General features: G+C 67.7%; 34 protein-coding genes, 1 tRNA gene and 1 rRNA gene (1 of these 36 only partly in view). 24 read left to right on the plus strand and 12 right to left on the minus strand.

Annotated features, from left to right (window positions below; genetic code table 11):
* Nucleotides 1–222 carry the 5' end (the start) of an ATP-grasp domain-containing protein gene (locus AB0H21_RS22860; protein WP_358519712.1) on the minus strand. It extends 924 nt beyond the left edge of the window, so 222 of the gene's 1146 nt are visible here — the first part of the coding sequence; the start codon lies at nucleotides 220–222; the stop codon falls past the left edge of the window.
* A 199-nt stretch (nucleotides 223–421) separates the two neighbouring features.
* On the opposite strand from AB0H21_RS22860, the gene nudC reads away from it, so the two are divergent.
* A complete protein-coding gene (gene nudC, locus AB0H21_RS22865; protein WP_358519838.1) occupies nucleotides 422–1402 on the plus strand; it encodes an NAD(+) diphosphatase in 981 nt (326 codons plus the stop codon).
* 141 nt (nucleotides 1403–1543) lie between these two features.
* Here the strand turns inward: nudC and AB0H21_RS22870 are convergent, their stop codons facing one another.
* Complete coding sequence (locus tag AB0H21_RS22870) at nucleotides 1544–1789, minus strand: mycoredoxin (protein ID WP_358519714.1); 246 nt, start codon at nucleotides 1787–1789, stop codon at nucleotides 1544–1546.
* A 177-nt stretch (nucleotides 1790–1966) separates the two neighbouring features.
* Nucleotides 1967–3007, minus strand: coding sequence for an alpha/beta hydrolase (locus tag AB0H21_RS22875; protein ID WP_358519715.1), 1041 nt, complete (start codon nucleotides 3005–3007; stop codon nucleotides 1967–1969).
* Nucleotides 3008–3183: 176 nt separating this feature from the next.
* Between AB0H21_RS22875 and AB0H21_RS22880 the strand changes: the two genes are divergently transcribed.
* The 4 genes from AB0H21_RS22880 to AB0H21_RS22895 all read left to right on the plus strand — a co-directional run bounded on the left by AB0H21_RS22880 (nucleotide 3184) and on the right by AB0H21_RS22895 (nucleotide 6963).
* Nucleotides 3184–5250, plus strand: a complete 2067-nt coding sequence (locus AB0H21_RS22880) for an ATP-dependent DNA helicase UvrD2 (RefSeq protein WP_358519717.1) — start codon at nucleotides 3184–3186, stop codon at nucleotides 5248–5250.
* Nucleotides 5247–6119, plus strand: a complete 873-nt coding sequence (locus AB0H21_RS22885) for an acyl-CoA thioesterase II (RefSeq protein ID WP_358519719.1) — start codon at nucleotides 5247–5249, stop codon at nucleotides 6117–6119. The genes AB0H21_RS22880 and AB0H21_RS22885 overlap by 4 nt, the downstream gene beginning before the upstream one ends.
* A 117-nt stretch (nucleotides 6120–6236) precedes the next feature.
* Nucleotides 6237–6569, plus strand: a complete 333-nt coding sequence (locus AB0H21_RS22890) for a hypothetical protein (RefSeq protein WP_358519721.1) — start codon at nucleotides 6237–6239, stop codon at nucleotides 6567–6569.
* A 124-nt stretch (nucleotides 6570–6693) separates the two neighbouring features.
* A complete protein-coding gene (locus AB0H21_RS22895; protein ID WP_358519722.1) occupies nucleotides 6694–6963 on the plus strand; it encodes a WhiB family transcriptional regulator in 270 nt (89 codons plus the stop codon).
* Between the two features lie 472 nt (nucleotides 6964–7435).
* On the opposite strand, the gene AB0H21_RS22900 is transcribed toward AB0H21_RS22895, so the two are convergent.
* Both AB0H21_RS22900 and AB0H21_RS22905 read right to left on the minus strand, forming a co-directional pair.
* Nucleotides 7436–8779 carry an AarF/ABC1/UbiB kinase family protein gene (locus tag AB0H21_RS22900; RefSeq protein ID WP_358519724.1) on the minus strand — a complete coding sequence of 448 codons (1344 nt, stop codon included), beginning with the start codon at nucleotides 8777–8779 and terminating at the stop codon, nucleotides 7436–7438.
* A complete protein-coding gene (locus AB0H21_RS22905) occupies nucleotides 8776–9918 on the minus strand; it encodes a ThiF family adenylyltransferase (RefSeq protein ID WP_358519726.1) in 1143 nt (380 codons plus the stop codon). The genes AB0H21_RS22900 and AB0H21_RS22905 overlap by 4 nt, the downstream gene beginning before the upstream one ends.
* A 344-nt stretch (nucleotides 9919–10262) precedes the next feature.
* On the opposite strand from AB0H21_RS22905, the gene AB0H21_RS22910 reads away from it, so the two are divergent.
* Together AB0H21_RS22910 and AB0H21_RS22915 are read left to right on the plus strand one after the other, a co-directional pair.
* Nucleotides 10263–10778, plus strand: coding sequence for a M48 family metallopeptidase (locus AB0H21_RS22910; protein ID WP_358519729.1), 516 nt, complete (start codon nucleotides 10263–10265; stop codon nucleotides 10776–10778).
* Nucleotides 10772–11389 (plus strand): hypothetical protein, encoded by a 618-nt coding sequence (locus tag AB0H21_RS22915; RefSeq protein ID WP_358519732.1) that lies wholly within the window; start codon nucleotides 10772–10774, stop codon nucleotides 11387–11389. The genes AB0H21_RS22910 and AB0H21_RS22915 overlap by 7 nt, the downstream gene beginning before the upstream one ends.
* 32 nt (nucleotides 11390–11421) lie before the next feature.
* On the opposite strand, the gene AB0H21_RS22920 is transcribed toward AB0H21_RS22915, so the two are convergent.
* The 3 genes from AB0H21_RS22920 to AB0H21_RS22930 all read right to left on the minus strand — a co-directional run bounded on the left by AB0H21_RS22920 (nucleotide 11422) and on the right by AB0H21_RS22930 (nucleotide 14411).
* Nucleotides 11422–12435 carry an endonuclease/exonuclease/phosphatase family protein gene (locus AB0H21_RS22920; protein ID WP_358519736.1) on the minus strand — a complete coding sequence of 338 codons (1014 nt, stop codon included), beginning with the start codon at nucleotides 12433–12435 and terminating at the stop codon, nucleotides 11422–11424.
* A gap of 180 nt (nucleotides 12436–12615) precedes the next feature.
* Nucleotides 12616–13179, minus strand: a complete 564-nt coding sequence (locus tag AB0H21_RS22925; protein ID WP_358519740.1) for an NUDIX domain-containing protein — start codon at nucleotides 13177–13179, stop codon at nucleotides 12616–12618.
* Nucleotides 13176–14411, minus strand: coding sequence for a zinc-dependent metalloprotease (locus AB0H21_RS22930; RefSeq protein ID WP_358519743.1), 1236 nt, complete (start codon nucleotides 14409–14411; stop codon nucleotides 13176–13178). Before AB0H21_RS22930 ends, AB0H21_RS22925 begins: the two co-directional genes overlap by 4 nt.
* 133 nt (nucleotides 14412–14544) lie before the next feature.
* Between AB0H21_RS22930 and AB0H21_RS22935 the strand changes: the two genes are divergently transcribed.
* The 9 genes from AB0H21_RS22935 to AB0H21_RS22975 all read left to right on the plus strand — a co-directional run bounded on the left by AB0H21_RS22935 (nucleotide 14545) and on the right by AB0H21_RS22975 (nucleotide 26354).
* Nucleotides 14545–15615, plus strand: a complete 1071-nt coding sequence (locus AB0H21_RS22935) for an NAD-dependent epimerase/dehydratase family protein (RefSeq protein WP_358519746.1) — start codon at nucleotides 14545–14547, stop codon at nucleotides 15613–15615.
* An 85-nt stretch (nucleotides 15616–15700) separates the two neighbouring features.
* Complete coding sequence (locus tag AB0H21_RS22940) at nucleotides 15701–16126, plus strand: molybdenum cofactor biosynthesis protein MoaE (RefSeq protein ID WP_358519748.1); 426 nt, start codon at nucleotides 15701–15703, stop codon at nucleotides 16124–16126.
* Nucleotides 16127–16281: 155 nt separating this feature from the next.
* Nucleotides 16282–17325, plus strand: a complete 1044-nt coding sequence (locus AB0H21_RS22945; protein ID WP_358519751.1) for a S16 family serine protease — start codon at nucleotides 16282–16284, stop codon at nucleotides 17323–17325.
* 287 nt (nucleotides 17326–17612) lie between these two features.
* Entirely contained in the window at nucleotides 17613–20534 is a 2922-nt protein-coding gene (locus AB0H21_RS22950) for a UPF0182 family protein (RefSeq protein ID WP_358519753.1), read from the plus strand.
* A 110-nt stretch (nucleotides 20535–20644) separates the two neighbouring features.
* Nucleotides 20645–20718 (plus strand) — tRNA-Met (locus AB0H21_RS22955).
* A 163-nt stretch (nucleotides 20719–20881) separates the two neighbouring features.
* Complete coding sequence (locus AB0H21_RS22960; protein ID WP_358519756.1) at nucleotides 20882–21163, plus strand: hypothetical protein; 282 nt, start codon at nucleotides 20882–20884, stop codon at nucleotides 21161–21163.
* A gap of 239 nt (nucleotides 21164–21402) precedes the next feature.
* Nucleotides 21403–22974 (plus strand): ABC transporter substrate-binding protein, encoded by a 1572-nt coding sequence (locus tag AB0H21_RS22965; protein ID WP_358519758.1) that lies wholly within the window; start codon nucleotides 21403–21405, stop codon nucleotides 22972–22974.
* A 368-nt stretch (nucleotides 22975–23342) separates the two neighbouring features.
* Nucleotides 23343–25238: a CocE/NonD family hydrolase gene (locus AB0H21_RS22970; protein ID WP_358519761.1), complete on the plus strand. Its 1896-nt coding sequence runs from the start codon at nucleotides 23343–23345 to the stop codon at nucleotides 25236–25238.
* A gap of 252 nt (nucleotides 25239–25490) precedes the next feature.
* Nucleotides 25491–26354, plus strand: a complete 864-nt coding sequence (locus AB0H21_RS22975; protein WP_358519763.1) for an alpha/beta hydrolase — start codon at nucleotides 25491–25493, stop codon at nucleotides 26352–26354.
* A gap of 268 nt (nucleotides 26355–26622) precedes the next feature.
* Here AB0H21_RS22975 and AB0H21_RS22980 read toward each other — a convergent pair whose 3' ends face one another.
* The gene (locus AB0H21_RS22980; protein WP_358519769.1) at nucleotides 26623–27555 is read right to left on the minus strand and encodes a LysR family transcriptional regulator; all 933 of its coding nucleotides are present in this window, start codon (nucleotides 27553–27555) and stop codon (nucleotides 26623–26625) included.
* Between the two features lie 135 nt (nucleotides 27556–27690).
* On the opposite strand from AB0H21_RS22980, the gene AB0H21_RS22985 reads away from it, so the two are divergent.
* The 6 genes from AB0H21_RS22985 (at nucleotide 27691) to AB0H21_RS23010 (ending at nucleotide 35072) form a co-directional block, all read left to right on the plus strand.
* Entirely contained in the window at nucleotides 27691–28722 is a 1032-nt protein-coding gene (locus AB0H21_RS22985) for a N(4)-(beta-N-acetylglucosaminyl)-L-asparaginase (protein ID WP_358519772.1), read from the plus strand.
* Nucleotides 28713–29675, plus strand: coding sequence for an ABC transporter permease (locus tag AB0H21_RS22990; protein WP_358519775.1), 963 nt, complete (start codon nucleotides 28713–28715; stop codon nucleotides 29673–29675). Before AB0H21_RS22985 ends, AB0H21_RS22990 begins: the two co-directional genes overlap by 10 nt.
* The gene (locus AB0H21_RS22995) at nucleotides 29672–30544 is read left to right on the plus strand and encodes an ABC transporter permease (protein ID WP_358519778.1); all 873 of its coding nucleotides are present in this window, start codon (nucleotides 29672–29674) and stop codon (nucleotides 30542–30544) included. The genes AB0H21_RS22990 and AB0H21_RS22995 overlap by 4 nt, the downstream gene beginning before the upstream one ends.
* The gene (locus AB0H21_RS23000) at nucleotides 30541–32418 is read left to right on the plus strand and encodes an ABC transporter ATP-binding protein (protein ID WP_358519781.1); all 1878 of its coding nucleotides are present in this window, start codon (nucleotides 30541–30543) and stop codon (nucleotides 32416–32418) included. The genes AB0H21_RS22995 and AB0H21_RS23000 overlap by 4 nt, the downstream gene beginning before the upstream one ends.
* A 258-nt stretch (nucleotides 32419–32676) precedes the next feature.
* The gene (locus tag AB0H21_RS23005; protein WP_358519784.1) at nucleotides 32677–33621 is read left to right on the plus strand and encodes a dihydrodipicolinate synthase family protein; all 945 of its coding nucleotides are present in this window, start codon (nucleotides 32677–32679) and stop codon (nucleotides 33619–33621) included.
* Nucleotides 33618–35072: an NAD(P)/FAD-dependent oxidoreductase gene (locus AB0H21_RS23010; RefSeq protein ID WP_358519787.1), complete on the plus strand. Its 1455-nt coding sequence runs from the start codon at nucleotides 33618–33620 to the stop codon at nucleotides 35070–35072. The genes AB0H21_RS23005 and AB0H21_RS23010 overlap by 4 nt, the downstream gene beginning before the upstream one ends.
* 544 nt (nucleotides 35073–35616) lie before the next feature.
* Here the strand turns inward: AB0H21_RS23010 and AB0H21_RS23015 are convergent.
* The gene (locus AB0H21_RS23015; protein WP_358519789.1) at nucleotides 35617–36420 is read right to left on the minus strand and encodes a UbiA family prenyltransferase; all 804 of its coding nucleotides are present in this window, start codon (nucleotides 36418–36420) and stop codon (nucleotides 35617–35619) included.
* A gap of 130 nt (nucleotides 36421–36550) precedes the next feature.
* Here AB0H21_RS23015 and AB0H21_RS23020 point away from each other — a divergent pair, with 130 nt between their 5' ends.
* Nucleotides 36551–38137, plus strand: a complete 1587-nt coding sequence (locus tag AB0H21_RS23020; RefSeq protein WP_358519792.1) for a bifunctional 3'-5' exonuclease/DNA polymerase — start codon at nucleotides 36551–36553, stop codon at nucleotides 38135–38137.
* Between the two features lie 79 nt (nucleotides 38138–38216).
* Here AB0H21_RS23020 and AB0H21_RS23025 read toward each other — a convergent pair whose 3' ends face one another.
* Both AB0H21_RS23025 and AB0H21_RS23030 read right to left on the minus strand, forming a co-directional pair.
* Nucleotides 38217–38408 carry a hypothetical protein gene (locus AB0H21_RS23025; protein WP_358519794.1) on the minus strand — a complete coding sequence of 64 codons (192 nt, stop codon included), beginning with the start codon at nucleotides 38406–38408 and terminating at the stop codon, nucleotides 38217–38219.
* 89 nt (nucleotides 38409–38497) lie between these two features.
* Complete coding sequence (locus AB0H21_RS23030; RefSeq protein ID WP_358519797.1) at nucleotides 38498–38899, minus strand: hypothetical protein; 402 nt, start codon at nucleotides 38897–38899, stop codon at nucleotides 38498–38500.
* A gap of 671 nt (nucleotides 38900–39570) precedes the next feature.
* Between AB0H21_RS23030 and AB0H21_RS23035 the strand changes: the two genes are divergently transcribed.
* Nucleotides 39571–40911 (plus strand): 16S ribosomal RNA (locus tag AB0H21_RS23035); the annotation flags it as partial.

Here is a 40911-nt window from a genome sequence, read left to right on the forward strand (position 1 = left end):
GTGGTCGGAGTTGGAGAAGATCGCGTCGGGCCGGTGGTGGCGGGCGATCGTGTCGATCACGTCGCGGGCGTCGCGGACGTCGGTGCGCAGGGTCTCGGCGCCGGGGTAGCGTTCCGGCTGGTCGGTGAGGATCGTCACCTCGCATCCCAGGGCGCGGGCGGCGGGCAGGAATCCACGGGTGACCGAGTCGGTCGGATTGAGCGTGGTCAGATACAGCCGCACGCAGGCACCCCCGGAGATGGAATCAGGTAAGGCTAACCTAACTCTGCCGATCTTAGCCGTCCGGGGAACCACCTCGTTGCCTCACATGCTAATCACCGAAAATGTCTGAATTGTCCGCCATGTGGATAACCCATATTTCGGTGGGCCTAATACGGCGGCATAGGATGGGCAGTCGCTGGGAGGAGGCGACGTGAGAGAGATCCCGCAGAGCGAGGGCCTGCTCGGGCCGCTACTACTCGCGCGGGGAGGCGTCGACAGATCGGCGAATCATCGTAATGACGAAGCCTGGCTGAAGTCCGCCTGGGACGATCCCGCCACCCGGGTCCTCCTCGTCCACGACGGCAACACGCTGATCCGCCGGCACGACGGCACGGCCGAGCTCGTCTTCCTCTCTCCCCGGGAGGCCCCCGCAGGCGAGCGCTACCTGCTCGGCGTCGACCCCGAGGGCATCGCCTACTTCGCCGTCGCCGCCGACGGCCCGCTTCCCCTGCCCGTCGCGCACGCCCTTCCCCCGGGCACCGAGGTCGCCGAGGCCGTCCAGGACACGCCCGACTGGGCCGACGTCGCGTCCGAGGGCCTGCACAGGGCGGGGGCCGCGCTCGGCGACCGCGACGCCGGGCTGCTGGTCAACGCCGTGGCCCTGGAGGCCTGGCACACCACCCACGAGCACTGCCCGCGGTGCGGCAGCGTCACCAACGTCAGCTCCAGCGGCCACATGCGGGTCTGCCCGAAGGACGGAAGCCAGCACTTCCCCCGCGTCGACCCCGCCGTGATCATGCTCGTCCACGACGGCGACGACCGCTGCCTGCTCGCCCGGGGGCCGCAGTGGCCCGAGGGGCGGTTCTCGGTACTGGCGGGTTTCGTCGAGCCCGGCGAGTCGCTGGAGCAGGCCGTCGCGCGCGAGGTCCTGGAGGAGGTCGGCGTCACGGTCGCCACTCCCCGCTACCTCGGCAGCCAGCCGTGGCCGTTCCCGCGCAGCCTGATGCTGGGCTTCTTCGCCGAGGCGACGTCCACCAAGCTCGTCCTCGACCCCGAGGAGATCGCCGAGGCGATGTGGCTGACCCGGGCCGAGCTCGGGGCCGCCGTCGAGAACGGCGAGGTCCGCCTGCCGCCCGGGGTCTCGATCGCCCGCCGCCTCATCGAGACGTGGTACGGCTCGCCGCTGCCCGGCGACTGGTGACCCGGGCCCGGCGGCTGGTGATGCCGGCGCGATGAAGACGACGTGAACGCGCCGGCACGACGAAACCGGCGACCGGAAGGTCCCGGTCGCCGGTTCACCGACGTTCTGTGAGCGCCCGCCGGGCGGCGGACGAGGCCCGCGTCAGGCGCCGGAGCCGGAGAGCAGCCCCTTGAGCTGGATCACGGAGGGGTTCGCCAGCGCGGTGCCGTCCTCCAGTACCACGGTGGGGACGAGCTGGTTGCCGCCGTTGACGCTCTCCACGAACCTCGCGGCCGAGGGATCGGTCTCGATGTTGATCTCCTGGAAGGCGATGCCTTCCCGCGTAAGCTGGCTCTTCAGCCGCTTACACGGACCACACCAACTGGTGGTGTACACCTTCAGCGCCATAGCGTGATTTCCCTTCACGTCCCCAGATCGGCGTTCGGCCATTAGGTCGCAACACCGTGAGCATCGCTCGTGTTCCCGGCCCGCGCCACCTCCCGCACCCGGCTCCGCCGCACGGCGTTACCTCGGCGGACGCGCGAGCGCCTTACCGCGGGCGGCGGCGGTCTAGTGCGCGGCGGTCTAGTGGGCGGCGGGCTTGCGCACCGCGACCTTGCGCAGCGACGGCAGGTCGCTCGCCGCCGCCCCCGAACGGTCCGGCATCGTCGGAGCGGGCTGCCCCAGCTTGCCGGCGATCCACTCCTGCACGCCCTCGGCCACGCCCGGCTCCCGGTAGAGCGGGCTGCTGTGGTAGTAGCCCGGCATGACCCGGATCTCCATGGGGACCCCCACCTGCGCGAGCTGCTGCTTCAGCAGTTCGCTCTGGTAGGCGGGCACGAACTCGTCCTCGGAGTGCACACTGAGCACCGGCGCGTCGTGCGCGCTCGCGTGCCAGGGCACCTCCATGCTGGACCAGACCCGCGCACAGCGGCCCGTGGGAAGGCAGCCGCCCGCGAGCGCGATGGCCGACTGGCGCAGCTTGCGCTGGTCGAAGGCGGCGCCCTCGTCCCCGTCGGAGTAGGCCGTCAGCGGCGAGACCACCGGCGAGATGCCGACGACGCCCCGCAGCCCCGGGACGCCGTCCTTGTAGGTGCCGACGGAGGTCGCGATGTGGCCGCCCGCCGAGAAGCCGACGATGACGTACCGATTGGCGTCGAAGGAGAAGTAGTCGGCGTGCTTGCGGGCCAGCGCGATGGCCGCCAGCGTGTCGCTGCGCTGGGCGGGCCAGGCGGCCTCCGAGGACAGCCGGTAGTTGAGGTTGAAGACCGTGTAGCCCATCTCGGCGTACGACTTGGTGACCGAGGTCATGTACTTCTTGTCGCCGCCGCTCCACCAGCCGCCGTGCAGGACGAACACCGCGGGCCTGCGCACGCCGTCCGGCTGCCACCACGCGTCCATGCGCTGGCTTGCCTTGGTCCCATAGGAGAAGGTGCGCTTCACGGTCAACGCGAGCGGGTCCTGCGCCGGGGGCCGGCTCTGCGAGGGGGACGGGGCGGGCGTCGCCGTGGGGCTCGGCGTGGGCGTGGGGGTCGGCGCGGTCACCGCCGCCGCCGGAGACACGGCCGCCGGCGCGAGGAGGACGGCCGCCAGAGCGAGCGCACCCACCGACACCGTTCTTCTCACTGGCCTCTTTCCCTTCCCCGAGATCATGGCCCCCCCATTCTGGGGCACATCGGTGCGGTCGCGCACGTCTGGTGCCCGTGAGAACGCTGTGTACTCACGCGGGCGGCGCGACGCGCGGGGCGCGCTGCTGGAAGGATGATGCCAGCGCCGTCCGCACCGCACACTAGGAGGCCCCCTTGGAGCGCGAGGACACCCTGGCCGGGCTCGATCCGGAGCAGCGCGAGGTGGCCGAGGCCGTGCGGGGCCCGGTGTGCGTGCTCGCCGGTGCGGGCACGGGCAAGACCCGCGCGATCACCCACCGCGTCGCGCACGCCGTCGCGACCGGCGTGGTGGACGCGCAGAGCGTACTGGCCGTGACCTTCACGACCCGGGCTGCGGGCGAGCTCAAACAGCGGCTGCGCTCCCTCGGCGTCCACGGCGTGCAGGCGCGCACGTTCCACGCGGCCGCGCTGCGCCAGCTCACGTACTTCTGGCCGCGCGTCATCGGCGGCGACCCGCCCCGCGTGATCGAGTCGAAGCTGCCGCTGCTCATCGAGGCCGCCCGGGAGCTGCGGCGCGGCACCACCGACCGCGGCGAGCTGCGCGACGTCGCCGCCGAGCTCGAATGGGCCAAGGTCACCCAGATCACCCCCGAGGACTACCCGGCCCTCGCCGCCAAGGCCGGCCGCACGCCGCCGATCCCCCCGGAGGAGGTCGCGCGCCTGTACGAGGCGTACGAGACGCTCCGGCGCGGGCGCCACCTCGTCGACTTCGAGACGATCCTGGAGCTCACCGCCGCGGTGATGACCGAGCACGACGAGGTGGCGAGCCAGATCCGCCGCCAGTACCGCTACTTCGTCGTGGACGAGTACCAGGACGTCAACCCGCTGCAGAAGCTCCTGCTGGACACCTGGCTCGGCGGGCGCGACGACGTCTGCGTGGTCGGCGACCCGAACCAGACCATCTACTCCTTCAGCGGCGCGACCCCCCGCTACCTCACCAACTTCGCCGTCGAGCACCCGTCCGCCGCGGTGATCAAGCTCGTGCGCGACTACCGCTCGACGCCGCAGGTCGTCGGCCTGGCCAACGCCGTGCTCGCCAAGGCCCGCACCCCGCACCGGCTGGAGCTGGTCGCGCAGCGTCCCGACGGCCCGAAGCCGGTCTTCGCCGAGTGCGACGACGAGGCGGCCGAGGCGGCGCTGGTGGCTCGGCGGGTCAAGGAGCTCGTCGCCGGGGGTGTACCCGCGCGCGAGATCGCGGTGCTGTACCGCGTCAACGCCCAGTCGGAGGCGTACGAGCAGGCGCTGGCGCAGGCGGGGGTGCCCTACCTGCTGCGCGGCGCCGAGCGGTTCTTCGAGCGGCCCGAGGTACGCCAGGCCGTCGTCCTGCTGCGGGGAGCGGCCCGCTCGGCCGGCGGCGACGAGCCCCTCGCCCGCACCGTCCACGACATCCTCTCCGGCATCGGCCTCACCCCCGAGGCGCCGGGGGGCGGCACCGCCCGCGAGCGCTGGGAGTCGCTGAAGGCCCTGGCCGACCTCTCCGAGGACATCGCGGCCGAGGGCGGCGACCTGCGGCGCTTCGTGGACGAGCTGGAGCGCCGGGCCACCGAGCAGCACGCGCCGCCGGTCGAGGGCGTGACGCTGGCGTCCCTGCACGCCGCGAAAGGCCTGGAGTGGGACGCCGTCTTCCTGGTCGGCCTCACCGACGGCATGCTCCCCATCGTCTACGCCGAGACCCCGGACCAGCTCGAGGAGGAACGCCGCCTTCTGTACGTCGGCGTCACGCGTGCCCGCGCGCACCTCCACCTGTCGTGGGCGCTGGCCCGGTCGCCGGGCGGGCGCAAGGCGCGGCGGCCCTCGCGTTTCCTGGACGGGCTGACCGGCCTCACCCCCGCCGCGAGCCGCCCCACCGTCTCCGTCGGGCAGCGCGCCGGCCGGTCCCGCGTCCCGGCGCCGATCCACTGCCGCGTGTGCGCCAAGACCCTCACCGCCGCCGCCGAGCAGAAGCTCGGCCGGTGCGCGACCTGTCCCGCCGACTACGACCAGGAGCTGCTGGAACGCCTCAAGGCCTGGCGTGCGTCTGTGGCGAAAGAGGCGAAGTTGCCGTCATATGTCGTGTTCACAGACGTTACGCTCCAGGCAATGGCCGAGCGGGTGCCCACCACGGAGGAAGGCCTGCTCGCGATCGCCGGCATCGGCCGCGTCAAGCTTGAGCGGTACGGCGAGGCCGTACTGGAAATCTGCCGCGGAGGGGAAGCCACGTGAACGAGGCGCTCAAGGAGGTCCTCGACCTGCTCGACCTGGAGCAGATCGAGCGGGACATCTTCCGGGGCCGCAGCCCGGAGGAGCACATACAGAGGGTCTTCGGCGGGCAGGTGGCCGCCCAGGCGCTCGTCGCGGCGGGGCGCACGGTGCCCTCCGACCGCGCGGTGCACTCCCTGCACGCGTACTTCATCCGGCCCGGCGACCCCGCCGTCCCGATCGTCTACAACGTCGAGCGCGTGCGCGACGGGCGGTCGTTCACGACGCGGCGGGTGGTCGCGATCCAGCATGGCAAGGCGATCTTCACGATGTCGGCGTCCTTCCACATCGCCGAGGAGGGCGTCTCGCACCAGGCGTCCGTGATGCCGCGCGTGCCCGAGCCCGAGACCCTGCAGCCCTTCCAGGACCGCATGCGCGACCTGGTGGGCGACGTCCAGCCGTGGCGCGACTGGCTGTCCAGGCCCCGCCCGGTCGACGCCCGGTACGCCACCCCGCTCACCTGGGAGGCCGTCGGCGACCCCTCGCTGCGCGGCTCGGAGACGCGGGTGTGGTTCCGCTATGACGCCGACCTGCCCGACGACCCGCTGCTGCACGTCGTGCTCGCCGCCTACGCCTCCGACTACACCCTCGTCGACACCGTGCTGCTCGCCCACGGCCTCGCGTGGGGCGCCTCGAACGTCACCGGCGCCTCACTCGACCACGCCATGTGGTTCCACCGCCCCCTCCGGGTGGACGATTGGGTCCTGTACGCGCAGGAGTCGCCGTGGTCCGGAGGCGCGCGCGGACTGGCCCGGGGACAGATGTTCACCCCCTCCGGAGAGCTCGCGGTCTCGGTCGTGCAGGAGTGCATGATCCGTGTCTCGAATCCGTGAAATCGCAGGTAGAAAATGTGTTGCCCGGTTCACTGATCCACGTTTAGAGTCATGCACAAGCCGGTCGGACGATCCCTGTCCGGCCCTCTTCTCACACTCGATTGGGAGGTGACCCCAGTGAAGCTGATCTCGACGACTGCCCAGCAGTGGGTCGCTTCCCTGCGCGCCGACGACGCCGTCGTTCTGGCCATGCACGGCAGGCGTTTCGCCGTTCCGTTCGCGCCCGAGGTCCTCGGCCTTGCCGCGGCGCCCGCAGCGAAACTCCGGCAGGAGAAGACTGCCCGCATCCAGGCTCAGCAGGGCATGGGCGCCTTTGCTTACCGCACTGCCGACACGGGTTCCGACCTTCCGGCTGCTTTCGGCCGCCGGGCCGGAGACCCGCAGACCACGAGCACCACCACTGGTGGGGTGCAAGGTCCGCCACCCTGGAGACAACCGGTCGGTTACTGACCGGTTGAGAGCCTCCAGGCCGCGGATCCGCACCGGGATCCGCGGCCTTCTTGTTGTCCGCCGCCGATCACCACCGATGAGGTAACCAGCCAAAAACCGATAGTCAGACAGAAAGGTGACGCTGATGGCGGTAACGACGACCATGGACCTGGTCGACGAAGCCGATATCCCGTGTCGTACCGACCCCGACCTGTGGTTCGCCGAGTCCCCTGAGGACGTCGAGTTCGCCAAGGCCCTCTGCGGGGGCTGCCCGATCCGGAAGTCCTGCCTGGACCGCGCGCTGGAGCGCGAGGAGCCGTGGGGAGTCTGGGGAGGCGAGCTGGTCCTCCGCGGGACCGTCGTTCCTCGCAAGAGGCCCCGGGGGCGTCCGCGTAAGACCCCGGTCGCAGCCTGAAACACCTCGCAAGTCCATCCGAACCATTCAAACCGAAAGGGAACAGTCTGATGAATGCCACTCGAATCTGGGGCGCCGAGATGCCGTATATGTATGAAGAACTGGTGTTTGACCGAATACGAACGCTCCACCAGGAGGCGGAGAACCAACGGCTCGCCAGCCGGGTTCAGCGCCTCCGCCGGGCCCGTGAGCGGGCCGAGCGCGCGTCCACGCGGTTGCACCAGGTCCTTGCCCGCATGGCGTGACCCTCCGGCAGGGTAGCGCGGCCGAGCAGAGCCGCCATCCCCGCCGGGGGTGCACCACCTCCCCTTGTCCGCAGTGATCACATCGGAAGGGGCGATCCGGCCATCCGGATCGCCCCTTCGGCATTTCCCGGACCGTTCACCTCCCGGCGACGACGGGATCCGAAAGAGGTGATGAGGCGGCCCTGGAGGTGGTCAGGCCAGAGTTCAGGTGGTGGTGAGGGTGGGGCTCAGGAGGCGGCCAGGGCCGTCGGCCGGTCGCCCGGGCCCTCGTCGGCGAAGCCCGGGACCCAGCGGACGGCCTCGTCCCGGAAACGCGCCATGGTGCCGAGCTGGCACAGCACGCCGACGCCCGCCGCGTGCACCCGGTGGATCAGCACATAGGACGGCGGGAGGTTGAGCTGGCGCACGACGTTGTTCGGGCGCAGGTCGGTCACGGTGGCCATCTGCCGCTGGAGCCACTCGCGGCTGAAGGTGAATTCCTCCACCGAAGTCGGCTCGACGTACGGGGCGAGGAACGCGCGCAGCGCCTCCTCGTCGACCTCGATGTGCGGCCGGATGAACCCTTCGTCGCGCAGGCCCTGAACGACGGTCCTCATGTCCCCCTTGTTGAAGATGCGCGTCAGCGTGCCGAACACCTCGGGGTAGCCGTCCGGCATGCGGTTGACGGCGCCGAAGTCGAGCACGCCGAGGCGGCCGTCGGGCAGCACCCGGAAGTTGCCCGGGTGCGGATCGGCGTGCAGCATCCCCGCGCGGGCAGGGGAGCTGAACAGGAAGCGCACGAACAGCAGCCCTGCGCGGTCGCGCTGCTCCTTGGTGCCGTCCTTGATGATGCGGGACAGCGGGGTGCCGTCCATCCACTCCGTCACGAGGATCTGCTCGTTGGCGGCGACGACGTCCGGCACGAGGAAGTCGGGGTCGCCGTGGTAGGCGGTGGCGAACGCGTGCTGGGCCTCGGCCTCGCGCAGGTAGTCGAGCTCCTCGGCGACGCGTGCGCGCAACTCGCCGAGCATGGCCTTGATGTCCAGCCCCGGCAACAGGGCGCCGAACAGCTTGCCCAGGCGGGCGAGCTGGTTGAAGTCCGACAGCAGCGCCTTGCCCGCCCCCGGATACTGGATCTTGACGGCCACCTGCCGCCCGTCATGCCAGACGGCCCGGTGCACCTGGCCGATCGACGCGGCGGCGGCGGGTGTGTCGTCGAACTCGGCGAAGTGCTCGCGCCAGCCGTCGCCGAGCTGCTCGGTGAGGACGGCGTGGACGGCCGAGACCGGCAGCGGCGGCGCCGCGTCCTGCAGTTTGGTCAGCGTCGCGCGGTAGGGACCGGCGATCTCCGGCGGGAGCGCCGCCTCGAAGATCGAGAGAGCCTGGCCGAGCTTCATCGCGCCGCCCTTGAGCTCCCCGAGGACCCGGAAGATCTGCTCGGAGGTGCGCTGCTGGATCTCCTGGGCGACGATCTCGGCGGATTTCCCGCCGATGCGTTTGCCCAGCCCGAGGGCGGTGCGGCCGGCGAACCCCAAAGGGAGCGTCGCCAGCTTGGCGGAACGCGTCACGGCATGTTGGGGGAACTCACTCACGCGACCATTGTTAACGGACTCAAGTCGTTTCGACTACAACGACATTGCGGGTGAGTGCTCCAGCTCCGTTTTTTCCAACGCAGATCAGGCAATACGTCGACTGTGCTGTTCGTCACATCGGCCTCCAGTCCGTCGACAGAACCCACCGCGTACCCCGTCGCCTGGGCCGCGACCAGCGTTGACAGCACGGTGTCGCACGCGATCTCACCCGCCGGGAAACCGCCCAGACCGGCTCCGACCACGGGCCACGCCGGGTCGCGGTCGCGGCGGATCAGGTCGAGACAGCACAGGCATGGAGTGCGCCCCGGGATCACCAGCGGGCCCACCGAGCCGACCCCCTCGCCGGCGCTCACCAGCAGATGGGGGATGCCCAGCGACACCAGCTCACGCGGCAGCAGGCCGTCGAGCGGGCCGACCGGCGCCAGCACGACCAGGTCGGGCCGCCGGGCGCCGTCGGACAGCTGAGAGGCCGTCCGGCCCGTCCAGGCGTTGACGCTCGGCGCCACCCGGCGGGCGGCCGCCACGGCGGCGTCCTGCCGGGTCTGCCCGACCTCCGCGAAGGACAGGCCGCCGGGGACGACGTCCGCCGGTCGCGCCGGGCCCGGGTCGACCACACACAGGTGGCCGATGCCGGACGCGGCGAGCAGGACGATGATCTGGGCCCCGACGCGCCCCGCGCCGTACACCCGGATGTGCGCCCGGCGGCGGCGTTCGAGCGCGGTCAGCCCGCCGTCGCCGGCGTCGGCCGTGGACAGCGAGAGGGCGTCGAGATCAGGGCCCAGCCTGTCGCGTTCGGCGGTGGTCAGGCCGCGCAGCGACTCGGGCCGCGCGGAGGCGTCGTCGAGCAGGCCGCGCTCGTCGAGCAGGCGCACCATCGCGCGGACGGTGGGCTCGTCGAGACCGCCGCGCGCGATCAGCTCGTCGAGCGTGCGGGTGCCGTCGAGGCTCTCGACGAAGTCGCGCATGCGGGGGTCGAGGTCGGCGAGCACCACCGCGCGCAGCGGGTTGACGCCGAGTTGCAACGTGCGGTCGTCGCGGTCGAGGCGGCGCAGCGCCGGCTTGAGCCGGGGCCGGACGGGCTCGCGGACCGGCCGCCGGGGGGAGGGGGAGGACGCGCTGGGGGCATGGGAGGAGGTCACGAACGCGAAGCCTGGCACACCGCCGCGGCCGCCGGGCGGGATCGCGTCCGCCTGTGGATAACCTCGCGGCACATAGCCCCCCAACTGCACAGATGGCACACGAACCGCCCTAACTCTTGTGGATAACGCAACGCTCTGAGCGAACGGGGACCGTCCTGCCCGCCCCCGAGGCCGCGACGCGAGGGGGTTGATGTGGCGAAGGTGACACCACCGTGCCGAGTATCACGAACAGATGTTGCACATGTGACATCCGTGATTCCTGAACATTAAGCGAACGCGGATTGACCAGGGAAAACGTGATTCACCCCCTGTGGAATCGCAGCGCTCTCGGCTACCGTGCATATGTGCCCCCCGAGACAGTCGAGGTCCGCCGGAGTGCACGACGACGGCGAACCGTTTCCGCATATCGCGATGGCGACAAGACCATCGTGCTTCTGCCTGCCGGTCTGAGCAGCACGGATGAAGAGCAATGGGTGCGCCGGATGCTCGACCGGCTCGCCGCCAAAGAGCAGCGCAGGCGCCCGAGCGACGACGACCTGCTCGAACGGGCCCGTGAGCTCGCCATTCGCTACCTGGACGCGAAGGCTTTACCGGCCAGTGTGCGCTGGGCCGAGAACCAACGGCACCGATGGGGTTCGTGTACTCCCGATCATGGCACGATCCGTCTCTCGACGCGACTCCGGGGTATGCCGGCGTGGGTGGTCGATTATGTGATCATGCATGAGCTGGTGCACCTGATCGTCCCGAGCCACGGCCCGCGCTTCTGGGCGCTGGTCGAGCGCTACCCGAAGGCCGAGCGGGCACGCGGCTTCCTGGAAGGCTTCTCCATGGCCGCCAACGGGGCAGCGGAGGAATGTTGAGGCTCGCTGCCGTCCTGGTCACGCCGCGGATGGGCGAGGGGGCGCCCCCCGGGGTCGACGCCGGGGAGTTCTCGCTCGCCCTCGCCGAGGACACCTACGAGGTCGTCGCCGGGCTCGAACTCGTCCAGCCGGTGATCCTCGCCGCGGGCGTCGACGACGCGGAGGGTCTGCGCCATCTGGAGGACCTGGAGGACATCGCCTGGCCGGGCACCAAGGTGATGTCCGTCCCCGACCTCGCCGGAGCCTTCGCCGCGCTTCAGCCCTACGGCGAGGAGGCCGTCGTGATCAGCGCCGACGCGCCCGACCTGCCCCCGCTGCTCATCGGCAAGCTGTTCCGCGAGCTGGGCCGCGCCCCGCTCGCCGTCTGCCCGGCCGAGGGCGGCGGCGCCGTGGCCATCGCCGCCCGGCTGCCGTACCCCGAATGGGCGTCCGCGGGCCTGGACGATCCGGACGTGGTGGCCCGCCTGCGCGCCCAGGCCCCCGGGCGCCGCATGGTCGCCACCGGCCCCGGCTGGCACCGCCTGCGCGTCCCCGGCGACCTGGCCAGGCTCGACCCCGGCCTCGAAGGCTGGGAGAACACCCGCGCCCTGCTCAGCGGCCAACGGCTCTGAGCCGCAGCCCCGACGGTTCGGCCAAGGACGAGTCAGTGGGGAGCGGGCAGCGACAGTTCGGCGAGCACGGCCCGGTGGTCGGTGCCCGGCACGTCGTACACGCGGTAGGTCCGAATGCCGACCCGCCGGTCGGCGAGCACGTGGTCGATCGTGATCAGCGGCGGGAGGCGCCTGTTGGCCGGCCACGTCGGCGTCAGCCCGCCGCCCGTCGCGTCGCCCGCGTCCCGGTACCCTCGCGCGACCAGCTTGCGCATCTCGGCGTGGTCGAGGCTCGCGTTGAAGTCCCCGGCCAGGATGCGGAACGGCCCGGCCGCCGGGCCCGGCGGCAGCGCCCTCAGCCCCTCCGTCCACTGCGTCACCTGACGCCCCAGCGGCGGCAGGGTGTGCACGTCCACGATCTCCAGCGTCGGCCCTCCGGGCAGGCTCAGCCGTGCCGCCGGCATGTTGTGCCCGATGACCTGGAACAACCCGTCGAGCCTGGTGAGCGGATGAGGCGAGAAGATGCCGCTGCCCGCCGCGCTCCATTCGTCCTCCAGCACGCGGAACGGCATCAGCGCCTTCAGTCCGGCCGCGTCCAGCTCGGCGACGGCCTCCGGGGTCAGCTCCTGGGTGTTGAGCACGTCGGGACGGTGGCGGCGTACCAGGTCGACCACGGTGGCGGCGTCGCCGTGCCCGAAGAAGAGGTTCACCGTCAGCACCGTGAAGGGCCGCCCGGGCGCGGAGGAGGAGTCCCCGAACGCCCGGGGCAGGACGCCGAGGCCGAGCGCGGCGCTCGTCGCGATCGCCACCGCCGTCACCGCCCTGCGCCTGGAAAGCAGCGAGAGCAGGAGCGGTAGCAGCGAGCCGGCCGCCGCGTACGGGGTGGCCGTCATGATCTGCGCGGGGAACGATCCGCGCTCCAGCCCGGCCATGCGCCACACCGCCCAGGCGGCGAACGGTGTCACCGCCGCCCAGGCCAGCGCGCCGGGCACGCGCCTGCGGAGCCATCGCCCGCGGGACGGGGTGACGATGACGCCACCCACCGGTGTCTCGGTCGTGGTGTCCACCAATCCCCCGGGAATCGCCTCGATGCCTTCGGACCCTGTCCAGGACCCGGCCCGAGCCCTATGCGGCGACCCTATCCAGCGGACGTATGAATCGCGTGAAGACGCCACCGCGACATGAGAACGGTTTCCTCCGGCCCCGCCGCGTGGACCGCAGGGACGTCCGGGGACCCGGGGGCGGGCTCAAGAGGGCCCGGTGAGCAGCCGGTCGACCAGCAACGCGCGCGCCCGCCGGGCCAGCCGCCGGGTCGCCTCGTCGGTCGGCTCGGGGATGTCGTCCACCGGGACCCACCGCATGTCCAGCGACTCCTGACTGATCACGAACTCGGCCCCGGGCGGCGCGACGGCCCCGTACTCGATGTCCAGGTGCCAGCTGTGCGGAGGGTGGCACCACACGCGGTGGCGGTCCAGCGCCAGCGGTCCCGGCAGCAGCCTCAGCCCCGGGATGCCGGACTCCTCGACGGCCTCCCGCAGCGCGGCGCCCTCCAGCGAGGCGTCCGACACCTCGCAGTGCCCGCCCATCGGCAGCCACATCCCGGCCTTCGGGTGCAACGTCAGCAGCACGCGGGCGCCGTCGTGTGACAGCACCGCCGTGGTCGCCGTGAGGTGCCCCGGCGCGCACGAACGCCACATCGCGTCCTCGTGCGCGTCGACGTGCTCCAGGAACTCCTTCCTGAGCACCTCCTCTCCGGGCGTGGGCGCGGTCCATCGCGCCAGCGCGGCCCGCGCGTCCTCGCGTAGCGTCATTCCTCGCCGGGCGCCTTGGGCCCGGGCTCGCCGTCGTCCGGCTTGGGCTCCTCGAAGTCCGACAGGTCGAACTTCGTCTCGCCCCTGACGAACGCCTGCGGGTCGTCGAGATCGTCGGCCGTCGGCATCAGGTCGGGGTGGGCCCACACCGCGTCGCGGCCCTCCACCCCGCGCTCGGCGGCGATGGCCTGCCAGAGCGCGGCGGCCTCCCGCAGCCTGCGCGGGCGCAGCTCCAGCCCGACCAGGGTGGCGAAGGTGCGCTCGGCGGGGCCTCCGGTCGCGCGGCGTCGGCGCATCGTCTCCGACAGGGCGGCCACGGACGGCAGCTTGCCCTCGGCGGCGGCGTCCGTCACCGTGCCGACCCAGCCCTCCACCAGGGCCAGCAGGGTCTCCAGACGCGACAGCGCGGCCTTCTGCCGTTCGGTCTCCTCGGGCTTGAGCAGCGCGCCCCCGCTCAGCGCCTCCTGGATCTGCTCCAGGTTGTTCATGTCCAGCCCGCGGACCTGCTCCTCCAGGGCGGAGGTGTCCACGGTGATGCCCTTGGCGTACTCTTCGACGGCGCCGAAGAGCTGGGTGCGCAGCCACGGGACGTGCTGGAACAGCCGGTGGTGCGCCGCCTCCCGCAGCGCCAGGTAGAGACGGATCTCCTCCGCGGGGATCTCCAGCCCGTGGCTGAACGCGGAGATGCCGCCCGGCAGCAGCGCGGCGGTGTCCGACAGCGGCAGCCCGATGTCGGAGGACCCGATCACCTCGGGCGCGAGCGCGCCGAGAGCCTGGCCCATCTGGCTGCCGACCATCATGCCGCCCATCTGGCGCATCATGCCCATCAGCGGGCCGAGCTGGGCCGCCATCGCCTGCGCCTCGGCACCCCCGCCGAGGCCGCCGAGGGTGCCTCCCATGGTCTCGACCATGCGGGCCGCGATCGGGTCGCAGAGCCGCTTCCAGACCGGCACGGTCTTCTCGATCCACTCCGAGCGGCTCCACGCCTCGGGCGAGGTCAGGCCGCTCGGCAGCTCGGTCACCTCGTTCAGCCAGAGGTCGGCCAGGCGCAGCGCCTCGACGATCTGGCGCCGCTCGCCTTCCATCACGCTCGGATCGCCTTCCGCCACCACCGCGTGCCGGGCGATGTTCTTCGCCATCTCCCAGTTGACGGGCCCCGAGCCCTGTGGGGCGGAGAGCATGTCGGCGAACTGCCGCATGGCAGCCGCCATCTGCTCCGGGTCTCCGAACATCGCGAAGGGATTCTCATTGGGGTCGTTTTCGCGACCTGGCAGGTCAGTCACCGCTCTACCTCGTGCAGGATGGAGGAGTCCACATCCGCCACGTTATCCGTCGCAGGGCGGATCAGTGCAAAGTGAGGACCTCGTGCCTACCTCGAAACGCCTACGACCCCCGGTCGTCGCCGTCACCGGCGCGGCCGCAGGACTGGGCAGGGAGTTCCTCTCCCGGGTCGCCTCGTCTGCGGATTTCCGCCGCGTGGTGGCGATTGACGACCAGCGGGGCGACGTCCCGGACGTCACGTGGCGGGTGCTCGACGTCCGCGATCCGCTCTTGGCGAACCGCATCTCGGACGTCGACGTCCTGGTGCATCTCGCCACCGACTACGGCCTCGACTCCGACGCGGGCGAGCGCCGCGCGTACAACCTCCGGGCCGCCCAGACGGTGCTGACCGCCTCGGCCGCCGCGCGTGTCCGCCGGGTCGTCCTCGTGACGAGCGCGATGGTGTACGGCGCCGCGCCGGACAACCCCGTCCCGCTGCCCGAGGACGCCCCGGTCGCCGCCGAACCGGACTCGGGCGTCGTCGGCGACCACCTGGAGATCGAGGCGCTCGTACGGCGCTGCCTGCGCAGCCACCCCGGCCTGGAGGTCACCGTCCTGCGGCCCGCCGCCGTGGTGGGGCCGGGCGTCGACACCGTGGTCACCCGCCACTTCGAGGCGCCGCGCCTGCTCACCGTGAAGGGGTCGGCGCCCCGCTGGCAGTTCTGCCACGTGGACGATCTGGTCTCGGCGCTGGAACTGGCCGCGCTCGGCCAGGTCACGGGCGTGGTGACCGTCGGCAGCGACGGGTGGCTGGAAATGGAGCAGGTCGAGGAGCTGTCCGGCCTGCGGCGTTTCGAGCTGCCCGCCGGGCTGACCTTCGGCACCGCCCAGCGCCTGCACCGCCTCGGTATCACCCCCGCGCCCGCGACCGACCTGCACTACGTCGTCTACCCGTGGGTGGTCGACTGCGCCTCGCTGCGCGCCGCGGGCTGGAAGCCGGCCTGGACCAACGAGGCGGCCCTGCACCAGCTCCTGGAGCTGAGCGAGGGCAGGCACGCGGTCGTCGGGCGGCGCCTGTCCGGCAAGGAGGCCACGATCACCGCCGCCGGTGCCACCGTCGCCGTGATCGGCACCGCCGCCATCGTCGCCGGTGTCCGCCGCAAGCGTCGCTCCTGAGCCTTCACGTGAGCCACGTCCGCCCCGCGCGGGCCGGTGTAGCAAGATCATCGGCCGCCGCGGGGCTCCGGGGTAGGCTCGTCGCGTGAAGGTCATCCGGTTACTGGGCATACGTGAGACACCGCTGTCCGTGGACGAGGTGCTGGCCGCCGTGGGCGACCACACCGCGGGCGGCACGACGCTGTTCGTGGGCACCGTGCGCGACCACGACCACGGCAGGCCCGTCAGCCTGCTGTCCTACTCCGCGCACCCCACCGCCGAGGACGCGATGCGCCGCGTCGCCGAAAAGGTCGCCGCCGACCACTCGCTGACGGCGCTCGCCGTCGTCCACAGGGTGGGCGAGCTCCGGCTCGGCGACATCGCGGTGATCGCCGCCGTGGCGGCCCCTCATCGGGGCGAGGCGTTCGAGGCCTCGCGCCGCCTCATCGACGACATCAAGTCCGAGGTCCCGATCTGGAAGCACCAGGTGTTCGCCGACGGCTCGGCCGAGTGGGTCGGGTCATGCGACTGACCTGCGCGTCCGCCCGAACCGCCGGCAAAGGGCCGGGACCGGCGCCGCGTCCGGCCGTTTCGGCCCGCCCGCGGCGTCCCGAAGCCTGCGATGACCTGGATGTCCTATGTGTGTCCGCGTAAGCGCGGTCGTGGCGAGCGCATAGAGTTTCCACCATGTCCCGACGAGGTCTGACGTTGACGGTGGCGGGTGTGCTCACGCTGCTGCTGGGCGGCGCGGGGGCGCTGTTGCCCGTGCCCTACGTCGCGCTGAGCCCCGGCCCCACCGAGAACACCCTCGGAGACGTCAAGGGCAAACCCGTCATCACGATCACGGGACACCAGACCTACCCGACCTCCGGCAAGCTCAGCCTGGTGACCGTCGCCTACCAGGGCGGCCCCGGCGCGCGCATCGACCTGCTCACCGCCCTGCGCGGCTGGATGGACCCGAACATCGCGGTCGTGCCCGAAGAGACGATCTTCCCCAAGACCGTGTCGGTGAAAGAGGTCGAGCAGCAGAACACCCAGGAGATGAGCAGCTCCCAGCAGGACGCCACCGCCGCCGCGCTCAACGAGCTCAAGATCCCCATCAAGGTCATCGTCGCCGTAGGCTCCACCCAGAAGGGCAAGCCCGCCGAGGGCAAGCTCCTGCCGGGCGACGAGATCGCCACGGTGGACGGCGCGCCCGTCCGCACCATCGACGATGTCTCGGCGGGGGTCCACAAGCACAAGGTCGGCCAGGAGGTCGAGTTCGGCGTCGTCCGGGGCGGTAAGCCCATGAAGGTCCGGGTGGGCACGGTCGCCGGCAAGGACGGCCCCATCGTCGGCATGATCATGGGGACGCAGTTCAAGTTCCCGTTCACCGTCAACGTCAACGTGGGCGACGTCGGCGGCCCCAGCGCCGGCCTGATGTTCTCGCTCGGCATCTACGACAAGCTCACCCCCGGCGAGCTCACCGGGGGCAAGTCGATCGCGGGCACCGGCACGATCACCCCGGACGGCAAGGTCGGCCCCATCGGCGGCATCCAGCAGAAAATGATCGGCGCGCGCGACGCCGGGGCCACGATCTTCCTCACCCCCGCGGACAATTGCGGCGACGCCATCCAGTCCGTCCCGAAAGGGCTGCGCCTCGTGAAGGTGAGCACCATGCACGAGGCCGTCCAGGCGATCAACGCGTTGCGCACGGGTTCGGGACAAGTGCCGGGCTGCCCGGTCCGTTGAGCCCGTCTCACCGATCGCTCCCGACCCGGCCGCGCGCGGGGAACCCGCCGCGCCGCCGGGGCGTTGGGCCACATGTACGCGCGCGTCGCATCCGGTGTGCGCGCGCGTGCACCAAGGCTTTTCCGGGCTCCCACCGGCCATGGCCGGGCCGCTTGCCGTGGCCAGGCCGTGCTCAGGGCTCGGAGCGTGACCACGCCGCTACCGGTGTAGGTTGCCAGACACGGACCGTTACTCGTGAAACCTAGGGGTGGGCCTTGACCTTCCGGAACCCCGGCGCGGGTCGGGCGATGCGATTGCCCCGCCGGCCGCGGCTTCTCATTCCGGTCGCGATCACCTTGATCGCGATCGTCATCTTGTTCTTCGTCTTCGCCGGCTTCTTCACCGACTGGCTGTGGTTCGACTCCGTCGGGTACACCTCGGTCTTCTCCACGATGGTCGTCACGCAGCTCCTGCTGTTCCTGATCGGCGCGCTGCTGATGACCGGCATCGTCGGCGGCAACATGATCATCGCCTACCGATCCCGTCCGCTGTTCGGCATGGGCATGTTCGGCGGCGGCCAGACCCAGGGCGCCGACCGCTACCGCGCCGCGCTCGACCCCCACCGCAAGCTGATCTTCATCGCGGGCATGGCGGTCCTCGCCCTGTTCACCGGCTCCTCGACGGCCGGGCAGTGGCGCACGTGGCTGCTCTTCCTGAACGGGACGCCGTTCCACGTGATCGACCCCGAGTTCAAGTACGACGTCTCGTTCTTCATGTTCACCTACCCGTTCATCCGGGTGGTGCTGAACTTCCTGTTCACCGCGGTGATCATCTCGATCATCGTCGCGGCGATCGTCCACTACCTGTACGGCGGCTTCCGCCTGCAGTCGCCCGGCCTGCACGCCGCCCGCGCCGCCCGCGTTCACCTGTCGGTCCTCGTCGGCCTGTTCGTGCTGCTCAAGGCCGTGGCCTACTGGGTCGACCGCTTCGGGCTGGTGTTCTCCGACCGGGGCAAGACCTTCGGAGCCTCCTACACCGACGTCAACGCCGTCCTCCCCGCCAAGACCATCCTGGCGATCATCGCGCTGATCTGCGCCGCGCTCTTCTTCGCGGGCATCTTCAGGCCGGGCGGCATGCTCCCCGGGGTGGGCTTCGGCCTGCTCGTGCTCTCGGCCGTCCTGGTCGGCGGCGTCTACCCGGCGCTGGTCGAGCAGTTCCAGGTCAAGCCCAACCAGCAGAGCAAAGAGAACGAGTACATCGACCGCAACATCAAGGCCACGAGAGACGCCTACGGCGTCGCGTCCGCCGAGGTGACCCCCTACAGCGCCAAGACCCAGGGCACCCAGCAGGAGCTGCAGAGCGAGGTCGCCACGATCCCCGGCGTGCGCCTGCTCGACCCCACGGTCCTGGCGCCCACCTTCGAGCAGCTCCAGCAGATCAAGGGCTACTACCAGTTCCCCGAGCAGCTCGACGTCGACCGCTACACCATCGACGGCGTGTCCCGCGACACGGTCGTCGCGGTGCGCGAGATCGGCAGCGCCCCGGACGGCAACTGGATCAACAACCACCTCGTCTACACCCACGGCTTCGGGTTCGTCGCCGGCCAGGGCAGCAAGATCGACTCCCAGGGCAAGCCGGACTTCATGGTCAAGGACATCCCGCCCACCAACGGCCTCGGCCCGTTCGAGCCGCGCATCTACTTCGGCGAGCACTCTCCCGAGTACTCGATCGTCGGCGGCGACAAGAAGATCGAGCTCGACTTCCCCGAGCAGAGCACCAACGGGCAGGGCAGCGGCCAGGAGAACACCACCTACACCGGCAAGGGCGGCGTCCCGATCGGCAACTTCTTCACCCGCCTGCTCTACGCCGGCAAGTACAGCGAGACCAACCTGCTGTTGTCCTCGGACATCAACAGCAAGTCCCGCATCCTGTACAACCGCGAGCCGCGCCAGCGCGTCCAGCAGGTCGCCCCGTTCCTCACGCTCGACGGCGACCCGTACCCCGCGATCGTCAACAAGCACATCGTGTGGATCGTCGACGGCTACACCATGTCGGAGGACTACCCGTACTCCGAGCGGCGCAGCTTCGGCGAGATGACCCGCGACACCTCCACCGACCGGCTCCTGACGGCGCAGCAGCCCCGCGACCACATCAACTACATCCGCAACTCGGTCAAGGCGACCGTGGACGCCTACGACGGCACCGTCTCGCTGTACGCCTGGGACGACAAGGACCCGCTGCTGCAGACGTGGCAGAAGGCCTTCCCGGGCGTCATCAAGGCGAAGTCGGAGATCAAGCCCGAGCTCATGGAGCACCTGCGCTACCCCGAAGACCTGTTCAAGGTGCAGCGCGACATCCTCGGCAACTACCACGTCACCGACGCCAACGCGTTCTACGGCCAGCAGGACTTCTGGAAGGTGCCGGAAGACCCGGCGAGCTCCAAGACCAAGCAGCCGCCGTACTACGTGACGATGAAGATGCCGAACGAGACGAACCCGCGCTTCTCGCTCACGACCACGATGGTGCCGAACAAACGCGACAACCTGGCGGCATTCATGTCGGTGGACGCGACGGGCGCCGCGGGCACGAAGATCCAGATTCTGCAACTCCCGAGCGACACCACGATCCCGGGTCCCAAACAGGCGCAGAACGTCTTCGACACGAAGGCCGCCAACGTCCTCAACGAGCTGCGGATCGGCGGCACCACCGAAACGATCAACGGCAACCTGCTGACGCTGCCGTTCGGCGGCGGCCTGCTGTACGTCCAGCCGGTGTACGTCCAGCCGAAGGTCCAGAACTCCGCGCGGTACCCGACGCTGTCCCGCGTGCTCGTCATGTTCGGCTCCGACGTCGGCATCGGATTCACGCTGAAGGACGCGCTGGACCAAGTGTTCGGGCAGGGGACGCAGCCCCCCGCCAACCCGACCACGCCGCTCACGCCCGACCAGCCGTCCACCGGGGCCACCACCGACCTCACGAAGGCCTACGACGACGCCCAGAAGGCCTACGACGACGGCCAGACGGCGATCAAGAACGGCGACTTCGCGGCCTACGGCGCGGCCCAGAAGCGGCTGGAGCAGGCGCTGAAGGACCTGCAGGCCGCGCTGGGCAAGCAGCAGAAGCCCGGCCCGTCCCCGTCCGCCACGCCGTCGCCGACGCCCACCCCGGCGTCGTCCGCCGCCGCGGCGAACGGCGCGACGCCCACGCCGACACCGACGCCCGGCTCATAGCCCTGGCGCGGGGCCGGCGGCACGCCCACCGGCCCCGCAGCCCATGGGACGCGGGCCGTCGCGATTTGCCAGTGCTCTTCCCGGCCGATAGTCTCTGTTGTGCAAGCCGACGCGGGGTGGAGCAGCTCGGTAGCTCGCTGGGCTCATAACCCAGAGGTCGCAGGTTCAAATCCTGCCCCCGCTACTAGAAACATCAGAGGCCCGGTCTCCGGAAACGGAGATCGGGCCTCTGATGTTTGTCCGTCATTTGTCCGTGGGACAAGACGTCGCCCCCTGGCACAACCAGGGCATTGGCCCCCTGCCCTCGGCACCCTCTTCCGTGTTGCCGGCCTGCTAGGAAGGGGCGTGTGAGGATTCGCCGTCCGTCCTCGGTCTGGCGCACGCGCAGGTTCGGGATCGACGGTGGAGATCACCCGTTCGGGGACGGTGCGCTGGGCGATGCGCCGGCGCCCTCGCGGCCATCGGAGTCTTCGGCCGGTTCCACCGCCGATCTCGCTCGCCTGGTGCGAGTGGTCACGCGCGGGCTGAAGAGGTCGCAGTACCGGCCGGGTGTGCTGGATGGCTGCCTGGCCGCGACCGGGCCGATCTTCACGCTTTCTGCGATACGCGCACCCGACAACATGAATTGATCCTCAAGTAGGTGCGGCGAGGCTCGTTGATCCTTAAGTAGGTGCGGCGAGGCTCGCTTCTCTGGGCATCGGACGGCCTGCCATAGAATCCGGACGGCCGGGTCCCAACGTGGGTGGTCCGGCCCCAATGGCAGGTGAAGGGTTTCCTTGTGCGTGGCCAAAGCAGATTGAACTACCACGCGCGGCCAAGGGCGTGAAATCATTCGGCTCACGATTTACCCGAGAGATGAGGTGGAAGCATGAGGTTTCGTTCGGCATCCGCGGCGCCTGTCGTGGCCGTGTTTGCTGCATTTTCAGTCCTGGCGTCTGCCTGCTCGGGCGGCGACATCGCCGAGAGAGATAGTGCGAAGCGCTTGCGAGTCGGAATGGTGGGAGTTGACCTCTCCAGCATCGATCCTGCGCGAGGATTTGCCCTTTCTGTGAACTCGTACATTCAGGAGTTCCTGATGAGGTTGAGTCCCGCTGGAAAGGTAGAACCTAATCTCGCTGAATCTGTCGACCGGCCGGATTCGACGACATACATCTACAACCTCCGTCGCGGCGTCAAGTTCTCGGATGGCGCTGAGTTGACTTCGGAGGACGTCGTAAATTCGCTGGACTACGCGCGTGATGCCAAGTTCCCGGATTCGGGGAAATACTCCATGGTGAAGAGCGTGGCCGCGCGGGACAAGTACACCGTTGTGGTCACTCTCAAGGAGCCCAACGCCAGCTGGGAGTACACCTCCGCAACCGCGGGTTACATATTCCAGAAGAAGCACCAGGGTGAGCACAAGGCGGACTTCGGGAAGCCGGGCGTGGGCGTGATCGGCACTGGCCCCTACGTGCTGACGAGCCTTGATCCCACGCGCGGTGCCGAGTTCTCGGCGAATCCGCACTACTGGGGAGGCAGCGTGTCGATTCCCAAGGTCTCCATGGTGATCTTCTCCGACGAAACCAGCGAAGCGCTCGCATTCCGAGCGGGGGGTATTGATGTTGCCTTCCCTGCTGATTCTCGCGCGTTTGAGTCGACTGCCAGCACGAAGCTCGTGACGGTACCTGGAACTAAGCAAGGTCTGTTTACGATGAACGTGCAGGTTGCCCCGTGGAACGATGTGCACGTTCGCCGAGCCGTCGCATACGCGCTCAACCGCGAGGAGATCATCAATGTCGCCGGCGGCGGCGCGACGCCGGATTACACGGCCATCCCGCCCGCGCAGTTGGAATCGATCGCATCAAAATCGGATGTCGCCGGCCTGGTCGCGTCCCTTCCCGTCTACGCCTTCGACCTCGAGAAGGCCAAGAAGGAACTGGCGCAGTCGGGACATCCTAACGGCTTCAGTGCGACGCTGGAGACCTACAAGTACGGGAACTTCGTTTCCACGTCCCAGGCGATCGCGGGCCAGCTTTCGAAGATCGGAATCGAACTGAAGGTCAAGGTCGACTCCGTGGCAGAGTACTCCAAGACGTTCTCCCAGCCGCACGCCAATGTCCCGATCCAATACACCTACTTCAATAACAACACACCGGATCCGGGCGCGATGCCGCAGCAGGCGCTGCACAGCGACTCAGCCGCGATCGGGTTGAACAACTTCTCCGACTATAAGAACCCGACGGTCGACGAGCTCATCAACCGCGCATCCGGCACGACTGATCCCCACGAGCGCTTCTCGATCTACTCGCAGATGCTCAAGATCGTTGCTGAAGACGTGCCGGTCGTGCCGCTCTATGCGGCGGACAACCACCTGGCCATTTCCGGCGACTTCACCTGGCCAACGTTCAACACCTACTCGACGGACCACACGCCGTACATCCTTGAGATCAAGGCCAAGTAGCCAGGCACCTACCGTGGAGTCGCCGTCGGAGGACCGCGACGCAGGGATTGGAGTGGCGGAGGCTTCGTGCCGGGGGAAGCCGCCCGTCCCCTGCGTCTGGCAGGGCCGGCGAAAGCAACCGCCGTGCGTTGTAGAACCCCGATGCGCCCGTCCAAGCCGAGTAGCTGGTGGCCGGGCGGGCGCTCAGCGGCGCGGTGACCTGCTCGGCGTGCAGGGCGATGTTCTGCTCGACCGCGGCGGCGAGCGTCTTGCCGGTCACGGCCTGGACGTCTTTGCCTCACGCGCCGTGGGCGTGCACGAACTCCCGATAAGAGCGTGGCGGTAAGGACGACTCGCCCCACCCGGAATTTGAGTGAGTAGGACTAGAGATGAGTGACGCATTCTGGACGGGGGCGCTCCCGGCCGCAAGGGCCCTTGAGTGGTCATCCGAGAAAGAGTTGTACATCGAAATGCGGGACGGAGTCCGTCTGTCCACTGATGTGCATATCCCGAAGGACCTCGACGGCCCGTTTCCGACGGTTCTCGTGAGAACCCCCTACGACAAGGACGTGGGTGAGGGCATCGTCCGCATCAGGTGGGTCGATTACTTTCTCCGTCAGGGATATGCCGTGGTCGTGCAGAACGAGCGTGGCCACTTTTTCTCGGAAGGGTCCTTCGACGACTATCTCGAAGGCGCCGGCACAGACGGCTTCGATACGGTCGAATGGATCGTCCGTCAGGGCTGGTCGAATGGCAAGGTGGGCACGATCGGTTGCTCGAGCTCGGCGGAGCACCAGTGGCCGATGGCGGCCGCCAATCATCCTGCGCACGCGGCCATGATCCCGGGTGCTTCCGGCACCGCAGTGGGGGACGTCGACGGGAACGAGACGCGGGGGGCGTTTTACCGCGGAGGCATTCCGATGTTGTCGCTCTGGATGATGTGGTACGGGAGGCTGGCAGTCACAGAGCGTCCGGTGCTACCGCGGTCGTCGACACAGGAAGAGCGTCTTCGGCTGCGCAACTTCTTCTCGATGTCGATGCGGCGAGGTTTTGCGCCGGACACCGCGGAGAAGTTGAAGCACCTCCCGAGTCAAGATGTTCTGCGGCAGTCGGGCGGACCGAGGGCGCCGTTCGACAAGTACATAACCTGGACGCCTGCAGACGAGCGCTGGCGAGATGTCGAACACATCGGTGCTGGAGACAGGCCGCGTGTACCGGCCCTCCACGTCAATACCTGGCACGACGTGGGTGTGGGCGAGATGACGCGCCTCTTCAAGTACCTTCAGGAACTGGAGACGCCCGACCAGTATCTCATCATCGGGCCAGGCCCACACTGCTTGATCTGGCAGGACCCGCCCTACGTCATGACCAAGGCAGACGCAAAGGAGTTGATGGGCGGACTTTCCGCAATCGAGATTCAGAACATGCCCGCGCCTGATCTGGCGAGGCTTCGGTTCGGTGACCTGGAGGCGGGAGACGCGCGGTACCGAGGTGTCGACCATGGATATCCCAAGCTATTTCTAGCTTGGTTCGAGCGCTGGTTGAAGGGTGCGGACAACGACACCTCGCGCATGCCGAGGGTTCAGTTGTACGTCATGAACCGGGGCTGGGTCCTTGGTGAGCGATGGCCTCTCAGGGGCGTGACACCGACGGACTACTACCTCGTGCCCGACCCGAGCGCCCGGCTACGAAACGAGGCCGGGATGCTTTCGAGCGAAGTCCCTGTCGGGGAATCGGCCGACACATACGTCTATAACCCGTTGGATCCCACACCGAGCCTCGGCGGCGGCTGCTGTTCTTTCGCCGCCGCAATCGACCAGCGCCCGGTGTCGGCGCGGCGCGACGTGCTCGTCTACAGTACTCCTCCACTTGAGGAGGCCGTGTCCGTTGTCGGTCCCGTCGAGGTGAAGCTCTTCGTATCGTCTTCCGCTCGGGACACCGACTTCATCGTCAGGCTTGTTGACGTCTACCCGGACGGGAAGGCGATCAACCTTGCCGATGACGGCTTTCGCATGCGATACCGCGATGGGTTCGACAGGAAGAGTCTCATGGAGGACGGCGAGATTTATGAGATCTCGCTGACGAATATGGTCACGGGCAACCGTTTCTTGCCGGGGCACCGGATCAGGATCGAGATTTCTTCCAGCAGCTTTCCGAATTATGAGAGAAATCTCAACACAGGTGGAAACAATTTCGACGAGACGGACCCCGTCGTTGCGGAGAACACCATCCACCACGGGTTACTGCATCCGGCGCGGATCACCCTTCCGATCCTTCCCGAATAGCAAACGCGACGCTTTCGACCAGCGCTGGTCGTGCTCCATACGCCCAACGGCGCGAGTCCTCGCACCTGTCGTCATCGGCTTCGCTACGGGAGGCGAGACGAGTATCGATCGCCATTGCCGAGCGAGCGGCCGGCCACCACGTGATCCGACGCAGGTCAGGGCGGGGGAGGAACCCCGTCGTCTCGGGATGTCCCTTGCCGCCGGATCCTATTGTCCAAGGCCGAAACGGCCTGCCGCCGAAGGTGCTCCACGATGAATGAGCGACGCGTTACAGGGGAAGGGCTGGCCGAGCACTCGGTCAGCCTCGCGAACGGGCGAACCATCCGCTACGTGACGGGAGGGAACACCGGCCCTCTCGTTCTGCTTGAAAGCGGGCTGGGCAACACGGCAGGTACGTGGGTGACCGTGCAGCGGCACCTCTCCTCCACCTGCCGCACCATCTCCTACGACCGGGCCGGGCTTGGTGGCAGCGACCCGGCTGACGGGCCACGATCTCTCGATCAAATGGCCACGGACATCGTGGCCTTGCTCGACGCATTGAGCGTGGACGAGCCCGTGGTGTTGGTAGGCCATAGTTGGGGAGGTCCACTCGTTCGGCTGTTCGCTGAGCGATGGCCGCTACGAGCGCGGGCGCTCATGCTGGTCGATCCGACGATCACTCCTGTACGCAAGTGGCTGCGCGTTGTTCCTTGGCTGTACTTCCGGCTCCACTGGATGGTCAGGTTGGGTGGCCGCGAGCGCCTCCTTCGGACATATCGAACCGGACGTTGGTCGCAGGAGATGTCAGCCCGAGATCTCGACGTGGCGCTGCTCGACCACATGACGTCTGCGAACCTACGAACCAGCCGCAGGGAGATCCGAGAACAGCGTGGAGCGCTGCCGCTGCTCGCCACCTTGGAGTCGACGCCAAGTCCAGTGCCGATACGTTTCGTCGTCGGCACGGACAGGCCAGAGCCGCTGCGCACCATCATGTCGGAGGAGTGCGCGCGCATCGCCTCGCGTAGTCCTATGGGAAGCACCGTCCTCGTCGAGGACGCAGGACACTCAATCCCCCAGGAGCGCCCGGTCCGCATGGCCACAGAGATCGCGCGATTCGCCATGGGGTTGCCGAACTGAAGAATTCACGCCTGGCGAATGCCGACGAGTACTGCTCCTCCGTGGTCGGCTGGCCGGCCAGGAGATGAGGGGGCATCGGTCCTGGTAGCAGCCTTGGCGGATGCGGTGGCGCTCGCGGTCGAAGCGCCGGTGATCCTCAGCCGGTCACCGATCAAATGGCGGCGGGCGCCGTCGATGACACCAGTGGCGATCGGCCGGCCGCGCTCCAGGGCCGGGTCGTCAAGGACTCGGCGTGGCCGCTCGGGAACAAGCCCGGCTCCGATCGATCTCAACCCGCCGATCGCGGCTGTTTTCCTTGAAGCCCCGAGGCGACAGAGCGCATGTGTCGTTCGACGAGCCGCATCAACTCCCTCATGGCCGGCGAGACGCGTGAACCACGCCGGGTGATCAGCGCGAACGTGTCGTACATGCGGGGGTTGAAGGAGCATGTGCTCAGATTGCTCGGAAAGGCGACCGACTGGGTGATGGCCTGCGGAACGTAGGTGTTGCCGAGCCCGCGAGCCACAAGCTGCAGTGCCGTTTCGAGATGTTCGACCTCGATTCGCCCTTCGATTCTCAAGCCCAACGCCTGTGCTCTCTCCCCGAGCTGACGCCGTGTGGGATCCTCCAGCGCATACTGCGTTTCGTAGAGGACGATCGGTGTGCCGACGAAGTCTTCGACGGACACCGGTTGGCGGGTTCTCGTCGCGTCGGCGCTGACGAAGAACACCTCGTCCCTGGCAATCGGGCGGACGTCCAGGCCGGTGTCGTTGATGGGCAGCACGACGAGTGCCGCCTCCACACCACCACTGCGGACCTCGTCGGCAGTGACCGACGAGTTGCGACCTCGCAGTCTCAACTGGACCGCAGGGAACCGGGTCGCGAACTCGTTGATCAGATCCGCGAACCTGTAGTGCGCAGGGGCGCCGAAGGTGCCAAAGGTAATCGTTCCGCTCCGCAAGCTCCTCAGGTCGGCGACGCTCTCCTCGGCCTCGTCGCTGGCTGCGATCACTCGCCTCGCGTGTACGGCGAATTCGGCACCGGCATCGGTAAGCCGGAGCCCGCGTCCAAGGCGGACGAAAAGCTCGACACCTAGGTATCGCTCAAGTTGACGAATCTGTTCGGCAACCGCCGGCTGAGTGACGTGCATATGGGCAGCGACTGCGGTGAAGGACCCGAGATCGACAGCGCGGAGGAAGTAACGGAGTTGGCGTAGAGTCAAAAGATCTCCTTTCGCCTTACCAAGGAGATGAAGGCTAGCACTTCATCTTGGCTCGTGGAACACTCGACTGGTCGTGGGAAGACGACGCAGATAGACGAGCGGCTCCGTGCGGGACCGCAAGGGTGGAGATGAAGCGTGGCTCTTGATGGCGTGGTGGTTGCCGGCAGTCACAATGCTGCAATCGGACTCCAGGAGGCGTGGCGAATCCTGGCGGCAGGGGGGACCGCCCTCGACGCTGTCGAGGCGGCGACCAGGGTGGTCGAGGACAACGAAGCGGACCATTCGGTCGGATACGCGGGCTACCCCAACCTGCTTGGCGAGGTCGAGCTCGATGCATCGATCATGGATGGAGCCCGTCGGAGGGTCGGCGCTGTGGGAGCGTTGAAGGGATACCGGCATCCCATCACCGTCGCCCGCGCGATCATGGAGCATCTGCCGCACACGTTCCTGGTAGGCGAGGGCGCCGCCCGGTTCGCTGCGGACATGGGCATGTCGACTGAGGATCTGCTCACCGATGAGACACGACGAATCTGGCGCGACGGAATCGAGGGCAACTTCCCCGGCCGTCTCGAGTTGTTCCGAGAGCCCCTTGCTCGCCTGACCGCGCTGGCTGCGGACCCCATGCACGTGGCCGGGACGGTGAACGTGGTCGCGCGGGATTCGCATGGACACCTCGCCGTGGCGGTCAGTACCAGCGGCTGGGCGTGGAAGCATCCTGGACGCGTCGGCGACTCGCCGGTCGTCGGCGCAGGGATCTACGCGGACGACCGGTACGGAGCCGTCGGATGCACGGGCCTGGGAGAACTCTCGATGAGGGGTGGCCTCGCGCGGGACCTGATTGCCAGACTTTCCTGCGGTCAGGACCTGGCCGCTGCCGGGCGTGCTTCTCTCGACGACCTGGCGCAGATCGCCTCGGATTTCGCGAACTCAGCGGTAATGAACGTTGTCGCTCTCGACCGCGATGGCGACACCGCCGCCTTCAGTACGACTCCTGACGCGCACTACGTCGTGATGCGCCAGGGGTACTCGATGCCAGAGGCGCTCGCGAGCATCCATGTCGAATGGCCGGGAATCGGTGACAGCTCGGTCGTGGGCGCTGCAGCCGACTCCGCAGGGGCAACGGGCGCCATGGACAGCGCCGAGGAGGCGCGTAGGTCGTGGGCCTGAGCGGAATCGCCTATTTCATTGCCCGGCGAGTCCTGACGCTCGTTGTGATGCTCTTCGTCATCTCTGTGCTGATCTTTTCGTTGCTCTACCTGGCCCCGGGCAATGCGGTCGACATTCTTCTCGGGGCGCGGCCGCGGACGCCTGAAACCGTCAAACTTCTGACTGAGCAGTATCACCTGGACGAACCGTTCCTGGCGCAGTACTGGATTTGGCTCAAGGGCGCACTCCACTTCGACTTCGGTGAGTCCATCCAGACCACCTTGCCGGTCGCGCACCAGATCGAGGAACGGCTCCCTACCTCCCTCCTCCTCGCCGCTTATGCCTTCGTGCTGGAGATGTCCTTCGGCCTGCTTTTCGGAATCCTGGCGGCCCGCAAGCGGCGAACCGGAGTCGACCGGGGCATCGTCGCGATCTCTGTGGTGGGTGTGAGCACGCCGGCATTCGTCAGTGGAGTGCTCATGCTCTTCGCGTTCGCCGTACAACTGCGGTGGTTTCCCGCGTTCGGCGCCGGAGAAGGGTTCATGGACGAGGTCTGGCACCTGACGCTGCCGGCCATATCGCTTGCGATCGTGGGCACGGCATACATCGTGAAGCACACGCGTGCCGCCGTCATATCCGTCCTCGATCAGGACTACGTGACATTTGCTCGGGCCCGCGGGCTCTCATCGGTCAGTGTGATGCTGGGGTACATCCTTCGAAACTCCCTCATTTCGGTGCTCGGCTTGAGCGCGATGATCCTGTCCTTCCTCGTCGTCGGCGCAGTTATAGTCGAAACGACCTTCTCCATCTCCGGCATTGGGCAGCTTCTGGTCCAAGCGGCAACGAGTCAAGATCTACCGATGATTCAAGGAGTAGGGATTCTTGTGGCGGCGATCGTGATGATCGCGAACTTGGCGGCCGACCTCGCCTATCTCGCGTTCGACCCGCGCATCCGACTCAGGAGCGCCAAGTGACCGATCTCGTCGCAGCCCAGGGCCAGGCTCGTCGTCGGCGTCTCGGGTCCAAGCTCGACTTCTCCCGCTGGCTGTCCTGGGCATGCTTTGCGTTGTTGGGCCTGATCGTTGTCCTCGCGCTCTTCGGCCCCTTGATCGCGCCGCGGGATCCGTACGCGCAGGATCTGGCGCTCGGCCTGGTCAAGCCAAGTTCCGAACACTGGCTAGGTACCGACGACCTCGGGCGCGATGTCTTCTCCCGGGTGATCGCGGGTACACGGACGGCCGTCGTCGGGCCGGTGGTCATCGCGCTTGGTTCCATGGCCATCGGAAATGTGCTCGGGGTACTCGCCGGCTACCGCGGCGGCAGACTCGACTCGACCATCATGCGCTGGGCAGACCTGATGTTCTCCTTGCCCAGCATGCTGGTGATCGTGGTGGTCGCGGGCACCTTCGGTGGTGGCTATTGGCTCTCAGTCGGGCTGCTCATCGCCCTCACCGCACCCTTCGACGCAAGAATCATCCGTGGAGCGACCATCGAGCAGGTGCCGCGCCCATACGTCGAGGCGGCCAAGTCCGTCGGCCTTTCCGACACCAGAATCATGGCGATGCACGTCTGGCCCAACGTCTCGCCGATCGCAGTTGCGAACACGTGCCTGGTGTTCGCGAGTTCGCTGGTGTCGCTCGCCGGACTCTCGTTCCTGGGTCTGGGAGTGTCCGCCGGGACTCCGGACTGGGGTCTCATGGTCAGCGAGGGACGCAGCCTGCTCTTCACCAACCCGGTGGGCGTCCTAGCGCCGGCAACCATGATCGTCCTAACGGCCACGGCTATGAATCTCGCCGGTGATTGGGTATACGACCGGCTTTCCGCGCAAGGAGCGATCCGGTGAGTCAGCCCCTTTCCACGCAGTCCGGGGCCATTCGCGGAACCTCCGGCGGACTGAACGTACAGAAGTTGAGAATCGAGCGGGTGGGACCGCATGGCGCCCACACCATCGTCTCCGAGATCAGTCTGAAGGTCGAGCCCGGCAAGACGGTCGGAATCGTCGGCGAGTCCGGCAGCGGCAAGTCGATGACGGCGAAGGCGATCACGGGGCTCCTGCCACCGGCATTCGTGGCATCCGGACAGGCCATCTACAACGGTCGCGACCTGCTGGCACTGCGTGAGAGAGAGTGGCAGTCGGTCAGGGGGCGCGAGATCGGTCTCGTGATGCAGAACCCGTTCACCATGCTGAATCCGGTAGTCCGTTGCGGCAAGATCATCGAGCAGTCGCTCCGCCGCGATGTCCGGAAGAGGATGAACCGGCGGGAGCGACGCTCCGAGGCGATCCGGCGTTTGGCGGAGGTCGGCATCGACGACGAATCCGTAGTCGACAGGTATCCGTTCCAACTGTCAGGCGGGATGCGACAGCGCGTGGGCATCGCGGCCGCCCTGGCAAGGGAACCCCAGATCCTCATCGCTGACGAGCCATCGACCGCCTTGGACGTCACAACGCAGCGAGAGATTCTCGCCCTCATCAAGAGCCTGCAGGTGGCGCGGGGAATGGGACTGATTCTCATCACCCACGATCTGAGAATCGCGTTCTCGATGTGCGACCAGGTCAACGTCCTCTACGCCGGCTCCCTCGTCGAGGCGGGCCCGGCGGCCGATCTGGAGGCAGAGCCCCTTCATCCGTACACCCACGGATTGCTCCTGTCCGAGCCGCCGGCGGACCGCCGAGTGGCCGAACTGGTCGCCATACCGGGCTCGGTCCCGACGCCGGACTCGGTTGCCGGTTCGTGCACTTTCGCACCTAGATGCGGTTGGGTTCGCCCAGAGTGCACCAGCGGCACGCCCCCGCTACGTATCGTCGGAGACGGACGCATGTCGGGCTGTATACGTATCGAGGAGATACGACCGGAACTGGCAGCGCATCGAGCGCGCGCTGGGGGAACGGCCGTTCCAACCGGGTCGCCGGGCCCCGTGAACACCCTGATCACGGTCAATGACGTCCGCAAGATCTTCCAAAGTGGCGGGCGAGACGTCGCGGCGCTCCGGTCTGTCTCGATTCATGTCGGCGAGGGCGAAGGCGTCGGACTCGTTGGAGAGTCGGGGTCTGGGAAGTCCACGCTCGGGCGAATCATCGCCGGTCTCGAGCGGCTATCAAGCGGTTCGATCGAGATCGCCGGAATCGACGCCAGCGATCGCTCAAAGCTCAGCCGCAAGGATCAGAGATCGCTGCGGAGTTCGGTTCAGATGATCTTCCAGGACCCTTATTCGTCGCTGAACCCGATGCGCACGATCGGTTCGACCCTCCAAGAGACGATCAGCGCTCACGATCCGTCAGCGAAGAACGTGGAACGCCTGGTCGCTCAGCTGCTGCTCTCGGTCGGACTGGACCCCGAGCATGCACAGCGCAAGCCCGCGGCGTTGTCCGGCGGACAGCATCAGCGGGTCGCGATCGCCCGTGCACTTGCCGTGAAGCCACGCGTGCTCATCTGCGACGAGCCCGTTGCGGCCCTCGACGTTTCCGTCCAGGCGCAGATTTTGAACCTGTTCTCCTCATTGCGCGACGAGCGCGGGATTGGGTATCTGTTCATCACCCACGACCTGTCCATCGTTCGACAGGTTGTGGAGCGTGCCTATGTGATGTGTCGCGGAAGCATTGTCGAGTCCGGACCGGTCGATGACGTGCTGGGTAGTCCAAAGGATCCGTACACGGTTCGTCTTCTCGAGTCGGTGCCGCGGTCGAGCGATGACTGGCTCAACTTGGGTCGGTCGTGATCGGAGCATCGCCGAACCACGGTCTTCGCGCATCCGCCCTCGGCAGCCGGGAGCCGGGCCTGGACTGACCCGGCGAGGGGGGTGATACTCCGTCACGCTGGGACACCGAGGTCGTGCGCCGCCCGAGGCGGTTGCCACCGGGAGCCGGCATCCCTCGTCCTTTCTGGCCGCCGACCAAGCCAAAGGAAAGGAATCCCTTTCGCCCCCTGAAAGGAACTGAATCTACCTTCCTGTGCAGGTTGGTGAAAGACTGACCGAGTGAAAAATTCAGTTTCGGACAATCAGGCCTTTGAACTCGACGGCATTATGGCTGCTCTCGTAACGCCTTTTACCGGCGACGGCTCCTCGGTGGACAGGGACGCTATCGCCCCGTTTGTCGAGTACGTGATAGCCGGCGGAGTAAAAGGGGTCATCCCCTGCGGGAGCACCGGCGAGTTCGCCGCGTTGACGATGGATGAACGTCTGGAGGTCGTCGAGACGGTTGCGGATGTCACGCGGGATCGGGTGGCGCTCATCCCCCACATCGGAGCCCTTCGCACCTGCGACGCCGCAGAACTGATGCGCCACGCCGCGTCCAGGGGCGCAGCCGCCGTGATGGCGGTACCTCCGTTTTATGACCCTCTGACGTGGGCGGAGGTCATCGACTATTACGCGGAGATCTCGGGCGCGGCACCGAACGTGCCGATCATGGCCTACCACTACCCGAGCGCAACGGGTGGCCGGATCACGGTCGAGCAGATCGACGACCTGGTCAAGGCTGTGCCGGCCGTCCGTTACCTGAAGGACTCCAGCGGCGATGCACAACTGGTAGACGAGCTCCTTGCTCACACGGCCGGAGGCGGTCTTCGGGTCTTCAACGGGTCCGACTCCCTGACGTTCCAGGGCCTCGCCTGTGGGGCAAAGGGAAGCGTTTGGGGTGCCGCCAGCTTCATGCCTCGACTCGCAGTCGAGTTCTTCGAGACCATCCACGACCGAGGCGACCTAGAAGCGGGCCGGCATCTGTGGCAGAAGATCCGTCCCATCTGTCGACTGCTGGAGGAGGCCGGCTACCCGGCTGCCGTCAAAGCCGCCTGCGACTTGGTCGGGCTCCCGCTGGGGCCGACACGCGCACCGCTCCGGCCGATCGCGTCTGAGGCACGCCACGAGCTTCGTCGCCTGCTCGATGAAGCAGGTCTCGTCAACTCGATGAGCGTGATTGCGTGAGTGCGGACAGCACTACGGCGTCTCAGGGCCTGCTCGACGCAGTGATCATCGGCGGCGGAGTCTCCGGCCTAGCGGCCGCGTGGCGACTTCGAAGTCGACGCATCGTGCTGCTTGAATCGCAAGACCGGCTCGGCGGACGACTGTACTCGCAGCGTGCGAGCGACGAAGACTACTGGTTGAACTTCGGGGCTCACCTCTTTCCCGCCCCCGGCGGGGTCGTCGACTCGATGGCCAGGGACGTCGGACTTGAGACACTCCCCATCACGGGCAGCATGATGGGCATCGCGTACAAGGATCGGATTCTGACATCGGGCCGGGTCGAGACGTACCCGCTGCGGCTACCCCTGCCGCTCCGAGAGAAGATCGCCTTCGCGCGAGCGGGTTTGCGCCTCCAGCGTGCCGTCGCGCGCTATCACAAGGTCTTGGCTCCCCGCCCGGGCGAAGCGGAAGCCGAGTCGCGACGGCGTCGCCTTGCCTATCTGGACGACAAAACCTTCGCTGACTTCCTTGGTGCACTTCCGGCTGGGACCGCCTCGATCTTCGCCTGCGCCGCGCATCGAGCGACCGCCGAGCCGACGAGCCTCTCGGCAGGCAGCGGGATCGGTCTGTTCGCGCTCGTCTGGGCCGGGGAAGGGTCGCTGATCGCGAGAAACCTGGTGGGAGGCCCCTCCGTATTGCCCGAGGCGCTGGGCACGGCGTTGGGAGGACGGGTTCGTCTGGGAGCGAAGGCACAGCGGATCGCACCCACATCCGGCGGCACGCAAAACGTTGAGTACCTCGTCAATGGAAGGGTCGAGTCCGTCGAGGCACGCCACGTCATCGTGGCGGTCCCCGCGCCGATCGCGGCGCCGTTGATCGCACCGATCTCTCTGCGGGCATCGGAGTCTCTGGCCGCTATCACGTACGGGCCATTCCTCAGCATGGCGATCCTGACCAACGAGATAACGGCGATGCCTTGGGACGATGTCTACGCGCTCGCGACGCCAGGGCGGTCCTTCGACATGTTCACCAACCACGCTCAAGTCCTTCGCAACACAAGTGAGCGCGCACCCGGCGGAAGCCTCATGGTCTACGCCGGAGGTGACGGAGCTGCGCAGATGATGACGCGGCCCGACTCTGAGATCAGAGAGACCTTTCTGGCCGATCTCCACACTCTCTACCCGGAGACCCGCGGGATCATCGCCGCTACCAAGATCCATCGCTGGAGGCTCGGAAACGTCTACGCTCAGCCGGGTCGCCATGAACTCCAAGGCGCCTTGGAAGGCCCGCACGGAGAATTTCGCAACGTTCATCTTGCCGGCGACTATTTCGCCGAGTTGGGCAGCATGGAAGCGGCGGCGAAGGCAGGGGACAGCGCTGCGCAGCACGTGGAACTCAGTCTCGCCCAGCGTCATGGCTCCGCGCCGAGGATGGGACTCGAGGACGTCGGAGCAGACGGAGTGGTGGACTAGCGATCTTTGGTCATGAAGTTCTGGACGTTTGTGTCAAGTTTTCACGCAGCCCGCGGTAGACGGGCGTGGGCGGCGTATTCATCGACGTGATGGGAGATGGTCTTCAGGGCGGCTCGGGGGTCGAGTGGGCCCTGCGCCTGATCAGCGGCGGTAAGCGGGATGAGCAGGCGGTAGGTCATCCCAGGCCTTGTTGGCTTCCTTCTTGCTGGTGAAGGTGCCGGCTGAGCGGTGGACGCCGCGGAGGTCGAGATAGCACACGGTGTACCGGCCCTTGCGCTACCCCATCGGCGGATCCTCCTGGATCGTTTGTCCGTGGTTTGTCCGTGGACAATGCGTCACCACGCATAATCCGCCGACAATCTTCGGCACCCCGATCAGTGATCTGACCTGCAGTTTAGTGCCGTCGAGGTCGACGTGCCAGGAAGCTGTTCGAATGCGAAAACGCGCCTCATGACCCAGAGGTCACAGGTTCAAATCCTGCCCGCTACCACGAAAGACCCTGATACCAGAACCTGGTATCAGGGTCTTTGTCATTCCCGGCTCCTCACACCAGACCGCCGCCCCGGGCGACGAACATCGTCACGTCGATCACCGCCACCGCGACCATCACCCCGAACGCCGCCCGCCGCACGGAACGCCGCGCCCCGATAAGGCCGGCCGCGAGCACCAGCGCCACGGCCCCGAGCCCGGCCACCGAGACGGCGCCGCCACGATCGCCTGGCGCCAGCGCGATCACCACGGAGGCGGCCACCAGGAGGACGGCGGCGCCCAGCCGGGCCGTCACCGGCCCGAGACGGTGCGGAAGCCCCCGCACGCCGAGCGCCACATCGTCGTCGATGTCCGGCAGGACGTTGGCGAAGTGGGCGCCCATGCCGAGCAGCGCCCCCGCCACCAGCGCCCACCACGCCGGCCAGGGCCTGCCGGGAAGACCCAGCGTCACAAAGGCAGGCAACAGCCCGAACGCCACCGCGAAGGGGAGCGGCGACACCGGGCTCGACTTCAGCCGGAGGTTGTAGAGCCATCCACAGGCGACGGCGACGAGGTGGACGACCCCGGCCAGAACGCCCGCGGCCAGCGACAACGGCACGCACAGCGCCAGGGCGGCGAACGCCGCGACCGCCACCGCGCGCGACGCGACCGAACCCCCGGCGAGCGGCTTGTCCGAGCGCCGCGTGGCCCGGTCCCGAGCACGGTCGATCCAGTCGTTGCTCCAGCCGATCGACAGCTGACCCGTGAGCACGGCCGCGACGACCATGAGCGTGCCGCCGACCCCTCGTCCGACCATGGCCGCGAGGGCGCCCCCCACGGCCGTGACGACGAGCGTGGGACCCGGGTGACATGCCCTCATCAGCGCCAGCATGTGATCAGACTCGACCCCGCGCCCCCGTCCGCGCAACGATCTCCCCGTGCCAGGCCGCCACGACGCACTCGAACCGATGATCGAAAAGAATGTCGGACCCCTCGGCTATCGTGCGGGTATGCGGATCGCGGTGACGGCGGACGCGGACGGCGGCACGCTGCGACCCATCGGCGGAGACGCCAGACGCGCCGGCGATCTCGCGGCGGCCATGGGCGAGCTGGAGCGCACCCAAGGCCCGCGCTGGGTCTGGCCCGACACCCGCGCCGTCTACCCGGCCCTCCTGGCCCGTGGGGTGCGCCTATCGCGCTGTCACGACCTCACGCTCACCGAGTCCCTCCTCCTCGCCCACGAGGGCCGCTACGGCGAGCCCAGGTCCGCTGAGGCCGCCTACGCCCGGCTGCATGGCCTTCCCGTCCCCGACGACGCCGCCGGCCCGCACGCAGTCCAGGACACGCTGTTCGAGCCGGAACCCCCGCGAATCGACCCCGTGGAGGTCTACACCGACCAGATCCGGCGCATCGGCGCCACGCGCGACCCCGCGCGTTTCCGGCTGCTGGTGGCCGCCGAGTCCGCGGGGGCGCTGATCGCCGCCGAGATGAGCCACGAGGGCATGCCCTGGCGCGAGGACGTCCACGACCGGCTGCTCACCGAACTGCTCGGCCCCCGGCCCATCCACGGCATGCGCCCGGCCAAGCTCCAGGCTCTCGCGGACCAGATCGGCGCCGCCTTCGGGACCACCGTGAACCCCGACTCCCCGCAGCAGATCCTCAAGGCGTTCAAGTCCGCCGGCCTCAGCGTCTCCTCGACCCGCTCCCACGAGCTCAAGCAGGTCGACCACCCCGCGATCGCCCCGCTGCTCGCCTACAAAGAGCTCTCCCGGCTCCACAGCTTCCACGGCTGGGCCTGGGCCCACCAATGGGTGCGCGGCGACCGGTTCCACCCCGAGTACGTCGTCGGCGGTGTCGTGTCGGGGCGCTGGGCCACGAGCGGGGGAGGCGCGTTGCAGATCCCCAAGGTCATGCGCCGCGTGGTCGTCGCCGACGAGGGCTGGAGCCTCGTCGTCGCCGACGCCGCCCAGCTCGAACCACGCGTGCTCGCGGCGATGGCGGGCGACCGCGGTCTCGCTCGCGCGGCCGGGCAGATCGACCTGTACGCCGCGCTCGCCCAGGCGTTCGGCGGCGCCCGCGAGAACGCCAAGATCGCCATGCTGTCGGCGATGTACGGGGGGACGAGCGGCGACGCGGCCAAGCTGCTGGCCATGATGCGCCAGCGCTTCCCGCAGGCGTACGGCTTCGTCGAGGATGCCGCGAAGGCCGGAGAGGACGGCCGGCTGGTGCGCTCCTGGCTCGGGCGCACGTCCCCGCCACCGTCCGCCCGATGGGTCGCCCTCGTCTCCGGGCCCGAGGGGGCGCGCGCAGCCCGCGACCGAGGGCGCTTCACCCGCAACTTCGTCGTGCAGGCGACCGCGGCCGAATGGGCGCTCACGCTGATGGCGCTGTTGCGCGGCCTGCTGCCCGATTCGGCCAGGTTGGTGTTCTTCCAGCACGACGAGGTCATGGTGCACTGCCCGCGGGAACTGGCCGACGAGGTCTCCGCCGCGGTGAGCCGGGCGGCCGAGCGGGCCACCCGGCTCCTCTTCGGCGAGATACCCGTACGCATCCCTATGCAGGCGGTCGCGGTGTCCTGCTACGCCGACGCGAAGTAGTCCGTAGGAGTCCGAATGAGTGGTTTCCGGAGGCGCGGAGTGGCTCGCGCCCCGGACACGCGTACTGGTGCGAAACCGATCAGGTCGCGGTCCTGATCAGATGAACCGACTTCCTGATCGCCCACCCGATCAGGAAAAGGCTGAAGAAGGCCTGGACCATCCGTAGCCATCCAGAGGTGGCCGTGGCGGCGAAGACCACCACGCCCAGCCACAGGAGGCCGAACCCAGCCACCAGGGCGACGGCGGCCCAGTTCAGCCCACGCTTCCACATGCGGGAAGTCTTCCAGGACGACCCTCATGTCACGGCAAAGGCTGGCATCTCGACACGTGAGGTGGCTCTGCCGATTTCGCCGGGGTCGGCTACCGAGGGAGCCGGCGGGCCACGCCGGCGCACCGGCGCATCCGCGCGCTCGTTCTCGGACGGCTCTGCGGCTTCTGCTCCAGATCGGCGAGCAGCGCCTCGGCCGTACGGGCGTCCGAGAGAATACGCGTGACCTCGTCGTCGCCCGTCGGCAGCTGCCCCCGCTTGTCCAGCTCGTGCCGCAGGAACGTCAACGGGTCGATGTCCCCCACCGTGTCGGATGCCATCGTCGCCCGGGCGGCGGTGAGCAATCCCAAGTACCGGGCGCGAAGGGTCGCTTCGCGCAGCCGCGCCTGCTCCAGATCGTCCAGCAAGGTCCGGGCGATCTGGAGGAGATCGTCAGAGTCCCCCTCCTCGGCCGCGATGTGAGCGCGGATGTCGTCGAACTCTGACCGCGTCATGATGACCACCTCCACGGGACGGGCTCCGGACACCGGGGTGATGCCTGCGGAGCCCCGCACCCTCTTCGTAACGGCTGGCGATTGCGGATGACTTGCCGAAGGGTTGCCCCTGCGCGAATCGCCTGCATTTGGGATGGCTGAGAGGCGTCAAAGGTTTACCTGAGACCAAAGTGGCGTCGGGCACTCCGGGGATGCTGCTAGAGTTTTCCCTCGTTGGGCGGTGATCGCGCCCCGAAAGATCAAAAAATCTTCCGGGCTGCTGGCCTGCCCAGATCCCATCTGGCGTCCGGATCATCCGGGTTGAGGCACTGTGGTTGCCTCCTCCTGAATGATCTGGTAAGTTAGAGGGGTTGCCCTGGAGACAGGGTGTCATAGTTTAGCAGTTGTGGTGGATTTGGATCGAATCGCTCGATTTGGTCGAAATTCACGGAGCTGATAAAGTATGAATACGAGATGGAAGCCCCGGAGTTCGGATCCCTGGTCGGGTTCGGGTGATGGTGTACGCGTCCGTTTCTTGAGAACTCAACAGTGTGTTAAAAGCCAGTGCATGAATCATGCATGAACCTCCGTCTCTCATGGCGGGCTGCCGGTTCGGCGGTCTGTGTGGGGATGGATTCCTTTGGTTGGCATTCCATGTGATGGGGTGTCTGCCGGGGTTGCTTTTCAGACATTGTTTGGAGAGTTTGATCCTGGCTCAGGACGAACGCTGGCGGCGTGCTTAACACATGCAAGTCGAGCGGAAAGGCCCTTCGGGGTACTCGAGCGGCGAACGGGTGAGTAACACGTGAGTAACCTGCCCTCAACTTCGGGATAAGCCTGGGAAACCGGGTCTAATACCGGGTAGGACCTTCGGTGGCATCGCCGGGGGTGGAAAGTTTTTTCGGTTGGGGATGGGCTCGCGGCCTATCAGCTTGTTGGTGGGGTAGTGGCCTACCAAGGCGACGACGGGTAGCCGGCCTGAGAGGGCGACCGGCCACACTGGGACTGAGACACGGCCCAGACTCCTACGGGAGGCAGCAGTGGGGAATATTGCGCAATGGGCGGAAGCCTGACGCAGCGACGCCGCGTGGGGGATGACGGCCTTCGGGTTGTAAACCTCTTTCAGCAGGGACGAATTCGGACGTGTACCTGTAGAAGAAGCGCCGGCTAACTACGTGCCAGCAGCCGCGGTAATACGTAGGGCGCGAGCGTTGTCCGGAATTATTGGGCGTAAAGAGCTCGTAGGTGGCTTGTCGCGTCTGCCGTGAAAGCCCATGGCTTAACTGTGGGTCTGCGGTGGATACGGGCTGGCTAGAGGTAGGTAGGGGCAAGCGGAATTCCTGGTGTAGCGGTGAAATGCGCAGATATCAGGAGGAACACCGGTGGCGAAGGCGGCTTGCTGGGCCTTACCTGACGCTGAGGAGCGAAAGCGTGGGGAGCGAACAGGATTAGATACCCTGGTAGTCCACGCTGTAAACGTTGGGCGCTAGGTGTGGGGTCCTTCCACGGGTTCCGTGCCGTAGCTAACGCATTAAGCGCCCCGCCTGGGGAGTACGGCCGCAAGGCTAAAACTCAAAGGAATTGACGGGGGCCCGCACAAGCGGCGGAGCATGTTGCTTAATTCGACGCAACGCGAAGAACCTTACCAAGGCTTGACATCGCCCGGAAACCCTCAGAGATGGGGGCCTCCTTTGGATCGGGTGACAGGTGGTGCATGGCTGTCGTCAGCTCGTGTCGTGAGATGTTGGGTTAAGTCCCGCAACGAGCGCAACCCTTGTTCCATGTTGCCAGCGCGCCCTTTTGGGGTGGTGGGGACTCATGGGAGACTGCCGGGGTCAACTCGGAGGAAGGTGGGGATGACGTCAAGTCATCATGCCCCTTATGTCTTGGGCTGCAAACATGCTACAATGGTCGGTACAGAGGGTTGCGATGCCGTGAGGTGGAGCGAATCCCTAAAAGCCGGTCTCAGTTCGGATTGGGGTCTGCAACTCGACCCCATGAAGTCGGAGTCGCTAGTAATCGCAGATCAGCAA

Origin of the sequence: Sphaerisporangium sp. NPDC051011 (genome assembly GCF_040653595.1) — a bacterium.
Lineage (GTDB): Bacteria > Actinomycetota > Actinomycetes > Streptosporangiales > Streptosporangiaceae > Sphaerisporangium.

What these genes read in the sequence shown, in the direction of transcription:
- AB0H21_RS22925 (WP_358519740.1), bottom strand. Translation starts at nt 13,179, where the DNA reads ATGACGCTACGCGAGGACGCGCGGGCCGCGCTGGCGCGATGGACCGCG.
- AB0H21_RS23015 (WP_358519789.1), bottom strand. Translation starts at nt 36,420, where the DNA reads ATGAGGGCATGTCACCCGGGTCCCACGCTCGTCGTCACGGCCGTGGGG.
- AB0H21_RS22915 (WP_358519732.1), top strand. Translation starts at nt 10,772, where the DNA reads ATGTTGAGGCTCGCTGCCGTCCTGGTCACGCCGCGGATGGGCGAGGGG.
- AB0H21_RS22870 (WP_358519714.1), bottom strand. Translation starts at nt 1,789, where the DNA reads ATGGCGCTGAAGGTGTACACCACCAGTTGGTGTGGTCCGTGTAAGCGG.
- AB0H21_RS22950 (WP_358519753.1), top strand. Translation starts at nt 17,613, where the DNA reads ATGCGATTGCCCCGCCGGCCGCGGCTTCTCATTCCGGTCGCGATCACC.
- AB0H21_RS22945 (WP_358519751.1), top strand. Translation starts at nt 16,282, where the DNA reads ATGTCCCGACGAGGTCTGACGTTGACGGTGGCGGGTGTGCTCACGCTG.
- AB0H21_RS23020 (WP_358519792.1), top strand. Translation starts at nt 36,551, where the DNA reads ATGCGGATCGCGGTGACGGCGGACGCGGACGGCGGCACGCTGCGACCC.
- AB0H21_RS22895 (WP_358519722.1), top strand. Translation starts at nt 6,694, where the DNA reads ATGGCGGTAACGACGACCATGGACCTGGTCGACGAAGCCGATATCCCG.
- AB0H21_RS22930 (WP_358519743.1), bottom strand. Translation starts at nt 14,411, where the DNA reads ATGTTCGGAGACCCGGAGCAGATGGCGGCTGCCATGCGGCAGTTCGCC.
- AB0H21_RS23030 (WP_358519797.1), bottom strand. Translation starts at nt 38,899, where the DNA reads ATGACGCGGTCAGAGTTCGACGACATCCGCGCTCACATCGCGGCCGAG.
- AB0H21_RS22970 (WP_358519761.1), top strand. Translation starts at nt 23,343, where the DNA reads ATGAGTGACGCATTCTGGACGGGGGCGCTCCCGGCCGCAAGGGCCCTT.
- AB0H21_RS22965 (WP_358519758.1), top strand. Translation starts at nt 21,403, where the DNA reads ATGAGGTTTCGTTCGGCATCCGCGGCGCCTGTCGTGGCCGTGTTTGCT.
- AB0H21_RS22975 (WP_358519763.1), top strand. Translation starts at nt 25,491, where the DNA reads ATGAATGAGCGACGCGTTACAGGGGAAGGGCTGGCCGAGCACTCGGTC.
- AB0H21_RS23025 (WP_358519794.1), bottom strand. Translation starts at nt 38,408, where the DNA reads ATGTGGAAGCGTGGGCTGAACTGGGCCGCCGTCGCCCTGGTGGCTGGG.